The sequence below is a fragment of the Nocardia paucivorans NBRC 100373 genome (assembly GCF_000308675.1).
Taxonomy (GTDB): domain Bacteria; phylum Actinomycetota; class Actinomycetes; order Mycobacteriales; family Mycobacteriaceae; genus Nocardia; species Nocardia paucivorans.
Genome location: NZ_BAGE01000123.1, coordinates 1 through 43,201, shown reverse-complemented (window position 1 = coordinate 43,201; position 43,201 = coordinate 1). Strand labels below are relative to the sequence as shown.

General features: G+C 65.0%; 53 protein-coding genes. 31 read left to right on the top strand and 22 right to left on the bottom strand.

Going from position 1 to position 43,201, the window contains the following annotated elements:
• Positions 1-514: 514 nt before the first annotated feature.
• Complete coding sequence (locus ON32_RS24795) at positions 515-1,030, bottom strand: DUF1772 domain-containing protein (RefSeq protein ID WP_040793436.1); 516 nt, start codon at positions 1,028-1,030, stop codon at positions 515-517.
• Positions 1,031-1,108: 78 nt separating this feature from the next.
• On the opposite strand from ON32_RS24795, the gene ON32_RS24790 reads away from it, so the two are divergent.
• Together ON32_RS24790 and ON32_RS28250 are read left to right on the top strand one after the other, a co-directional pair.
• Complete coding sequence (locus ON32_RS24790; protein WP_040793435.1) at positions 1,109-1,585, top strand: MarR family transcriptional regulator; 477 nt, start codon at positions 1,109-1,111, stop codon at positions 1,583-1,585.
• A gap of 21 nt (positions 1,586-1,606) precedes the next feature.
• Positions 1,607-1,984 (top strand): tyrosine-type recombinase/integrase, encoded by a 378-nt coding sequence (locus ON32_RS28250; RefSeq protein ID WP_083874766.1) that lies wholly within the window; start codon positions 1,607-1,609, stop codon positions 1,982-1,984.
• A gap of 582 nt (positions 1,985-2,566) precedes the next feature.
• Here ON32_RS28250 and ON32_RS24785 read toward each other — a convergent pair.
• Positions 2,567-3,118: a hypothetical protein gene (locus ON32_RS24785; RefSeq protein ID WP_040793434.1), complete on the bottom strand. Its 552-nt coding sequence runs from the start codon at positions 3,116-3,118 to the stop codon at positions 2,567-2,569.
• A gap of 478 nt (positions 3,119-3,596) precedes the next feature.
• The gene (locus tag ON32_RS24780) at positions 3,597-4,214 is read right to left on the bottom strand and encodes a hypothetical protein (RefSeq protein WP_040793433.1); all 618 of its coding nucleotides are present in this window, start codon (positions 4,212-4,214) and stop codon (positions 3,597-3,599) included.
• Between the two features lie 1,101 nt (positions 4,215-5,315).
• Between ON32_RS24780 and ON32_RS28240 the strand changes: the two genes are divergently transcribed.
• The 5 genes from ON32_RS28240 to ON32_RS24755 all read left to right on the top strand — a co-directional run bounded on the left by ON32_RS28240 (position 5,316) and on the right by ON32_RS24755 (position 8,345).
• A complete protein-coding gene (locus ON32_RS28240) occupies positions 5,316-5,507 on the top strand; it encodes a ribbon-helix-helix domain-containing protein (RefSeq protein WP_083874765.1) in 192 nt (63 codons plus the stop codon).
• Entirely contained in the window at positions 5,500-5,865 is a 366-nt protein-coding gene (locus ON32_RS24770) for a VOC family protein (protein WP_040793431.1), read from the top strand. The genes ON32_RS28240 and ON32_RS24770 overlap by 8 nt, the downstream gene beginning before the upstream one ends.
• A gap of 4 nt (positions 5,866-5,869) precedes the next feature.
• Complete coding sequence (locus ON32_RS24765; RefSeq protein ID WP_040793430.1) at positions 5,870-6,721, top strand: class I SAM-dependent methyltransferase; 852 nt, start codon at positions 5,870-5,872, stop codon at positions 6,719-6,721.
• Positions 6,722-7,141: 420 nt separating this feature from the next.
• Positions 7,142-7,762, top strand: coding sequence for a chloramphenicol phosphotransferase CPT family protein (locus ON32_RS24760; RefSeq protein ID WP_040793429.1), 621 nt, complete (start codon positions 7,142-7,144; stop codon positions 7,760-7,762).
• 85 nt (positions 7,763-7,847) lie between these two features.
• On the top strand, positions 7,848-8,345 hold the full coding sequence (locus tag ON32_RS24755) for a hypothetical protein (protein ID WP_157224355.1): 498 nt from the start codon (positions 7,848-7,850) through the stop codon (positions 8,343-8,345).
• A 163-nt stretch (positions 8,346-8,508) separates the two neighbouring features.
• Here the strand turns inward: ON32_RS24755 and ON32_RS24750 are convergent, their stop codons facing one another.
• Positions 8,509-9,012 (bottom strand): DDE-type integrase/transposase/recombinase, encoded by a 504-nt coding sequence (locus ON32_RS24750; protein WP_281032254.1) that lies wholly within the window; start codon positions 9,010-9,012, stop codon positions 8,509-8,511.
• Positions 9,013-9,051: 39 nt separating this feature from the next.
• A complete protein-coding gene (locus ON32_RS24745; RefSeq protein WP_040793427.1) occupies positions 9,052-9,963 on the bottom strand; it encodes an NAD(P)/FAD-dependent oxidoreductase in 912 nt (303 codons plus the stop codon).
• A gap of 108 nt (positions 9,964-10,071) precedes the next feature.
• Between ON32_RS24745 and ON32_RS24740 the strand changes: the two genes are divergently transcribed.
• Positions 10,072-10,575, top strand: a complete 504-nt coding sequence (locus ON32_RS24740; RefSeq protein WP_040793426.1) for a MarR family winged helix-turn-helix transcriptional regulator — start codon at positions 10,072-10,074, stop codon at positions 10,573-10,575.
• Positions 10,576-10,941: 366 nt separating this feature from the next.
• Here the strand turns inward: ON32_RS24740 and ON32_RS24735 are convergent, their stop codons facing one another.
• Positions 10,942-11,766, bottom strand: a complete 825-nt coding sequence (locus tag ON32_RS24735) for an MBL fold metallo-hydrolase (protein ID WP_040793425.1) — start codon at positions 11,764-11,766, stop codon at positions 10,942-10,944.
• Positions 11,767-11,967: 201 nt separating this feature from the next.
• Here ON32_RS24735 and ON32_RS24730 point away from each other — a divergent pair, with 201 nt between their 5' ends.
• On the top strand, positions 11,968-12,594 hold the full coding sequence (locus tag ON32_RS24730) for a LysE family translocator (RefSeq protein WP_051133650.1): 627 nt from the start codon (positions 11,968-11,970) through the stop codon (positions 12,592-12,594).
• On the opposite strand, the gene ON32_RS24725 is transcribed toward ON32_RS24730, so the two are convergent.
• Positions 12,575-13,462 carry a helix-turn-helix transcriptional regulator gene (locus tag ON32_RS24725; protein ID WP_051133651.1) on the bottom strand — a complete coding sequence of 296 codons (888 nt, stop codon included), beginning with the start codon at positions 13,460-13,462 and terminating at the stop codon, positions 12,575-12,577. The genes ON32_RS24730 and ON32_RS24725 overlap by 20 nt on opposite strands.
• Before the next feature lie 103 nt (positions 13,463-13,565).
• On the opposite strand from ON32_RS24725, the gene ON32_RS30625 reads away from it, so the two are divergent.
• The 7 genes from ON32_RS30625 to ON32_RS24695 all read left to right on the top strand — a co-directional run bounded on the left by ON32_RS30625 (position 13,566) and on the right by ON32_RS24695 (position 19,267).
• Positions 13,566-13,691 carry a hypothetical protein gene (locus tag ON32_RS30625; protein WP_281032253.1) on the top strand — a complete coding sequence of 42 codons (126 nt, stop codon included), beginning with the start codon at positions 13,566-13,568 and terminating at the stop codon, positions 13,689-13,691.
• A gap of 6 nt (positions 13,692-13,697) precedes the next feature.
• On the top strand, positions 13,698-14,924 hold the full coding sequence (locus tag ON32_RS24720; protein WP_083874763.1) for an aminoglycoside phosphotransferase family protein: 1,227 nt from the start codon (positions 13,698-13,700) through the stop codon (positions 14,922-14,924).
• A 578-nt stretch (positions 14,925-15,502) separates the two neighbouring features.
• Positions 15,503-15,751 carry a hypothetical protein gene (locus ON32_RS29770; RefSeq protein WP_157224353.1) on the top strand — a complete coding sequence of 83 codons (249 nt, stop codon included), beginning with the start codon at positions 15,503-15,505 and terminating at the stop codon, positions 15,749-15,751.
• Between the two features lie 663 nt (positions 15,752-16,414).
• On the top strand, positions 16,415-16,879 hold the full coding sequence (locus tag ON32_RS24710; protein WP_040793422.1) for a nuclear transport factor 2 family protein: 465 nt from the start codon (positions 16,415-16,417) through the stop codon (positions 16,877-16,879).
• Positions 16,876-17,763 (top strand): NmrA family NAD(P)-binding protein, encoded by an 888-nt coding sequence (locus tag ON32_RS24705; protein WP_040793421.1) that lies wholly within the window; start codon positions 16,876-16,878, stop codon positions 17,761-17,763. The genes ON32_RS24710 and ON32_RS24705 overlap by 4 nt, the downstream gene beginning before the upstream one ends.
• A 12-nt stretch (positions 17,764-17,775) precedes the next feature.
• Positions 17,776-18,699 (top strand): Tn3 family transposase, encoded by a 924-nt coding sequence (locus ON32_RS24700; RefSeq protein ID WP_245551278.1) that lies wholly within the window; start codon positions 17,776-17,778, stop codon positions 18,697-18,699.
• A gap of 28 nt (positions 18,700-18,727) precedes the next feature.
• Positions 18,728-19,267: a type VII secretion system-associated protein gene (locus ON32_RS24695; protein ID WP_157224352.1), complete on the top strand. Its 540-nt coding sequence runs from the start codon at positions 18,728-18,730 to the stop codon at positions 19,265-19,267.
• Between the two features lie 113 nt (positions 19,268-19,380).
• Here the strand turns inward: ON32_RS24695 and ON32_RS24690 are convergent, their stop codons facing one another.
• Positions 19,381-19,773: a Tn3 family transposase gene (locus ON32_RS24690; protein WP_245551277.1), complete on the bottom strand. Its 393-nt coding sequence runs from the start codon at positions 19,771-19,773 to the stop codon at positions 19,381-19,383.
• 55 nt (positions 19,774-19,828) lie between these two features.
• On the opposite strand from ON32_RS24690, the gene ON32_RS24685 reads away from it, so the two are divergent.
• The 8 genes from ON32_RS24685 to ON32_RS24650 all read left to right on the top strand — a co-directional run bounded on the left by ON32_RS24685 (position 19,829) and on the right by ON32_RS24650 (position 26,433).
• Positions 19,829-20,689: a hypothetical protein gene (locus ON32_RS24685; RefSeq protein WP_040793420.1), complete on the top strand. Its 861-nt coding sequence runs from the start codon at positions 19,829-19,831 to the stop codon at positions 20,687-20,689.
• 223 nt (positions 20,690-20,912) lie between these two features.
• Positions 20,913-21,263: a hypothetical protein gene (locus tag ON32_RS24680; RefSeq protein WP_040793419.1), complete on the top strand. Its 351-nt coding sequence runs from the start codon at positions 20,913-20,915 to the stop codon at positions 21,261-21,263.
• Positions 21,264-21,757: 494 nt separating this feature from the next.
• A complete protein-coding gene (locus ON32_RS24675) occupies positions 21,758-22,273 on the top strand; it encodes a tyrosine-type recombinase/integrase (protein WP_245551276.1) in 516 nt (171 codons plus the stop codon).
• Between the two features lie 187 nt (positions 22,274-22,460).
• Entirely contained in the window at positions 22,461-23,399 is a 939-nt protein-coding gene (locus ON32_RS24670) for a phosphotransferase (RefSeq protein ID WP_051133645.1), read from the top strand.
• An 88-nt stretch (positions 23,400-23,487) separates the two neighbouring features.
• A complete protein-coding gene (locus ON32_RS24665) occupies positions 23,488-24,102 on the top strand; it encodes a hypothetical protein (RefSeq protein WP_040793418.1) in 615 nt (204 codons plus the stop codon).
• Positions 24,103-24,718: 616 nt separating this feature from the next.
• The gene (locus ON32_RS29765; RefSeq protein ID WP_157224351.1) at positions 24,719-24,862 is read left to right on the top strand and encodes a hypothetical protein; all 144 of its coding nucleotides are present in this window, start codon (positions 24,719-24,721) and stop codon (positions 24,860-24,862) included.
• 910 nt (positions 24,863-25,772) lie between these two features.
• Positions 25,773-26,078 carry a hypothetical protein gene (locus ON32_RS24655; protein ID WP_157224350.1) on the top strand — a complete coding sequence of 102 codons (306 nt, stop codon included), beginning with the start codon at positions 25,773-25,775 and terminating at the stop codon, positions 26,076-26,078.
• Entirely contained in the window at positions 26,071-26,433 is a 363-nt protein-coding gene (locus ON32_RS24650; RefSeq protein ID WP_040793415.1) for a hypothetical protein, read from the top strand. Before ON32_RS24655 ends, ON32_RS24650 begins: the two co-directional genes overlap by 8 nt.
• A 668-nt stretch (positions 26,434-27,101) precedes the next feature.
• On the opposite strand, the gene ON32_RS24640 is transcribed toward ON32_RS24650, so the two are convergent.
• The gene (locus tag ON32_RS24640; protein WP_040793413.1) at positions 27,102-27,584 is read right to left on the bottom strand and encodes a hypothetical protein; all 483 of its coding nucleotides are present in this window, start codon (positions 27,582-27,584) and stop codon (positions 27,102-27,104) included.
• A gap of 23 nt (positions 27,585-27,607) precedes the next feature.
• Between ON32_RS24640 and ON32_RS24635 the strand changes: the two genes are divergently transcribed.
• Positions 27,608-28,540, top strand: a complete 933-nt coding sequence (locus tag ON32_RS24635) for a hypothetical protein (RefSeq protein WP_040793412.1) — start codon at positions 27,608-27,610, stop codon at positions 28,538-28,540.
• Positions 28,541-28,551: 11 nt separating this feature from the next.
• Here ON32_RS24635 and ON32_RS24630 read toward each other — a convergent pair whose 3' ends face one another.
• The 3 genes from ON32_RS24630 to ON32_RS24620 form a co-directional block, all read right to left on the bottom strand.
• Entirely contained in the window at positions 28,552-28,977 is a 426-nt protein-coding gene (locus ON32_RS24630) for an RNA polymerase sigma factor (protein ID WP_051133644.1), read from the bottom strand.
• A complete protein-coding gene (locus tag ON32_RS24625; RefSeq protein WP_157224349.1) occupies positions 28,964-29,197 on the bottom strand; it encodes a hypothetical protein in 234 nt (77 codons plus the stop codon). Before ON32_RS24625 ends, ON32_RS24630 begins: the two co-directional genes overlap by 14 nt.
• Before the next feature lie 127 nt (positions 29,198-29,324).
• Complete coding sequence (locus ON32_RS24620; protein WP_040793438.1) at positions 29,325-29,711, bottom strand: hypothetical protein; 387 nt, start codon at positions 29,709-29,711, stop codon at positions 29,325-29,327.
• Between the two features lie 93 nt (positions 29,712-29,804).
• Here ON32_RS24620 and ON32_RS29175 point away from each other — a divergent pair, with 93 nt between their 5' ends.
• A complete protein-coding gene (locus ON32_RS29175) occupies positions 29,805-30,083 on the top strand; it encodes a hypothetical protein (RefSeq protein WP_157224348.1) in 279 nt (92 codons plus the stop codon).
• A 538-nt stretch (positions 30,084-30,621) separates the two neighbouring features.
• Here the strand turns inward: ON32_RS29175 and ON32_RS24615 are convergent.
• The 4 genes from ON32_RS24615 to ON32_RS24600 form a co-directional block, all read right to left on the bottom strand.
• Entirely contained in the window at positions 30,622-31,098 is a 477-nt protein-coding gene (locus ON32_RS24615) for a hypothetical protein (RefSeq protein WP_040793410.1), read from the bottom strand.
• Positions 31,095-32,309, bottom strand: a complete 1,215-nt coding sequence (locus ON32_RS24610) for a recombinase family protein (protein ID WP_083874762.1) — start codon at positions 32,307-32,309, stop codon at positions 31,095-31,097. Before ON32_RS24610 ends, ON32_RS24615 begins: the two co-directional genes overlap by 4 nt.
• Positions 32,310-32,342: 33 nt before the next feature.
• Positions 32,343-33,980 (bottom strand): hypothetical protein, encoded by a 1,638-nt coding sequence (locus ON32_RS24605; RefSeq protein ID WP_040793408.1) that lies wholly within the window; start codon positions 33,978-33,980, stop codon positions 32,343-32,345.
• Between the two features lie 332 nt (positions 33,981-34,312).
• On the bottom strand, positions 34,313-34,930 hold the full coding sequence (locus ON32_RS24600; protein ID WP_040793407.1) for a 3'-5' exonuclease: 618 nt from the start codon (positions 34,928-34,930) through the stop codon (positions 34,313-34,315).
• A 101-nt stretch (positions 34,931-35,031) separates the two neighbouring features.
• Between ON32_RS24600 and ON32_RS24595 the strand changes: the two genes are divergently transcribed.
• Positions 35,032-36,036: a hypothetical protein gene (locus tag ON32_RS24595; RefSeq protein WP_040793406.1), complete on the top strand. Its 1,005-nt coding sequence runs from the start codon at positions 35,032-35,034 to the stop codon at positions 36,034-36,036.
• Positions 36,037-36,167: 131 nt separating this feature from the next.
• On the opposite strand, the gene ON32_RS29170 is transcribed toward ON32_RS24595, so the two are convergent.
• Positions 36,168-36,332, bottom strand: coding sequence for a hypothetical protein (locus ON32_RS29170; RefSeq protein WP_157224347.1), 165 nt, complete (start codon positions 36,330-36,332; stop codon positions 36,168-36,170).
• Positions 36,329-36,709 carry a hypothetical protein gene (locus ON32_RS24590; protein ID WP_157224346.1) on the bottom strand — a complete coding sequence of 127 codons (381 nt, stop codon included), beginning with the start codon at positions 36,707-36,709 and terminating at the stop codon, positions 36,329-36,331. Before ON32_RS24590 ends, ON32_RS29170 begins: the two co-directional genes overlap by 4 nt.
• 136 nt (positions 36,710-36,845) lie before the next feature.
• Between ON32_RS24590 and ON32_RS27370 the strand changes: the two genes are divergently transcribed.
• On the top strand, positions 36,846-37,769 hold the full coding sequence (locus ON32_RS27370) for a hypothetical protein (protein ID WP_157224345.1): 924 nt from the start codon (positions 36,846-36,848) through the stop codon (positions 37,767-37,769).
• 58 nt (positions 37,770-37,827) lie between these two features.
• Here the strand turns inward: ON32_RS27370 and ON32_RS24580 are convergent, their stop codons facing one another.
• Positions 37,828-38,436, bottom strand: a complete 609-nt coding sequence (locus tag ON32_RS24580; protein WP_157224344.1) for a GNAT family N-acetyltransferase — start codon at positions 38,434-38,436, stop codon at positions 37,828-37,830.
• Between the two features lie 121 nt (positions 38,437-38,557).
• Here ON32_RS24580 and ON32_RS24575 point away from each other — a divergent pair, with 121 nt between their 5' ends.
• Complete coding sequence (locus ON32_RS24575; RefSeq protein WP_040793403.1) at positions 38,558-40,069, top strand: AlbA family DNA-binding domain-containing protein; 1,512 nt, start codon at positions 38,558-38,560, stop codon at positions 40,067-40,069.
• Between the two features lie 136 nt (positions 40,070-40,205).
• Here ON32_RS24575 and ON32_RS24570 read toward each other — a convergent pair whose 3' ends face one another.
• The 3 genes from ON32_RS24570 to ON32_RS24560 all read right to left on the bottom strand — a co-directional run bounded on the left by ON32_RS24570 (position 40,206) and on the right by ON32_RS24560 (position 41,171).
• On the bottom strand, positions 40,206-40,490 hold the full coding sequence (locus ON32_RS24570; protein ID WP_040793402.1) for a hypothetical protein: 285 nt from the start codon (positions 40,488-40,490) through the stop codon (positions 40,206-40,208).
• 85 nt (positions 40,491-40,575) lie between these two features.
• Complete coding sequence (locus tag ON32_RS24565; RefSeq protein WP_040793401.1) at positions 40,576-40,833, bottom strand: hypothetical protein; 258 nt, start codon at positions 40,831-40,833, stop codon at positions 40,576-40,578.
• A gap of 23 nt (positions 40,834-40,856) precedes the next feature.
• Positions 40,857-41,171, bottom strand: a complete 315-nt coding sequence (locus ON32_RS24560; RefSeq protein ID WP_040793400.1) for a hypothetical protein — start codon at positions 41,169-41,171, stop codon at positions 40,857-40,859.
• A gap of 1,419 nt (positions 41,172-42,590) precedes the next feature.
• On the opposite strand from ON32_RS24560, the gene ON32_RS27365 reads away from it, so the two are divergent.
• Entirely contained in the window at positions 42,591-42,773 is a 183-nt protein-coding gene (locus ON32_RS27365; RefSeq protein WP_051133642.1) for a helix-turn-helix domain-containing protein, read from the top strand.
• Positions 42,773-43,201 (top strand): N-terminal phage integrase SAM-like domain-containing protein (locus ON32_RS24555; protein WP_245551275.1); only part of this gene is annotated, 429 nt, incomplete at its 3' end. The genes ON32_RS27365 and ON32_RS24555, both read left to right, overlap by 1 nt.

The following is a 43,201-nucleotide window of genomic DNA, read 5'->3' as shown; positions in this document are numbered from 1 at the left end:
TGGCACCGTCGTTCCCCGATACGTTTGCGCAGTTCACCCCGTCAACGGTAGCGAGATCCGGTGACAATCTCGAGCCTCGGAAACGATTCACGATCCCGGGTCCGGGGGGAGACGAACAGCCTGCTCATGAACCCACTGGTGCAGATGGGCCGACGCGGCCCCATTTCGAACCGGCGGAGGGTATATTCGATGCCTGCGGTATTCGGCATGGAGCGTCCCGAGAGTACGGGTGGGTCAGAGCACGTGCTCAAGGACGACGTCGACAACCTGCGAGACCGGCACAGTCGTGAGAACTTCGAGGGTCGGGCCGCTCTCAGCAGGGCTGGGCCGTCTCGGTGTATTCGACGCCGGCGTCCTTCCAGCGGGGTTCTGCTCCCTCGCGGCGCTCATCCGCGGCGGCGATATTCTTCCGTGGCCTGCGTCGCTTGTGCCTTTCGGGCCCGCCGACGATTCGGACGCGACTATGAACGATTTCTCGCAGTACGGATCGCCTCGGATCCCGACACTGCCCGCGCTATGCGGCAGCGACCGCCGTGGGCGCGGTTCGGGTGACGTTGCCCGAGAGTGAAAGCGCCCGCAACCCGCACAGCCAGCCGATTCCGCCGAGCACCATGCGTGGATAGTTCAGCGTGGTCCAAGTGTCGATGAACGACTCCACCCGGTCGGGTGTCCAGGCGTCGCCCCCGGATTGGAAGATCAGCATTTGGGTGGCGAAATAGCCGTAGGTCGACAGCGAGTAGGCGGCCATGATTCCCGCCGACGTCAGCCACCAGCGCCGGAAGGTGACAGGGGTGCGCCACGCCAGATAAAGGTTCATCAGCGACAACAGCGCGACAACCGGAGAGACGAACGGCCAGAACGCACGGCCGGCCTGATGGAAACCGGATTCGTTCATGGCGTCGAGTACCTGGTCCGGGGGCGCGTCGGCCCACAGCGGTATCACGCCGAGTTTCTCGTACCAGCCCGCCCCGAACTGGATTCCGACGAATATCACCAGCAGCCACAGTGGGATGGCGCGTTTCACAGTCATTGCCCTGATCTCCTCGACATCTGTACTCTCTCTTTGAGAGTCTCTCTATATTGGAGATGTTACGAAGGAGTGTCGCGTATGGCATCAGGGAAGTCCCGGAGTGAGACCCTGAACTCGCTACAGCTCGCGCTGCGTTTGCAGGCGTCGCGGACCGTGCTGTTCCATTCGGCCGTCGCGCACCGTGCCGGTATCGCCGTCACCGACCTGAGCTGCCTGAACCTGCTCAGCATGGACGGCCCGCAGACTCCGGGAGAGCTCGCACGGCACGTCGGTATCACCCGCGGCGGGGCCGTGACCGCCATGATCGATCGCCTCGAGCGGTCCGGGTACGTTGCACGCCGGCGTGATCCGGATGATCGGCGGAGGGTCCTCGTCGAGATCACCGCCGAGGCCGCACAACAGATTTCGCCTATGTTCGCTGGCCTCGGGCGAGCGATGGAAGAGCAGTTCGTAGGCCACGACGCCGAAACGCTGGCGATAATCCTCGATTTCGTCACCACGTCGACGGACGCGCTGGCTCATGCGACCGACGCATTGCGCGGCTTCTCCGCTTGAAGTAACCCCCCCGTCGCGCAGGTGCACCGTCGAGCATCTCGATCCGATGTGATTGCACATGAGTACAAGCGCCACAGCCACGCCACCGAGCTGAGCAACACCGGTGTCTCCATCGACGTGGTGCGCAAACGACTCGGGCACGCCTCCACCGAGACCACCCAGATCTACACCCTGCTCGTTGACAAGATCGCCGACGACGAGATCCGGGCAGCCCGGCGCTGTCAGGCAGGCGAACCCACAGGCAATCTCGGATCGAGTAGGGAGCAAGGCCGCGGTGTCAGCTGGAGAAAGACAGGAAACGGCGGGATCAATGCTGCAAACGAATCAACGATCCAGGTTGATGGTGTGACGTGGGCTACTACTCGACTATCGACGGCTTGTCGACCTCGAATTCTCTGAACGACGGAAGCATTTCACCGTTCTCGTCATAGTTTGCCACCACGCCGATACGTGCGGAATCTTCACCCGGAAGTCCAACGTGCGCATCCAGGTCTGTTGGAGCGATGGCCTTTCCCGAGAAAGGTCCAGACTTGCGCCCCGCCCCACGACCACCCCTTACAGCGATTTGACAACTATAGGAGCGTCTGTCACGTGTGGTTGGCCGTGGTGAAGTGACCGATAAGGCATGGGCTCGGATCGAGCCCATGCTGCCGGTCGGGTGACGGCGTGATCGTCGGCAAGTGATCAACGCGATGGGAGGGGAAACTACGCGCCGGCGCACCGTGGCCTGACCTGCCTGAACGGTACGGGCCGTGGAAAACCGCGCACGAGAGGTTGCGGACCCGGTGCGGTTGCTCCGGCTCGGCCGACGTGGTGGGCCGCGAGGAACCGTAGCATCGGCGATGGCTTCATCGAGGCCACGCCGTCGTCGCCGTTGGCACCGACGCGCATCACATCAGAAAGCACCACGGGGCAGGAAATGGCATATCGGAAATGGCGAGCCTCGGGCCGACGCCGGGGCTTCCCAGCCGACCTCAGGTTTCACCGAGGGCGTTGCTCCGGCTGGATGTGGGCAAGCAGTAATTTGATCAGCAGCACCGGCGCGAGCCAGGACACCGACGCATGGATGCTGTCGACCGCAAGAATCACCGACAGCGCCAGCGTCGTCAAGGCGAAGCCCACCGGTCGGCGCAACGACAACGGTGTCGCCACGACGATGACGGCGGCGCCCAATGTGACCAGATAGACGATGACGGCGGACCCCCACCCGAAATCCGGCACTGCCCAAGCCACGAGGAACGGCTGTACATGAACGGCGACGAAGGCGAGGTGATGCCCAGCTGTTCGACCGGGCCGATGCCACCAGTGTTTTGCCGAGTCCATGGCATTCACGGTCGCCCCACCGAACAGATCGAAGGCGACCAGGCCGATCACAACCAACGATAATGGATGCCAATCCGCGACCACCCCAGTGATGACGGCGAAGGCCGTACCAGCCACGGCGACGCTATAACCGAGCAGTCGTTCTGCCGATGTCGCCGCGGGTGCGATGAGTGCCGCGTCGAGCTGCCGCACCAGGACACTGGTATTCATGTATTACCTCAACTGGGAGTACGTTTCGATGTACGGGTCCGACAACCAGGCGATAGGCGGGACCGGCGGAGGCTCCGTGAGCCACAGCTGACCAACCGGCCCGCACATCGGCCAGAAGACCGGCGATGAGCCGTACGCCTTGGCCGCATGCCGCTACCGGGCCGGCGGGGACGGCGACGGCCTGGTAGTTCGTGAGCGCGTTGTACAACGTCGCCGCGCTCGGATGGAACCGCGTGATCAATTCCGCCGCCAGAAGACGGAGAGCCCCCTCTACCACGACACCGCCGATCCAGCGACCGCCACCGATCCCACCCCGGCGCGACCGGTCCCTGCTTCGGCACGATCTCACAACACCGAGGTACGGTGCACACCCGCAGAAAAGGCACGCATGCCCTCCTGAGCACCCTGTTACCCAGAATCCTCGTAGGTCTGCACCGAACGCCGTAACGGTGCCGAGGACTACAGACCCTCGTCGCACTCACGCGCTATCACTGTAGGGGGTGTTCGAGGCGCACCAAAAGTCGAGCCACCTCTCGAACTGCTCGAAGGACCGCACACCCTCCTCCACGACTGCCTGGTAGATGACCAGACTCGGTACTGGTTTGCCCCTGTCGGCACTGGTTCTGAGCACGTGCTTGATACCTAAGACCGCGCCACGCGTCTCGTCGCTCATGGAGGGACCGAACCTCCGAAGGTGCGCGAGGTCGGGCTGCCGTTCCGGCTCGTCCACGAACCACAGGTCCAACGTCCAATCATTTGCCTGCGGTGACCGGCAGTGGATGCCGAGGTAGAAACCGTCCGGGTACTGCGGATCGCGATTCCACCGCCCGGTGTCGTCGCGTACCACGACCTGTCGCACGTCCGGATGTAAGGCCAAATCGCCGCCCAGCTGCGCGATGCGTCTCCTGGTCGGCTCGTCCAACATCGTGCATGCGGTGGTGATGTCGATGTCACGCCGATCTATGACTTTCAAAGCGACAGCGCCGACGATCGTCGGCTGCCCGATCTCCTCAAGTCGGTGCTGAAGACCGAGCCCGGTACACACCTCCAGAGCTTCATCTTCGAGCCGCTTCTCATGCTCCAGGAGCTCGTCCATTCGCACATCTGACTCGGGTTCTGTTGGTTCGAAAATGTACATGTCGATTGGTTTACTCAGCTCTTCACCGGAGTCGAACCGTAGTTCACAGCCCGGTCAGATGGCATTCGCTGCGGGATGGAGTCCTTGGCGATGCGTCGAGGCCCTCTGTCGTGTGCTCGATCCGCCAAGGTCGGTTTCAACTGCAGAGGATATCGTATTGCCAGTGTCAGCGTGTAGTGGGATCTGGATCATGCGGGCGATGGGGCCATGTGCAGGACACGGTCCAACCGCCGGTATCCACCGGTTTTTGGCGCGCAGTCCGGCGGCTGGTGTGACGCGCACAGAGGTGGGCCGAGCGCGGCAGCGAAGGGAAAGGATCCGTTGTGGGTCAACACCTCGGCGATGGTGATGCCGTGGCCGGCGAACCAGGCCGCGACCCGCGAAGTCGAGCGCGCGGCGGCCCGCCACCCTTCCGGGCGGTACCACCGACCCACGGGTAGCGCATGCCGACCACCCGTATATGCGAGTGGAAGGGGGCCCAGGACCGCGAACATGGTGACCGACAGGGGATAGTCACCGACCGTGACGCCCGCGTCGATGGCGGCCAGGAGATCGTCACGTTCCCGTCGGGTGATCCGGGGGGCGAACAGCTCGTGCTCGCAGTTCCAGTGCTCGCGCCAACGGCCCCGTGGTCACCATCGTCGGCCAGGGGCGGCCAGCTGGCCAACATCACAGAAGTCCACATTCGACGCAAAGCACGGTTCTCTGGCGGGTCCAAAGAAGCCCGACTGGCCGGTCACCGAGTGCTCGAAACAACTGTGCGCCCCTCCTGCCAGGTAACCGCATGGATCGCTGAGAACGAAGATGGCCGTGGACGCGCACCTATCAGGGTCTTCTGAGATTGGGCACGACCTACCGAGAACCTTGAGGTCGGGAGGGTCGCTTCGCGGCGCGCAGATCGAATTCCTGCGCGCGTCGAGAGGCGATCGAGCTGCACCTGCGCGAAGCACTCTCGATACGAGCCGATTCATCGGTTGCCGACTGTTCCCCGTTGCGGCGGTCGCGGTCGTGTCGGGCAGCCTCTTGATCACTAACATTTTAGAATGCTAGCATTCTAATGTGAGCGCGGATGAGGTCAAGCAGTTCAACGTGTATCTGCCGGTGCAGTTGATCAAGCGCGTCAAGCACCACGCAGTGGAGTCGGAGCGGTCGCTGAGTTCGATCGTGACCGAGTCGCTGGCGGCCTATTTGGATCAAGCAGACGGCTCACAACCTGGATCCAGTGAGAGGAAGACGAACCGACATGGTTAGCGAAGGCATCGAAGCTCTATTCCTGGAGACGCACAACTGGGGCAAGGCGGCCCGGTTCTTCCAAGCGTTGGGGTACGAGCTCGAATTCGAGACCGATCATCGGTCCGGCCAGCTGCGCAGCATGGTAGGACCGCCAGTGTTCATCGCCGAGATTCCCGAGGACCGCACTCCGGGGATGCAACTCGTGTTCAGGATCGCTGACGCCGAAGCTGCCGAGAGGCAACTGAAGGACCTCGGTATCGACGGCCCGTTCGAACCGACGCACTTCGGCACCACGATGACCACACTGCGCGATCCCGACGGGCGGGTGTGGGGCCTGCAGGCGCCGTTGAGCGGCCACACATCGGAACAGGCCTGAGGTCGTGTCCGAGAAACCTGACTCCACCGCAGTTCGTACGGCGCTGTGGCGCGGGCTGCACACGTTGGTGGATGACCCGCCGCACGTTCTCGATGACGCAATCGGCGTGCAGATCACCGGAGTCGATGAGACGTGGCAGGCACGTCCCGACATGGACCCTGCGCTGACGCGCGCCAACCGCGCCTCGATTGTGGCCCGAGCCAGGGTTGCCGAGGACACCGTCATCGCCTCTGGTGCGGGCCAGTACGTCATCCTTGGCGCCGGCCTCGACACCTTCGCTCAGCGACACAAGGGCCCCGTGCGTGTCTTCGAGATCGACGCGCCCGCCACCCAAGCCTGGAAGGCGGCCCGGCTCGTGCAGCTCGGGCTCCTCGACTCGACGCGGCTGCACCTAGTGTCTGTCGATTTCGAAGCCGGTGAGTCGTGGCTCGACAAAGCGGTCGAAGCCGGATTGGATCCGGCAGTGCCAACGGTTGTCTCGATGCTCGGTGTAACCATGTACCTCACACCGGAGGCGATCTCGACGACGCTACGTCAGGCTGCTTCGCTGGCGGCGGGTTCGATCATGGTCTTCAGCTATTCACGGCCGATCGAGATGGCACCAGCCGAGGTCCGCCCCATCCTTGAAGCCGCCGCGAAGGGGGCCGCCGCCTCAGGCTATCCCTGGCTGACCCTGTTGACACCTGACCAGGCCGTCGGTCTTGCCCGCGAAGCAGGGTTCGCGGATGTCGGACTAGTGACCTCGACCGAGCTGCACGAACGCTACTTCGCCGACCGCCACGATGGCCTCAGCCCTGTCGGAGGAGAAGACCTCGTGGTCGCCACAGTCGGTGGGGATCACATCGGCCCCAGGTAGAATCGAGATCTTGAGGATCCCGCACTGCCCATCCAGAAAATTGGGACTGCCTGGCGCTACCTTTGCGCGCCGTGACCCGACCGCTTTCCGGCAGCGGTGGTAGCGCTCGGTGGCTGCCAGTGCATGTCTATTATGTTTGTTGAGGTTTTACGGATTTCACTGCCCAGGACAGTGTGTGTCCGCCGTCGCATTCGGGAACGAATTGCTCGGTGGAGGATCCCCAGGCACGCGCCTGTGAGCCAGGTGGCCGAGGTGCGGGACAAGCCGTGATCTGTCGATAGCCTCGCCCGCGCGTTCTGCATCCCCTACCGTCGCAACACGCATTCTGCCAAACCCGCACGGCCGCATGCGATCACGTCTCGATTGGATCGACAGGGCGAGCCCGGGTGCGTACACCGGCCGGCTGGATAGTGTGGTCAGATGCCGGACACAGAACTCCGACCTCGAGTAATCCTCCTCAAGGGGACATCGAGTTCAGGCAAGACCACCCTTGCCCGCGCCATCCAGGACGAGAGCGACACCCCATTCGTCTACTGGGGAATCGACACCCTGTTCGGCCTGACGCCACCGAACTGGGGTGGCGGACGCGACACTCCGCTCAGCCGCGACGGATTCTGGTATGACCGCACCGGCCACGACGCCGACGGTCACCCTGTCGTGGTCATCCGCTACGGCCACGTCGGGCGGCGCATGCCGCACTCGGCATGCGCCGCAGCCGCAGCATTCGCCCGTGGTGGCGACAATCTGGTTATCGACGAGATGCTGCTGACCCCGGACTTGTTGCCGATCTGGATGGACGCGCTGGCCGACCTGGATGTCTACCTCGTCGCCGTCACCTGCCCACTGGCCGTCGCCGAACGGCGAGAACAGGACCGAGGCCACCCGATCGGACTGGCGCGCGGCCACCTCCATACCGTTCACGACCACGGCTACACCTACGACATGACCGTCGACACGACTACAAAATCACCCGCCGCGCTGGCCAGAACCATCCTGCGACACCAGCAGCCGGCACAGAAAAAGCACAACACCAGCCGGTGATCTTTCAACGATGCCCTTATCGATATCGTGTGCCGGGGCGACTCACGGCCTCTCCCCGTACCTGGACGTGTGCCTGTGGTTCGGGTTGGACGGCCGGTTCGCGATCGAGCCCATACGTAGCACCGGGAGCTCATACGGCGAGAGGAATGCCAATCAGACCCTGGAGCGGACCCGCGCGGCCAAGCGCACCGCCGAGCAGGAGCTCGCTGCCGCCGCCCGGGAGCGGGTCGATGCTGAAGTCGCCGCCGCGATGTTGAGCACCGAGATCGCCGGTGACTCGGTCGGCCCACGTACAGTGCGGGGCCCACCGAGGCCATTACTCGACCGGCCGAGGGAGCTGGCCGAAGGGGCGGAACCAGCGATTGCCGTCCTCGTCGTCGAACCAGATATCGGCTTGCACCTGGCCTTCTCCGGAAACGCCACGTCGGTGACTTCGATATCGCCAGCGGCATCGACCCAGTTCTCGCTGACCGACCTGCGGCGGCGGGTGGAGGCGATGTTGCCACGGGTGGACCTGCCGGAGCTGGTGCTGGAGGTGATGCCGTGGCTGCCCGAGTTTACCGAGACGTTCACCCACCTCTGATGACCGACTCCGCGAGCGCATTGACTGTCACGGGGACGCTTTGACGAGTTGGCTCCAGGCTCCTATCAAGTCGCGCCCACCCGGCGGCAGCGCTTGCTGCGTGCCGAGCCGGACGGTCGACAGATCAACGCCAAGACACTCGCAGGGTCAGTCATAGCAAGAGTCAGACCGCCGCGGCCAGGACTACCCGATCCTTGCGGGATCCGGCACCAAGAGACTGACAGTCATAGCTGTCGCCCACAGATCCCATCGACTGCGCGATCCCGTTGTCCGCCAACCGGTTAGCGCACCGAATCGCGGTATAGGTCGAGCCCCTGTCGCCGTGATGAACCAACTCACCATCGCGGATATCACGGCTCCAGACCGCGAACTCCAGTGCACCCAGCACCAGCTCGGTGTCGCAGCTGTCCGAGGTTTTCCAGCCCGCAATCCGGTTGGAGAACGCATTCCGCACCGCCGCCGGCCAGAACACGCCCTGACCGCACGGGATCCTGGTCGCGTCGGCCACCCACAACCGGTTCGGCCGGTCCGCGGTGAAGACCCGTCCGACCAGATCCGGTGCCGGCGCCGCCCGTGGATCGGTTCGTGTCGGGGCGATGCGCCACCGTTTCCGCAGGAAAGCGCCCTGCAACCCGGCGCCACAACCAAGGGCTTCGCCTATGACCACCCGAGGGTCACAAACTGCAGCTCAGGGGCTAAACTCAAGCTAGGTGAGCGAGCTCTGGATGTCTTGTTCGAGCAGATAGTGATTCACAGCCACCGCCGCTCTGGACCCCGCGGCTGTGGCGTGGACCAACTGGGCGGGCGAGTCGACCACATTTCCCGCTGCCCAGACACCGGGCACGCTTGTGCGACCGGTCGTGTCGACCGTGATCCAGCCATTGTCGCCTACCGCGCAACGCAGGCGGGTCAGCAGCTCGTCGCGAGGGGTGAAGCACGGCCCGACAAAGACCGCCGCCCGCGGAATGAGTTGCCCGGAGGCGAGTTCGACGCCGTACAGGTTTCCGTCGCGGAGGACGATACGTGCCACATCGCCCTCGACGACGCGTACGCCGCGAGCGTCCAGCCGGCGGCGCTCGTCGCCGGACAGGACAATTTCTTGAGGAAAGAAGATGACGTCGTCGGACCATTGACGCACCAGAGACGCCTGGTGCACCGAGAACGGCCTGTTCGCTCCACCCAGCACGGCCAGCGGGGCGTCTCGCACCTCGTACCCATGGCAGTACGGGCAGTGGAGCACTCCCGTACCCCACTGTTCGCGAACTCCGGAAATCGCAGGTAGTTCGTCCTGGAGGCCGGTAGCGACCACAACGGCCCGCGCCTCGATGCTATCCCCCACCTCGGGTTCTACCGTGAAGCCGCCATCGGCTTCGGTGATGTCCACGACGCGCCCGGTCAGCAATTGCGCGCCGTATCGGAGCACCTCGGTTCTGGCGGCCCCCAGCAACTGCTGAGGTGTGGCGCCGTCTTGGGTCAAGAAGCCGTGCGTCGTCTCGGCAGGATGGTTTCTGGGGGCGCCGGCATCGATGACGATCACCCGGCGACAGGATCGCGCCAAGACCAGTGCCGCGCTGAGCCCTGCTGCGCCTCCGCCGACTACCACGACGTCGTGAATCATGAATGTCCCCTCTGTGTCGATCTCCGGTCCGCCCCGCACGACCGCGTGGCCGTCCGGGTAGGCTCAGAACGTACCGGATTGTATACTAGTTAACAAAAAGGGGTGTTGATGGCCGAACGGACACTGCGAGAACGGACATACGAACTCTGGCGTGTGCGAAATCCCGAGCTCGACACCTCCGCCATGGTCGTGGTCGGCCAGATCAAGCGCATCTCCGCACTGCTCGACCAGGCAGTGGAAGATATCTATGCCGACGCAGGCGTCAGCGCCGCCGAGGTGGAGCTGCTGGTACCACTCCGATACGCCGACCCGCCACTCACCGCGATTCGACTCGCGGAACACCTCGGGATGTCCAGGGCAGGCGTCGGCAAAACACTCACCAAGCTCGAGCGCCGGGGACTGATCACACGCGCGCGGAATCCGGCAGATCGACGATCGGCCCTGATCGGCCTCACGCCGGCCGGAGTCACCTTGATCGATGAGGTCTTCCCCCGCGAACTCTCGGTCCACGCGCAGCTCCTGACCGACCTGAACCAAGACCGAGAAACGGTACTGCACGGCTTGGACCTACTCGCCGCGATCCTCGAAGCCCACGGCGACCGCCGGCCCTGACAGGAAGATCCACCGACGCTCCGACGCGAATGGAATCCCGCGGGCAACCGTCGTAACCGGGGCGAATGCCCACGACAACCCCATGCTGCGGCCGTTGGCGGATGCGATTTCGGCGATCCGGGTCCGGTGTGGGCCGCCTCGAACGCCACGGCCATCTTTTCGTGGCATTCCTGTCCCCCGCTGCCGCACTCACCCGCTACAGGAAACTCCCCACACGAGATGCCCTCTTATGGTGCGAGTCCGGACCTTCGGCGGTGTGGCCGCGGATCCGGGCTGCGGTAGAGGTTCGGCCCGCTCCCCTGTCATCACTCGACAAGAAGAAGCCGCCGCTGATCACGCGGCGCATCACAGGATCGGGACAAGGCGTCAGGTCAGGTGGTCGAACTCTCCGGTGACCCAGCGAATGTGACGCTCGGCGGAGCGACGGACGACCTCCTTGGCATCGTGCTCGATCGTGTCGCCTCCCAGGGTGTACAGGCGATCATAGGAGTAGGCATCGAGACGCGAGACGATGCGACGCACCACCGCCGCGGACATCGGCACGTGCCGCGGGAAGTTCCTCTGGAACGACACCCAGTTGGGCACCAGAGTGCCGGCGATGGTGTCGCCGGACAGCAAAGTGCCGTCAGCGGTGAGCGCCACCGAGCTGCCCTTCATATGACCGCCAACTTCGATCAGAGTGACTCCAGGCAGAGGTGTCTCGGTTCCGGTCCAGTAACGGATCACCGGGTCGTGCCGGGCGACCCACTCCTTGTCGTTGGCGTTGACCAGCACGGGAACACCGCCGAACTCGTGGCTCCAGCTGACCTGCGCCGCGAACATGTGCGGATGACTCGTGGCTATCGCCGAGACACCACCGAGCGCATGGACCATTCCGACGACAACAGGGTCTATGTAAGCGGGCGGGTCCCACAGCAGATTGCCGTGGTCTGTTCGGACCACGAACGACCAGTGACCGATCGCCAATCGGGGTTCGCGCCGAAGGCTGTGCACCCCCCGACCGTGGTCACGGTGATGGGTGGTGTGCGGTTGCCGGGCGAGTTCCTCGTGAGTGGTCCAGCGACCATGCGGGCCGAGATCACCTCGTTCCTCGTCCGACACCTCATCACTGGCGAGAACGCAGCCTTCGGCCGGTGGAGTCGCGGAGTCATCGTGTTCCAGCCCGCACCCGTCACAGACCCAGATAGTCATACGAGCGATGATGTGACCTGAACCTGAGTTGAGGTCAAGTTCGGCTCGTCTGATCTGGAAGATCACGAGTCCACACGCCAGTGACGGCACCGGCACGAATCCCGGTATCCCGGCAATTGGAGTCCCCGCGCAGGATCCCGAACCCGAGCTCGTCGCCGCTCTTCCGACCGCATACGTCGAAGGCGCATGCCACAATGCGATATGGCTGCACATCTCCTGGCTTTCGCTGTCCTCGCGGCGGTCTTGGTCGCAGTTCCCGGGCCGGCGGTGATCTTGACGATAAAGAACGCTCTGGTACGCGGACGTCCAGCGGCCGTTGCCACCGCCTGCGGTGTCCTGGCAGCGGACCTGGCCTGGGCGACGGCCTCCGTCGCCGGACTGACCGCGCTGCTCGCGGCCTCTGACGTGGCCTTCGGGCTGGTCCGCACAGCCGGAGCGTTGTATCTGCTCTATCTGGCCGTGAAGCTCATTTTCTCCAGAGGTCTACCGGTGACACAGCCGTCGGCGGAGAATACGTCCCAGCACCGTGGACTGCTCCGCGGGTTCCGTGAGGGCCTGCTCTGTGACCTGTCGAACCCGAAGACCGTGCTGGTCTTCGCCAGCGTGATACCCCAATTCCTCGCCCAGGCCGACTCATCGCTCGAAGGACTTCTGCTCGGAGTCATCTTCGCCACACTCGGCTTCTGCTCTCTGCTCGTCTATGCCGTCATGTTCGGAGCCGCGCGCTCGCTGGTGAGCAACGCCAGGCTCACGAGGAATCTGATGCGTGGCAGCGGGGCCGCCCTCGGCGTATTCGGTGTGGCGTTACTCAGCGAGAGCTCTGCCTAGAGGTCTCACGGACCATGCTGTCGAGTGCGTCCCAGCTGTCCTCGGGCGCGGCGACGTGGAGATGCGACAGTTCGCGAATAGCCTCGGCCGCCCGGGAGCCGGGCTCGGCCGAGTAAACGACGAGCCGCTGGTCGCGCCCGGGCACCGACAAGGTTTGCGCGTCCAGTTCGATGACCCCCACCACGGGATGTTCGAACCGCTTCCCCATGCTGGGTTCAGGGGCCACCTCGTGCGCTTCCCATCCATTGCGGAAGTCGGTATCGCGGGCGGACAACCAGTCGATCAGTCGGGGGATCTCCGGATCATCCGGATACCGGACCGCAGCCCCGCGCAGATCGGCGACGGCCTGTCGGATGAAATGCCTCTCACCGTCGACGGAACCGCAGGAGACGCCGAGCGCACGGGTTCCGAACGCCAGCCGCAAGAGGTTGCGTTCGGCGGCGAAATCGCCGATCAGCTCGACGGCCGGCGGATTCCAGGCGAGCACGTCATACCGCGGGTTCAGTACGTAGGCCGGCATGTCGATTCGCTCCAGCAGTCGGCGCACACCCGCTGGTACATCCTCGTGCGGGAGGCCGGGTTGTCCCAGTTCGTGTCCGGCGAGTCCGGTCATGTAGCGCTGTTCGTCCTGACCGAGTTGCAGCACGCGGGCGAGCGCGGCCAGCACCTGAGGTGACGGCCGCGGCGCCCGTGCTTGCTCGAGCCGCTCGTAATAGTTTGTGGAGATACCGGCCAACCAGGCGACTTCTTCTCGGCGCAGACCAGGTGTACGCCGGCGCTGCCCTGGCTCCGGGGTGAGGCCGACCGCGCCGGGGCTCAGTCGTGCCCGGCGCCGGCGCAAGAAATCGGCGAGCGCGTGTTTGTCCACGACACCGACTTTGCCCCATACCCGGACCGTCCAGCAACGGACTGGTTGTCCGGGGCTGGTCCGACCGTTCCGCATGGTGGTGCGCAGGCGCAATCCTGCAACTGTGACCCCTACCGATACCGACCGGCGGACCCCGCGGGAACTGTTCGAACGAGGACTGGACCTGCTGCTCGCCGCCGATGCGGAGTTGGAGTTTCCGTTCGCCACAGCGGGTGCGCCCTCACATTAGAATTCGATGGACCGATCGGGCAGCGGCGAGGTCGCTGCGAGGATGCTGGAGGCAGCCAAACGCCTCGCCGAAGCAATAGCTGCGAAAGCCGCCCCGCGGGTCGGCGAAGCGTATCAGCAATTCCCGGACGGGATCCGGTACGGCCTCCACCGGACGACCCATGGCCAGAAGCAGTCCGCAGCCGAACTCGACGGGCTCGGCGCCGGGCACGGAAACCACAATTCCGCTACAGCAGGACCGGCCGACCGCGTCCGATCCGAGGTACCTGCAGAAGAGGCTCGCCGACTGTATGCACAGGTTCGGGACCTGGAGCCGGATGCCGCAGGAACCGGGAACCGGGTCAACATTGTCGATACCAGTGCTGGTCCGGCGGTGGTCAGGCGCAACTTGGACCAGCCGCGGGTGACCATGCTGAAGAAGTGGATGCCGGAGAACGAGGCCATCACCTATGCACGCGAGTGCGGTGTACGGACACCCAAGATCCTCTACGCCGGGACAGACCCGTCTACCGGGCGGCCATTCACGATCATGCAGTACGTACCCGGTCGAACACAGGGCTTCGATGATCCCGAGATGATGAACTGGCTGCCCGATCTCCTCGATCAGGTCCAGTTGATGTACTCCCGCCCCCTGCCACCGGGAATGAACCTCGATATCCCCCGGTGGCAGCAGCAGATGATCCAGCACGCCGAGGACGCCTACCGCAACCTGCCACCGGAGCGCCACGCCAGATTGGACCAACTCGGACTCGGTCCGCTATCGGACTACGTCCGGCCCGACCTCAGCCGCTCCGGCGAGCCCACCGTCTTCGCCCACAACGACCTCTACCCGTCCAACCTGCGACTCGACAACCAAGGAAAGCTGTGGATTTTAGACTGGGAGATCGCCGGTCCGGGCGACCCGCTGTACAACGCGAACTCCTTCCTTCTACGCACAGGCGACAACATGGATGACGCAGCCCAGGTCCAGGCCACCGAGATGTGGCTGGACCGAATGCCACCGTCAGCCGCTTCGGTCGACAGTGGGCCCGTATTCGACACCTACCGCATGATGGAGGACTGGCGCACGATAACGATGACCACAGAGAAAGTACCGCGCCTTATATCCGAAGACCCGAACCGCCTCGAATTCTGGGCCAACTGGTACGACATTCGATTCTCCCGAAACCCCGAACCCTGGCCCGACATCCCGAAAGACGAACTACGAACCATACTCCGCAGATGGGCGGAATAAAGCGTGCACGAGCCGGCCCGAGACCCACGCGCGTGGGAGTGTCCAATTCGGCGGATCTCAATGCTCAAAGGAGAGGAGCCAAGTAAGTGGCACGGCAGCCGAGTACGCGACCGTGACCGGGAAGGCCAGCGCGTCTGGAGCGGCGGAGGTTTCGGACGAGGAGCTGATCGCGACCCTGGTCGATCGGGCCCGCACCGTCGGCTAGGCCGGCGGGTCGCCGCGGTGCCGGGCAAGGCAGCGCGTAGGCGAACAAGGCCGTGCGGCGCGGTTCGCCCTGGGCACGGCCTCACTTGCGCGGAGCGCTAGTACCTGCAGACCTACTCGAACTGACTGAGAAGTGACCGAAGGGACGGCGCCAGTGGTTGCCTTGCTCGTCGGCGAACCAAATATCGGCTTGCACCTGCCTCGCCTGAGGCAAGGAAAACTGGGACGGCTGTTTCGTGGTCAGTACGGTCGGGAACGCGGCGGTCATAAACAGCGCCGGCCACTGATTCAGCTGAGGCGATATCGGCGATGACGCCCCCGGCGTCAGAACGTCGGCGTAGCCGGGCAGCGACCCCAGCGCTCCGGGTGGAAACATGCCTGCCGCCGGGGATAGGCCCGCTCGACTATCGGGTTCGTGGTGGACGGCGGGTGCGCGTGGCATCATCTGCCACCGGTATTCGGATGGGCGTCCCCACCGCACACCTCGATTCAACCCTCTGGCCGTCGGGGTTCTTTCGTCGAATTACATCGAGAAGCGCCGGGCCGACTCGGTGCGGTCGGACCTGGACTGGTTGGCGGCGATCGTGGACGTGGTCGCCGTCCGGGTGAAAGGGGCGCGCTGATCGGACGCACCCGGTCGATAACGGCAAAGACCGGGTCGAAGATCCATGTCCGGAACGGGGTGAATGGGATACTGCTGGTTATCATCGTGACCGATGCGCACGTCCACGACAGTCGCAGCATCCTGCCTTCGCCGGTGGTTGTGATTCTCACGATCACGGTCTCGCCGTGGCACATGCCGCCGACCCGAATGGCTACTGCCGACAAGGGCTACAGCTGCCATGCACGCCGGTGTAGGTGAACACCCCCCAGGTTCGGTTATTTCGTTCCGTTGAGCGAGGTCTAGAGGACTGTCTTGATGAACTGTTCGAGTAGTCCATCGGGACTGGTCGGGGCGGGCCTTGTTCGCTTACCGCCCTCGATGCCGCGGCCGCTGGTCGCACCTGAAGCGACCGGGAAACGGGCACTGTCTGCGAGGTCGCCGTTGACTTGGCTCCGTCATGCCACCCGGAATCAATGGTCGATTTTCCATTCCTCAATGGCGCATTCCCAAGCTGCCCTTGGGTGCGGTGACGTGGAGGTGCGGCAGTTCGCGAATCGCTTTGGCCGCCGGGGAACCGGGCTCGGCCGAGTAAACGACGAGCCGCAGAGTCCAGCAACGGACTGGTTGTCCGGGGTTGGTCCGACCGTTCCGCATGGCGGTGTGCAGGCGCGATCCTGCAACTGTGACCACTACCGATACCGACCGGCGGACCCCGCGGGAACTGTTCGAACGAGGACTGGACCTGCTGCTCGCCGCCGATATGCAGAGTTTCCTCGAACTGTTCGCCGCCGACGCGGAGTTGGAGTTTCCGTTCGCTGCAGCGGGCGCGCCCGCACGTTTGCACGGGCAGGCGGAACTGCACGACTATCTGATCGACTATCCGCAGCGGCTGGCCATTCACGAGTTCCCGGCGGTCGCGGTCCACGAGACCACCGACCCGGAACTGATCATCGTCGAGTTCACCGCGCGTGGGACGACGGTTCGCACCGGCGCCGCCTACGAACTGTCCTATATCGCGGTCATCCGCGCACGCCACGGCAAAATCGTGGCCTGGCGTGACTATTGGAGTCCGGTGGCCGCCGCCGTCGCCACCGGGACACTACCCGAACTGCTCACCGAGCTGGAGCGAACGGAGGGCAAGGCATGACACCACAGGTTCTTGTCACGGGCGCGACCGGCAACACCGGTCGATACGTAACCGCCGGTCTCCGCGCCGAGGGCGCTTCGGTGCGCACTGCGACGCGGTCCCCCTCCGGCGAGACATCCGGCGACGACCACATCCGCTTCGACTGGCACGATTCCGAGACCTATCTACTCGCGCTCACCGGGATCGATCGGGTCTATCTGGTTGCTCCGGTCGGCGTCCGGGATCCGTCGGACCAGATCGAGCACTTCCTGGACGTGGCGCGCACAGCGAACGTGCGGCGGGTGGTCTTCCTCAGCTCCGATGTGATCCCGCACCAAGCCCCCGGGCTCGACCGGGCTCGGCGGCTGGTGACCGAGATGCCGGAATGGGCGGTGCTGCGACCGTCGTGGTTCATGCAGAACCTCATCGTCGCCTCGCACCACATGGCTACCGGCCTCCGTACCCGGGCGGAATTGCCGAGTGCAACCGAGGGACGCGGGATCGGGTTCGTGGACGCGGCCGATATCGCCGCCGTAGGTGTACGCGCCTTGCTCGACGACACCCCACCTAACCGCGAATACGTCATCACCGGGCCGGAGGTTCTGTCCTATGACGATGTCGCTCGGATACTCAACGAGGTACTGACGCCTCCCCGCCCGGTCCGGCATATCCGGCTGACGGTGCCCGAACTCGCCGGCCGTATCGCCCGGGGAATACCCGAGGATATGGCGATCGTGCTGGCGCAGGTCGAACGCCGGATCGCGGAGGGAGCCGAGGAACGGGTCACAACTACAGTCGCCGAAGTCACCGGCAGGAAACCGCGTTCTCTCCGCGACTTCGTCATGGCCCATCGCGACAGGTTCGACATAGCGGTGGCCGACTCGCCACGGGATGGGGAAAGCTGATGTGGGGCCGGGATGAGAAAGTGCTCTTTACCTCATCATTACCGTTCCCGGAGGTCGGTTTGTGTGGTGAGCAGAGTATCCGCCTCCGGGTTCACCGAGGCATTCGTCCACGCCTCCGGCAACGACGCCCGCGTCGCGGATCTCGGGTTGTCGGTGGCGGCCGTGCTGTGCGGGCATGCGATGAACGTGGGTTCCAAACCGGTGACCAGCCCTGGCGTGCCCGCGCTGATCCGGGACCGGCTCCATCACGTCGACCAGCGCTATGGGCGGTGGGAGACGATGAGCACTGCCAACGTCGCGCTGATCGAGGCCCAGGCGCGGGTGCCGTTGGCGCGGACCTGGGGCGGCGGGTTGCTGGCGGCGGTCGACGGCATACGGTTCGTCACCCCGATCCGCACGATCCACGCACGACCGAGCCCACGATTCTTCGGACGCCGACGAGGCATCACCTGGTTGAACATGCTCAACGACCAGGCCGCTGGCCTAGCCTCCAAGATCGTGTCCGGGACGCCACGCGACTCGCTGCACATTGTCGACGTGTTGCAGAGCCAGCGCGGCGGGCAGGTGCCCGATTCGGTCATCACCGACACCGGATCGTATTCCGACATTGTCTTCGGTCTCCTGCACTTGACCGGCTACCAATATCGGCCGCAGTTGACGAACCTTCCCGATCAGCGGCTGTGGCGATTCGACACCCACACCGACTACGGGCCACTGGAGCAGGCAGCCCGGGGCCGTATCGACGTCGACAAAATCACCACCAACTGGGAAGAAATGTGCCGGGTCGCGGTGTCGATCCACTCCGGCGAGATCTCCGGCCACGACGTGACCCGCATGATCTCCCGCGACGGGCGCCCGACCCCGCTGGGGGAGGCCATCGCCCACTATGGGCGGATCTTCAAGAGACCGCATGGAAGGTGCGTGATGTTATCCTGACCAACAGGCTCACGTGGGTGGGAATGGTATGAGGCTCGGGCAGAAAGCAGAGGTCGTGGACGAGTCGGTTCCCGGGGTGATCCGGCAGGGCGACTGGTTCGTGCTGGTGGACCCGGCATGGGAAACGAGCGCGCAGTCCGCGCTTCCGTCCGACATGATGGTCGGTGGATGGCTGCAGGAAGACGACGGCACGATCGGTCCTTTTCAACCGAATCCCGGGTATCGGCCCAGCGCCGAGACCGTCCCTACCGATCCCATCGATGCCGTCCTGCGGCGAATCGCCGCCGGTGGAGGCGATCGGCTCGGTGACGAACTGGCGGCGATGGTTCATGACTCCGTCGTGGCGATCGGCTGTGACGAGCACGGTCGGCCGCTGATCGGTTCCAGCCCGGACGGAATCGGTTGTGTGGTCGTCGCTACCGCCGAACTGCAGAAGACGGGCATCGACGTCGACCGATGGCGATCCGTACACGGAGCGAAACTTGCCGACGTCGTGCCGGCCGGTGTCGAGATCTTCCTGAATCCGGCCGGTGCCGCACCGTTCCGGCTCGCCAGTATCACGAGCTGACAGCAGGCCACGAGCTATTCGGCATCACTGGATGCGGCGCATCTTCTGCCGCCCTCAGGGGCGGAGGTCGGCGAGGGGACCTGATCGATGGGCTGGTTCGTGCCGACAACCTGTCACTCACTGTCGCGGGCGTCGGGATCACGGAGCGGCCGGTGTGTTCCGTCGAGGTCCGGCAGGTGGAAGGCGTAGTGCCCGGCCAGGCCGATGTGGCTGCGGATGAACGCCGACAACCGGGCGGCATCTTCTTCACGCACCGGACAGTCTTGTGCGCGAAGCTGTTCCAGGGCGCGGTCGCTGTGGACGGTGTTCCATAGCACGAGACAGTTGAGCACCAGCCCGAGTGCTGAGAGCTGGTCTTCCACGCCTTCGTAGTAGGCGCGCACCATTTCCCCCTTCTTACCGTGGTAGATCCGCCGTGCCAGATCGTGGCGTCCTTCGACGAGGTTGGCTTGGGCTTTGCCTTCGCGCCGGTAGGGTTCGTCGTCGGCCAGCCGTAGGATGTGCAAAGTCCTTCCTTTCCGGGACTGGCTGGCATGGCACTACTCTCTTTTCGGAGATGACATGACACAGCCGTTCCGGATTCTGCAGCAGGCCACCGAACGCTTGGCCGACAAGTTTCTGATCTTAGCGAAAAATACGCCGGAAAGCCATTTCGGTGAGCCTCTTCGGGAAGCAGCGTCGAAACTGTCCGGAGCAAATCTCAAAGCTCGCCGGGAATTCCTGACGGGCATCGATCCTTTCACCGGAACATCTCGCTCGTTCGAGATCCGCCACGTGGAGAGTGTCCCTCTGGCGGATTCGAACGGAAAGGTCATCGGCGTAAAGTTTCCGGCACAGCAAGACAATGCCGACAACTGGGTCAGATGGGCTCGAGCCGAGCGCCGAACGTCCGACATTGCCTATTCGACCAAGGAACCCGTCGTCACACCCCACCCCGACGGGGGTGGATCTCGCTGGGAATTACCCGAAGCCAGGCAGGCGCCCTGGGCCAGCGGCGATGGGCAGCCGCCGACCTATGTCTTCACCCACGGTAACCCCGACGGTGAAAGGATAGTTAGAGAACTGTCGGACAGTGGAGAGACCTCGGATATCCGTGTGGACGGTCCGACTTTCGGCCGCATCCTCGCCGCCAACGATCACTACCGCCGGGCCATCGAGGAGAATAGCCGGATAACGGTGGACAGCACTTGCTACGGAGACTCTTCAGCGGAAGGAATGACCGCGGAGCTGTGGAAAGCCGGAATTGATACCGAAGTCTATGCGTTCAAAACAACGACCTATTCTTGGAGTATCGGATCGGAATCTCACGTCGACGCATCGACGCTGTCGGCCATAACGCACAGCTCCGCGGAAGAGGCACTCCTCACGGACCCCATCACCCACTATGCGCCCCGTGACCGGAAGAGCGCCGACAGTACATGACACGACCAGCGTGTGTCACGTCTGCCGGCCCGTCGAGCCGACCCCCCGTCGATACGGCGGTTCCCGCGCGCTTCAACGCGACGATGACCTTGAAGCCGTAGGCGGCGGCTGATCGGAGACGACCTTGATCTGGATAAGCGATCTGAAACCGTTCCGCGCCATGGCAACCGGTGCCGTACGCTCGAAGGATCACGCCGGTCATGATGGGGGAGGGGCAGCAGTCATGGAGGATTTCGAGCACCGCTACCAGTGGTATCTGGATATGTTCCGGGACGAGTGCACGCTCAGTTTGTACGAGCTGCAGACCGTCGAGGCGCAACTTCGCCGCCTCAACCACGACCTCGAATACGCTGACCTCCTTACCGATCGCCGGGTGGACCTTCTCAAGCTCCGCAACGAGACGATGACCGAGCACGCAGCAGCGCTGCACCATGCCCGGATCGACGATGCACGCGCGGTCCAGCGGGCGGTAGCGTCCCAGCGCCCCACCCCGGAGGAACGGCGCCGGGCAGCCGCTCGCCGGGAGCGGACCGGCGCCGGCACTGGCGACCTACTCGCGTCCGATACGCCGTGATCAGCGGCAGGACCGGGGGTACTCCCGCTGACCACGGTATAGGGGCTAGAGAGTGTCCTCAAAGCCACATGAGCAGGGTGGGGGGCTGATCGGGGTCTACGTGGTGATGCGCGACGGCTCGTACCGTAAGTCCAGCCCCGGCCTGAGCTGTAGCTGTGGCTGTCGGAATGTGGACTGTAACGTCCCGCCTCCCGGTCAGCTTCGCCCGGATGTCTCCGGCCAGCTTTTGCACAGCCCCTCGAACCGCCGATATACGGCCAGTTGCTTTCTCCCAAGCGATGAAGAGCCCAACGGCTGTCACGAGCGTGCCTACTAGTTGAAGGGCATCCCCGATGGTTTCCATGTCGGGGCAGTCGCGGTGGTTCCTACAAGCGTTACGAGACACTCAGGACGCTTGGGTAATCGGTTACGTCACGGAACCACAGCCGGTCGACCGGGCTGGGACTGGCGGATGCGTGATCGACTGCGGGAGGTAAGCCGGTACGGCACTCGTCGTGCCCAGCACCGTTCGGTTATGCCAAAACCAGCCAACTCGGATCGGGGCTATCGGCTGCTCGGCGCAACCGTGCCGCCGACGTGCCGACGCGCCGCCGGCGACGCTCCATCAGCCGGCGTTGCGCGTCGCAGCTGCGCGCGCCTTGATCCTGCGTGAGCACCGGAAACGGCAGATGGAGGAACGGTTCGCCGCGGGGAGTCAGTGGAGGGAAACGGGCTTGGTGTTCACCACGTCACTCGGCGGCCCGATCGAGCCCCGGAACGTGAATCGGATGTTCCATCGGTTGTGCGAAAAGGCGGGCGTCCCCCAGGTGCGTCTCCATGATCTGCGGCATTCCTGCGCGACTCTGCTGTTCACGATGGGCGTGGATGCGGCAACGGTTCAGCGGATTCTTCAGCACAGCTCGATCGGTGTGACGACGGGGACCTACGTGGAAGTGATCGAATCCGTAAAGCGCGAGGCGCTGGATTCGTGGGACTCGCTGTTCGGTCCCGCTGACGACACCGCGATGTGAACTGTCGTCAAAGGTGTCGTCAGTGGGTGACCGGATGGAGGTGGAGAAATGCTGTTCTCCGTGGTGGAGCTAAGGGGACTCGAACCCCTGACCCCCACACTGCCAGTGCGCCCGCGCCCGCTGCCCCTGAGGCCGTGAGCGTGGATAAGTACTGGCGCTGCGGAGGCCGGCACCCCAGGATGTAGCGATGGTCCAAGGGGAGCACACCACCAATCGCTTCGAATGGCCGGACCTGCCGCGGCACGTACAGGGCGAGCTCGAACACCGCCTCGACGGGCGGGTTCACACGGCCAGGACACAGGCAGGCGGATTCGGCCACGGTATGGTCGCACGCCTGTCGCTGACCGACGGCCGAACGGTCTTCGCCAAGGCGATCGACAGCAAAGACCCCCTGGCCGAGGCATATCGAGCCGAAGCAGCCACAGCGGCATGTCTGCCACCCACGGTGGCGGCACCTGCGCTGCGTTTCACCCTCGAGGAGGCGGGATGGTTCGTCATGGTGTTCGACGACATCGACGGCCACATGCCCCGATTCGACCGCCCGGACGAGTTGGCGGCCGTGCTCACCACCATCGAACAACTGGCCTGGGCCCTGGCTCCCAATCCCGTGGCCGGTGTGCCGGATTTCGCCGACCGGTACGGACCGGGCTTCACCCGGTGGAGGCAATTCGCCGACCACGGCCCGCCCACCGATCTCGACGAGTGGTCGCTGCGGAATCTGGATCGGTTGGCCGAGCTGGAATCGACCTGGCCCGACCACACCGACGGTGACACCCTGCTGCACACCGATCTGCGCCCGGACAACCTGCTGATCGACGTCGATACCGGTGTCTGGGTCCTGGACTGGGCCTGGCCGTGCCGCGGTGCCGCCTGGATCGACCTCACCGCCATGGCGGTCTCGATCGCCGACGCCGGGATCGACCCCGACCCGATCCTTGCCGTACACCCCGTCTCCTGCGACACCGACCCGGCAGCCATCGACGCATTCCTGTGCGCGCTACTCGGTTATTGGACACACAACAGTCGCCTACCCGCGCCACCACGCTCACCGAAACTGCGTCCCTATCAGCAGCATTCGGCGGCGGTGACACGACACTGGCTGCGCCGACGCCTGGCGTGGACGTAACGGTCGCGGCCGGCCGCATGGAAATGTCGATGACGCCGACCAATCACCGCTCACTGGCCCGGCCCGAACTGCCCTTCTGGAGTACGCCATGCGCGTGCATGTGCCTTTCGAACTGTCCCAGGACGAGCGCAACGCCGTGCAGGCTATGTATCCGAGTTTGAACGTGACCACGAGCATCGGCGAGGCGATGGTCGGCGGCAACGTCTTGGTTCGCCGCTACCACGATGGGTTGGCCAAGAACCCTGATGGCCATGTCCTCGTGCAAGCGGCGATCGATGCTCGCCGCTGCGGAATCCGTCGCGGCCTGTCCGAGACCGAGCTTCGCAAACTGTTCAATTCCTACTGTGGCGGCCGCCGATCTCGGCACACGTTCTCCCAGGCACTCGCCTGGGCCAGTGACATTCCCCCCGGTGCATCCACCGGCCTCATCCGCCGGAACAGAGGCGGCCAAGAGGAGACGTGGAAAGTGCTCGGCTACCTGGCCAGCGCCGACGACGGCGACCACGGATTCAGCGTCCGCCCCATCCCGGATTCGGGGTGGGCCACAATGCTGGAGGTGCTCGCCGACTCCGACGGTTACGCCCTCGGGATCGGAGCCCACCTTCGGAACCAACCCGGGATCGCCGTCGCCGCCTTCACCGAAGCAACCCGCCGTCCGGGACCATTGAGCACTGCCGCGGCCGCCGCGATGAAGGCTTGTTGAGCTTGATGCCGGGCAGGCCGGCCCGCGGACGTAGCCGAACGGAAGCCCCTCGGGCACTGGGGCACCGAGGACGAACAGCTCGCCGGGACCAGGCCAGGTGTCGGCCCACTCGGGCCCGGTGAGGACCCGGGCGGCCACGGCGAGTTGGCGGTTGATCTCCGCGTCGGAGGGGTGGACGGGAGGGGCTGTCGCCCTGCCGAGCAGGTACCAGGCCAAGATCGGTGACACCGACGGTGAGGGCGCGATCCGCAGCGCGCGTGCCGCCCATTACCCGAAGACTCCGGGCTGCTGGCTCCGTTGCCGGTTCCTCCTTCGGTGTCGGTGGGGTAGTTAGGCCGGCGAGCTGGAATTGCCGATTCCACCCGTTCTCTGCTATTGGCGTAGGGGAGAAATTCTGTCCAGGTCATCGACGTGATCGGTGCACCGTCGGGCAGCACAGTCGGTTCACCGTCGAACCGGCAGTCGACGATTACACCGGTGAACACCAGGACACGACCGTCGTCGCCGCCGGGATGGTCACGGCCCGATTCCCCGAAATAGTCGAGGAGCTGCTCGGGAGTCGGCCAGTAGCTGTAACTGGGTACACAATCCGGCCAACCCGTGCCGTCGGTGTGTCGTGGCCCAGTACAGCTTGGTGCCTGTTGCCTGTTCACCCGTGGTCAAGCGTGGCAACCCCACCGAAGAACTCGATGAAATCGAATGCCTTTCGGAAGGCCCTGCTATGGATCTTGCCGGGGCGCCGGTGGAAGTCGAGGAGTGAGCACAAAACCCAGTACAAGCAACGCGACCACGAGGAGCGCCGCAAGGCCGACTACCAAAACCTTACTTATCCACGGGCTTTCACCGCCCAGAGAGCCGATGCTCGCCAACATGAGCCCGAAAATGCTCACTGCTGCCGACCCCCTCCGGAACCCGCGGGTGATGTTGGCACCTCGTTGAAAGAGAACGACCGTGATCACAGAGTTCAGACATGTGACACCGAGACCGGTCCAGAACATCGTGTCCATAATTCGATCCTTGCAGAGTAAACAACCCGGCGCCGGATCAGAGCAAGCGCCACGTGGAGAGTGAAGCGGTCACGAAGTCACCGCAGCACTCGGCGGTGGGGCATGGCCGACCGAGCCGCCGGTGACCTATCCGTCCGGTCGGCCTCCGGAATCTGCTGCGCCCACTATTGCCGCCTCGAGCAGCTGACGTCCTGCCGGCGACCTGTACCGCTGGCCCGACGAAACCGTTTACGGCCTGGGCGCGAGCACCGATCCGAGGCTGCCTGGGCTCCGAACGCAGCCCGATTCATGGCTCCACACAAGGTATGCGCTGCCGAAGTCCGACGCGCGGTGACGTCGATTTTCACCGTCACGACGACGCCACACGGCCCCCATGCAACGTCGGAATTCACCGAGGAACGATCTCGGAATTCGCTGGCAGAACCATGGGCCGCGTTCCATGCGGTAACGGGGTGCATGGCAGCGGGAGCGGTTGTGGAGGGTTGCCTGTGCCGGTCAACGGCCGGCGACGGGTGACAGCGTGGCGAACACCCGAGGCTCGGCGTTCGACTGCTCCGCCCACGGGCGATGTCTCTGGCGGCGCGGGTGCGGTGGACGCTGGAGCACCGCACACTATGCCACCGCGATGGTAGTCTTATAGTGCTGTCGGGTAGTCTCGACGTGGTGGCTATCAAGCTCTACTACGCGCTGGCGTTGATGATGGCGAAGGCCAGGGTGGACCTGACACCCGGGCAGGTCGCGGAGCTGATGCGCCGATGGCTAGCCGGGGAGGTGCGAGCATGGGGCGAACCGGCCCACGACCCAGCCACGGGGTGGGTCCTGTTTCAGTTGTGGCTGCGCACAGACAGTGGACAACCCGTCCAGGTCACCGGCCGAATCACCCCGCCCGATTTCTACATCGTCGACGTCCGGCCGTTGACGGCCACCGAGAATGCCGAATTCACCCAGTGGGAGGCCCACGATGATTGACAACACCACCCACACCGATGACGTGTCCCCCGAGGAGATGGCGCAGATCGTGGCCCGCGCCCAGCGCGGCGGCGCGCCCGAGACCACCATGGCGGTCGACACCGCAGCCGAGGACCGCTTGAAACCGCGGTCGGTGAAAATGTCCGACGAACTGGATCTGCGTGTTCAACTCCGCGCCGCGGAGCTGGGCATGAGCAAGAGCGCCTACTTCCGGTGGCTCGCCGAACGCGACTTGCGGCACGCCTACAGCGACGAGCCGGAGATGGTGTCACTGGAACAAGCACGCGAAATCGCCACCCGAGCAGTCGACGAAGCGCTGGGCCGGCTGTCACACCGGCCCGGTCACGCCGCGTAAGTCCCCTACCACCGTTCAACGGGAACCCCGCCCAAGAAGATCACGATCCTTCCTCGGCGACCGTGAGTCCAGCCGGCATGGCGCGAGCGGTATCGACGGCTGATCGAACGGTTCCATCAGCTCGTGGCCCGCGAGCGGCCCGCCGAATGGATCATCGTCCGCGGCAACGAACCCGAGCCGTGTGGACCGGGCAACGCGGCCGACTGACCATCTCCGGGATCACCGGGCCGTACTGGCCTCGGCACCAACGCCGGAATCACCGGCCTGCGGCCACACGCCCCATGCCACCCGGCTGCGCTAGGGCGGCACCGATGTCGCCCGGTTCCAAGGCCTGCTCGGGCATGCCTTCCTCGGCACCTCCGCGCGTTACTTCCGCGCCAGCACCGCCGAACAGGTCGCCGTCGACACCATCTTCGAGCAGTAGGAGCGGAGATCGAACGCCCGGTACGGCAACCTCTCGGAAAGCCTGGTGACCGAGGAGATCGCGAACCACTCATCGGCGTGTTCTCCCGTAATGGTTCAGAATGAGCAACGCCGTCCTCGCCGGTTCGTTCGGCCGCCCAGACCTCGGTCGTGTCCCTGCCCACCGAGCCTCATCCGGGCCGGCAGGTGGGTGGGGAGGTCGCCCGTCCACACCGGGTTATATCGGCGCATGAGCGGCGAACGGATCACACCGGTGAGCTGTGGCCGGCATGGGTGCCGTCGTGGATCTCGAAGATATCGTCGTCCACCTGGATCGAAACCCGTTCGATCCGCTCCTGCCAGTCCTCTGGCCAGCGGGTGGTCCCCGCAGACCAGCGCAGGCCATCGAGCGGTACGCCCTCTAGTTCGATCCCGCTGAGGTCGGCGCCGATGAAATCGTTCAGCAGCTTCTCAAGATCCTCCAGTTCCTCGGCGACCGCAACCAACACCGCGGCAATCGGATCGATGTGTGCGTGAGCCGGCGCGGCGCGGCGCTCCTGCTCCCCGTCCAGCATCTGCAGGATATAGGCGCGGACGGCCTCGATCCATTGCGCGCCGAAGGCGTCGCGGGCACTTCGGACCTTCTCGAAGCGCCACATCTCGGCAACTTGTTCGATCTGTCGAGCGAGGAGCTCACCGGGGATGGTGTGATCCTTTTCCGCAGGCCCTTGCGCGCCGACCTCCGCCACGGTATCCGGGCGCTCCGATCGCGATGCGTGATTGCCGGGGTGATGGAATTGTCGTACTGCACAACGAAATTGATCTGGATCTCGGCTCCGTCGGTGGAATCCACTTTTTCGCACCGATCGGTGTTGTTCTCACCGGTACCGGGCGCCTCGTCGTCTGCCTTCTCGGTCTTCGGGAGATGGCCGACCTGCTCGCGCCTGCCACCGGAACGGTCGGCAACGATGTCGGATGCGGTGCCGGCGCCTGTAGGGTCCTGCACCTGCTGGTCGAGGTCGACGGTATCGGAGTCCGGTTCGCCGTCATTCTTGCCACGCTGTTTGATGCGGTACAGCAGGATGTCGCGACTGGCCTGGTTTCCCTCGTGGCCGGAACGCTCGGGGAAGAGAATGTTGAATTCGCGGCGGAAGGTCTGCAGGCGATCGTCGGGGTGAACGCTATCGAGCTTCTTGATCGTGTCCGGAAGTTTCTCGTGGTCGACGTTGGTGAGCTGCCGGGCCAACCCCGCGACGGTGCCGAGTCTGTGCGCGTAGGCAGCGCGAACCCAGAGCCGAGTCGGCAGAGGCATCGTCGCGAGTTCGCCGGCGGCCCACTGCGGGGAGCCGTGCCTCCACAGCTCGGCGACCGGGGAAGTGGCAGCGGGTGCGGCGGGCAGGATCGCCGCCAGCCCGGCCTCGATATCGAGCTTGGCGCTCAGCGCATCGATCAGTTCGGTGTGCCGGTCGGGAAGTCGAACTTCTCGCAGGCCGGCATCGAGGTCGAGGCGGGCATTCAGGCCCTGGCGGAAACGGTGGTGCTGGGCGGCCAGCCACTGGTCCACCGCGGCGTCATCATGGAAATCGGTCATCACTGCTCGCCTTCTTCCAAGTGCGTGGCGATGGTGCGGCGCGCTTTGCGCAGGTTGGAGCGGACGGTCGCCGGGTTGAGCTGGAGCAGTTCGCCGATCTGGGTGGGGTCGTAGCCTTCCAGCGTCTACACCATTACCTGCCGCTGACGCGGTGGCAGGGCTGTCACCAGCTGGTGATAGTGGTCGCTCTCGATCCATTCGTCGATATCGGAGCCTGTGGACAACAGCGCCGAGCGCTCCGTGAAATCCTCGATCAAGTCCTCCTCCACCGCGGCGATCCGCCGGACCAATGCGCGGCTGGCCGTCACCCGCGCCCAGGCCATCGGCGACTCCAGCGCCGGCCAGGACTGCCACGCCTTGGCCATCACCTCCTGGGCGATCTCGGCCGCATCCGCGATCTGCGCGCCTTGCAACACCAGAAACCGGATCAGCTTCGCCACCGAGGCGCGGTAGAAGTCGGCGAATTCCGCCTCCAGATCGACTGCACTCCTGGTGAAGGTGAGCTCGTCGGGAAGGCGTACGTCAGCGCCCCCATGCTCAGAGTCGTCCACGCTGTTCCCGCGCCCTCCCCGTCCCGACGGTCAGTTTCGTATGCAGACCCCCGGAATCGTGCCGGAAGTCCACCGAGCTGCCGGAGGGCAGCACTCTGGCGAGCTCGGTCAGCTGCTGACCGTGCCCAGTCTGTTGAGCGGTCTTCCACCGTAGCCGCAGCCACAACCTCAGGACCGCCACCACATTTCCTGCCAGCCCGGCACCCAAGCTGGCGAGCATCACTGCACTCATACCAACTAAGAGGCGATTTCGGGCCCGAGCGTGCACTCGTCCCCAGAAAAATTTCTCCGGCCCGCCCCGAGGAAATCACCGAGCCAGCCGAAGGTCTGCTCCGCCGGGGCCGGCGCTACGCCGACGGGGCGGATCCTCCCACGTTCCTCATCCGGCGCACGTCGCGCGCACTCATTCCAAACTGAGCGTTCGGACCATCTGCATATCGGTGCGGATACCCGGCGATGAGTGCCGCGGCGATGAACTCACCGTTGGATACATACCTGCCGATGGCGTTCTCCACCACGTGCTTCATGTCGCAGCTGCCGACCGTAGGGATTTTGACGGGTGCGATATTTCCGCGCAGCCAGGCAGCGATTTCCAGCACCGACGCCTCCCGCCCGGCCAGGCTCGTGCGATTGGCGGCGAGTTCGGCTCGGTGCAGGCCGCGGTACCGGCCGATACCCATTCCTTCGTCGCTGAGTTGCGGGTGTTGTTCCATCGCCTCGGCCAGCCCGAGCATAGGCCCGAACACCGCTGGTGTCCGTGGGGCCGGTGCCCGTGGCGGTGTCTTCCGTGGTATGGGCGGTTCGCCGCGCCGGCGGCGGCACGTGGCGTGGTCGCAGTGCGCGGCATCGGGCGCCGCGTACACGATCAAGCGCGGCAGGGCGCCCTCGGCATCGAGTGCGGCAGCGATCGCGGGCAGGTGCTCGCGCTTGGTCATGAAGAGTCGACCGCCGAAACTGATCCACAGATCCCGCTGCTCGGTGGGCCGGTTCTGCCCGGCGGTGTCGCGGACCAGATCATCGAGCTCCCACCATCGAGGCCCAAGCTGACGGCCACTGCCATCAACGGTCTGTGCTCGGCAGCCGTCTCGGTCCAGAACCGGCAATAGCTCGGCCGGGTCCAGTCTTTCAACGGTGGGAGAATGTCCACACCGGCGGGAACCGCGTCGGGAGAAGACAGCGCGCCCGATTCGGGGACACCGAGCTGCTGGCGGGCGACCATGTACGGTGCCCCGATCTGGGCCTGGTGTGCGCGAATCGCGGACTTGTGGCTGCGGTTTTTCGTCATTGCGTACTCCATCTCGCGGGACGGCCCACGCCCAGTCCCGCCATGGACAAACGAATGACCAGGAGATAACTGCTACTACGCAATTCGGAGAACCCTGTCTTCGCCGTCGTGACGGACGTGGGCCATCACGACTCAGAGCGGGCACGCGTAGGCGTGCCGCCGAGAACTATACGCCTCGGCCCGCCCATGCCGCCCGCACGGCGGATGCCATGGCACACCGATATATCCCGCGCCCTGCGGGTTCCGGCGTACTCCGAAGCAACGCATCGGGCCGGCGGCCCGATATCTCGCGCGTTCCCCGTGGGGGCTACGGTAGCCTCCTCGAGCCATGGACCCGGAACAGGGTGCGCCGCAGCGCATCACTCGTCGAGTGCCCCCTGGTTCTCGGCAGAGCGTCCTCGCTCCGTCGGGTCCAAAGCGTCACGGATGGTCGGGATTGCTGCCTCGAGAACGTATTCGACGTGGCAGGAGTCGGGATCGGGGCTCGGCGCGTCGATCCGGTCGGGGAGTTCTGCAAGGAGCGCTTTTACTCGTGTGGTCGGTACTCCTGTTGCCGAGGCGATGTCCCCCGGCGTTGTCGAGCACAGCATTAGGGAGGCCACCGCCTCGCGCAAGGCCATCGTGTAGGTGTCCTCGACGGACCGCAGGTGCTCCAGCTCCGGTGTCACCGCGATGACGGTGACCTCCGCGGTCACACCGACGTGCGCGAGCCCGTCCTCGATGCTCTCGCGCACCGCGTTCAGCGTCCGCCCGTACCCGTACACCCCGTGCTCGGGCACGTGCGCCACCCAGATCCGACCGCGCCTGTTGGCCCGGCACTCGATGCTCTGGCTCACCTCGGCTTCTCCATGTCGGCGATCACCTGATGCGCGACCATGTCCGGGATCGGGGTGGGCAAGACCACTGTCCGCTCCCCGATCCGGCACACCGTGTGCGTGTCACTGCTGCTGACCGCGGTGACGGTGAGCCCCAGCCGACGGGCCGCGGCGCGGATACCCGCCAGCGCGCCGTCCTCTGAGCTCGCGCGCAGCGTCGCGGTGACTTGTTGGGCTTGTTTCCATTCCTGCACGCTGATGACCGGCTCGTGCACGATGTTCGGCGACCACACCCACTCCGAGACCGGATTCTGGCGGGAAGACCCGGGGCGGCCGGTGCGGGTCGCTCGCCGGTTGTAGACCTGGTGGCCGGTGAGCTTCGGGTTGGCGATCAGGCCCTCCACCAGGTTGTGCGTCCACCGGCCCTCGATCGGGTACCGGTCGGGTTCTGCGGCCAGGATGGCGATGATCTGCGCCGCCTTCAGGTGCTCCTCCCGTCGTAGGCGGCACAACTGCCGGGCCGCGTCGAACCGGCGCGGGTCGGGATGGGGAACGAGTTTGCGCTTCGGCCGCATCGCGCCGAAGCGTCCCCTCGCCGGCGCCGGGGCGGTCTCGTCGATCACCGTGGTGTAGGGGTAGGGCGGGTAGCCGTGGTTCCAGCCGTTGAGGGCGTGCTGGGTCTGCCCGCCCATCGACATCTCCATCAGCGTGGTCCGATAGATTTCCGCATCCACCTGGCTGTAGCGGCGGGTGCGTAGCCGTCCTGATTCGGTGCCGCCGACCGGTTCGTTTGCATAGATCACCTCCACCCCGGCCTTGCCCAGCTCGTGCTCGACGGTGAGGCTGGTCAGCATGGCGCGTGCCACCCGATCCGAACGCTCGGCCAGCACATGGGTGATGCCCAGTTGCTCGGCCCGGTCCACCAGGTCTTGCAGTCCACCGTCGCGGGGAAGCGGCACGTCAAGCGCCTCATACATCTCCTGCGGTGCGAGGCCGCGCAGCTGCGGGGGCAACATCCCGGACTCGACGTCCCAGAAGTAGGCGATGAACTCCTCGCCGGCCTCCAGCCGTTGCGAGGCGAGGGCCACCTGCCGCGGCAGCGACGAGGCGGGATTCTGATTGTCCTTGGTCGAGACGCGGCCGACGAACACCGAGCGACGGGCACGTATGTCCGTCTTCCCGAAGTTCGGCAGGTCAGTAAGGTCGATGGGAGGTCCGAACTGAAAGGTCATGGCCCTTCCTGGTTTGTTGAAGAAATCCTTGTGCTAGGGGTGTTCGGTGCGGAACGCCGCACAGGCGGCGGTCCCGCTGGTGTAGAGCCTGCTGCGTTCGTAGCTCTCGCCCTCGCCGCCGACCATTCCGCCCTCGCGGATGCCGAGTTCCCACCAGGTGACGGTGTTTCCGTGGGCGAGGGTGTACTGGTGACGGATGAGGGTGCGGTTGACGCTCCAGCCGGCGGAGCGGTCCTCGTGGCGGTCGACCTCACCGGCCTGGTGATGGGTCGCGGTGAGCACCGGCCGCCAGAACCCGGTGTCGGTGAGCAGGCTCTGCTCCCGGGTGTCGACGACTGTGGTGATGGCGGCTTCGACGACCGGCGACAAGGTGTTGGGTCGGGTGTCTGCGCCGATCCACCGGGCGGCCACAAGTTCCAGTCCTCCGGAAGGTGTTTCGCAGAGCGTCCATTTATTGGTGGCGTGGATGATGCGAGCGTCATCGGCGGTGATCTCGCAGTCCCACTCCTCGGCCCTGCGGTCCAGGTACTGTTGCGCGGCGGTCGCGTCATCGGTGATCACGCGCATCCCGAAACCGGCGAACCAACGCCGCGAGCGCAGGTAGACGCGGGTGGCGGTGGCCGGGATCTGCGGCGCACGGGCGGCGATGATGTCCTCGACGGTGGTGTGTCCGCTGGTGTAGCGGGCGGTGGCTTCGGCGCAGGTGATCCCGGCCTCGCCCAGCCGGGCGGCATCGGCGGATGAGAACCGCCGGGTCTCGGCCGGGTAGTGGTCTTCGTTCCAGCCGAGGTCACGCCACTGCTCGGGAGTGCGGGCCAGCAGCAGGCGAGCGTCCTCGGGGCCCTCGACGCGGAATGCGTTCAGGGCTATCGGGGTCTCGATCGCGCTCCACCCGGCGGCGATGAACACCGCGGCGGTTTCGGCGGTGAAGCCGTGCTCGAGCCAGCTGTCGAGCTCGTATTCGGTGCGTAGGTCCGCGATCAGCGCGGCACGCTCGGCGGTCAGCGGCATCCGCCACACCCGGTAGCCGGGAGCGTTGTTCGAGGCCCAGTCATCTCCGTCACGGCCGTTGTAAACGCGCAGCCACACTGTCCGAGCCTCGGGGTCGACGTAGATCGCCTCGGCGTAGCCCCCGCCACCGACAGCCCTGGGAACCAACGACAGTCCGGTAACCCGGGACAGAGCCGGATCGTCGGCGGCGGGGTATTCCCGATCGGGTGCGGTGGTGATCAGGACACGGATCCGGTCATCGAGTACGGCGCGGCGACGGCGTTCGGCGTCGCGTTCGTCCTGGCGCTCGTCGTGGCGGGCCTCGGAACCGTCGGCGGCCACGGTGACGCCGGTGACGAAGGCGAATTCTCCGGCGTCGGGCTCGCCGTCCGGGGCCAGGGTCTGGTCGTCGACGCGGTCCTGATCCCAGACCTCGACCTCGCTGGAGACGACCAGGATCCGATCCCGGCGGCCCAAGCTCAGCACCGCACCCGGCGCCGGCGGGCCGAAAAGTGGTGCGTCGAAGGGTTTCATGCTCGCGCCGGAGAGCCGGAACACCGCCCGGCGCACCCGGATGTCGGTGACGGTGCGGCAGCTGCGGTCGATCACGGCCTGCTCGGCCGCGGTCAACGCGCGGTCGGCGTCGGACAGGATTCGACTATAGGGGCGCATACTGGACATGCGGAGACCTCCCTCTCCGTCAGGGCTTCGGCCGGTGCTCGACCACCGGCCGAAGCCGAACTCATCTTTCGGGGCGCGGACGCGCCGGATTCGGCCGCACTCACACTCGGCGGCCGGACTACGACCCCGCAGGCGCGGGGAAAATCACCCGCGGTTGCGGGCCCAAGACCCGGTGAGCTGCCAGTGCCTCACCCAAGTCACCCCCGCAGGCGCGGGGAGCACGCCCCCGAAACACTCCAGAGGCCGCATTCACGCTACACCCGGCCAGTGACACAAAATGAGTCGTGGCCCGAATCCCAAGCGCCCGGTAACCGCCGATTAACGGGCCCCGATCACGGAAACGCCCCGCTCTCGCGTGTTTTCGGTGCGGCGGCGGAGTTGGGAGGTCGGTGCTCGAGCCAGAGCAACCCGAGGTTATGGGTGGCCATGATCCGGTTGATATCCAGCCTGTGTGCTGCCGCGTGAAGGAACAGCAGGGCGCAGGCCAAGGCATCGTCTTCCGCGTCGTGGAGGAGCCATTTGCGTGTGAGTCCCGACGTGGTTCGCTGTCGGCGTCGGCGTTCGAATTCCGGCCGCGACAGGTTCAGGGCCAGCATCACTGCCTGGAGGTTGTGCCGGTCGTCGGGGAGCAGCGACCGTGCCAGGGCCAATCCGTCGACAAAGGGAATGGCGCGGGTAGCGATGCCGGCCGCGGCGCTGAGCCTGTTCAGCTGGCGGACATCGTAGGACGCACCGTAGGCGCCGACGAGACGATCACCGACGAAGGCGTCGACAAGCGGCCATACCTGCTCGAACCCCGGCGCCGGATCCGTGATGGCACGCGGCCACCGATACAACGGGGACCGGAATTTCCACAACCGGGTCTGTTCGACGGTGCTCCCTCCGATTTCGGCGGCACCGAGGTAACCGTACGGGCTGGTGCGGCCGCCGGGTTCGACGTCGATCGTCACGAGAGATCCAGCGGGCCAGGTCGGTCGGTGCACTCCTCGATCATCTCTGCTGCCCCCTACATCTGCGCCTGAATGTCGGTGCGGGCTGCGACCATCAGCGAATGGAGATCATGGACGCCGGCGATTTGCGGATCTCGGTGAACCCCGGAGATTTTCCTCGTCATCGGACTGCACGCCAGTGGGCATGTACCTGCGGGTCGTGTTATCTGAGCGACGTTTGCTGCGCCGACGAGTTTCTCGGCTCAGTACTGGACGCGATCGCCGGTCGCTCATGCGAGCACCGCGGTGACGACGCATTCCTGTGCTCGCCGTGCTCGGTGGCGCTGCTGCGCTGCACAGAGCGAATCGCCGGAACAGGATACATACCGCTCGACGTGGAGAGCACCTACCGCCTTTGGACCGAGGTGCTGTCCGGTTTCGCCGCCGACTACCCGGTCGACAGCGCGGCGCTCTCGGCGATCGAGGCGCACATACACAGGCTGATGGACGCCCACGACGATCCGAACGACGCGGGGGTGGAATCGTCTCGCTTGCACTATGAACTGCTCGATCTCTGTGCCGGTGTCGTGATCGACTCGATCCCGGCGGGCACCGATCATGTTGCGGTAGCCCATGAGCTGATCACTCTGTTCTTCCGCAAGACGCACGGACTACGTCCCGACGAATGGTCTCCGGTAGCACCGCGAGTGGATATGTCGACCCCGAAGCGGCGTTGGGCCACCCGCGCCGAGTCCGAGATCGCTGAGCGCCACGGCTGGTCAGAGCCCGAGCGCTACAGCGTGGAGCGGCTGGTGCGTACGGCGGCGATCGAGGCGTTCAACGAGGCCGAGTTCATCCTGCACTGCCTCGAATCCGGCCTCACGCTACGTCCACGACCTGCCGAAAACGCCATCGGCGTGGTGGGGTACAGCGCTGCCAAACCCACCGACCACGGACCAGGAACCTGGTTCTCAGGCTCCAGCCTCGCTCCCGACCTCAGTCTCCGGCATCTGCGCTGGAGCTGGGGCGGGGACGAGTTGAACAGCACTGCCGCGATCGCCACATGGGCCGCGCACGTGGACGCCACCCTGCTCGATCAGGCCGTGACGGCTCGACACCAGGACTGACGCCCCGGATTCCTCGGCACCGGCACGCTACCGATGCCGGTATGCCGTCGGCTCGCGGGTCCAGCGGTGGCGCAGCACCGGCGCCGGCCTGGTCTGCCCGGACCACCCCGGCCACGGCATGACCGTGACACTCACCTACGGTGGTCGTGCGCCTGGCGCAGTAGCTCGGCGGCGTTGGCCTCGCTCAGCGCAGGTGGGGCCTCGTCTTCGCCTACGTCTTCCCACGTCACGTTCGGCTCGTTCATGAACGCTTCGACCTGCTCGGCGGTCGGTGTGGGATAGCGTGGCCGGCTCACTGCCCGCCACCTGACTGTTGCTGTTCCCGGAGTGTGCGGTCGGCTCGGGCGAACAGTGCCCGGGCCCGCCGTTCGGCGTCAGCGCGCTGTTCGGCGGTCGGGCCCTCTCCGCGGCCGCCGGATTCCGACCACGCCTGCTCGGCCAGGTGTTGGGCTTCCTGTTCGGCCTCGATCTCCAGCTGCCATGCTGCTTCGGCGGCGCGGGCGGCGGCCGCTTCGGCCGGATGCTCCTGCTCCCACACTGCGACTTCCCGCATGCCCTCGCTCAGCAGCCGGGACCGGCATGCCCTGGCGACCCATTCCGACAGGTTCTCTCCGGCCGCTTCCCGGACACGGATGTACAGCGCGTCGTCCATCGAAATCGTTGCTGTGGCCATACTGCACAACGATATGCCCGCCGCCCATGGCAGGTGGGCACGTCGCGAAACCGACCGGGCGACAACCTGATACCGCCCGGAAAAGCCGCGTAGGGAACGGACGACGGTGCCGGTGCCTCATGCCACAGTCATGCGCATGAGCTACCAATACTCCAGCCTGACCGCGGCGATCGCGGACAAGAACTGCCCGCTGCGCCAGCACCTCGATCAGCGGTTCGGCAACCACAAACCCGTCCAGGCCGACTACCGAGCATCAGCGGGCACGCTGCTGGTCGACGGCGCCACAGCGAGCCCGGGTACCTTGGGCGCTGCCTTCGACTTCCTCCTGCGGTTCACCCTCGACCCGCACTATGTCCCGCGGCCGGCGATCATCGCCGAACCGATTCTCAGCCGACCCGAATACGTCGCTGCCGTCGAGGACGTGGCGAAACTGGCAGGCACCGCGGCGCAACGCCCGCTGCCGGAAGACGCGCTGACCACGGTCATCCGCGCGTGCTGGGCGCTGGCGTTGTGCACAGAGCTGTATCGAAACCCGTTCGTCTTCCCCAACTCGCCACTGGCCGAACCGATCCGTAGCGGCATATTCACCGCGTCCACGCTGCTGTCCCTGGCCCCGACCGACGCCATCACCCAGGTGAGATCGCTGTACACGATCGCCGCCACGGAACTGAACCATTTCCTGTCCACGCCGACAGCGGTGACTCTAGGGCCGACGTTCGCCGCGTCCCGGCTGTGCGCCGCCGATGCCGACCTCATCGTCGATGGCGTGCTCATCGAGGTGAAAACCCGGCTGGGAGCGGCCAACCGGAAAACAGGGCAGCGGTCGGACTCGCTGTCCCTGGCCGATATTTACCAGATTGTCGGATATGCGCTGTTCGACACCGACGACACGTTCGGTGTCCACACTGTGGCCCTCTACTCCGCCCGCTACGGTGCACTGCACCAGTGGCCGCTGCAACGGCTGCTCGAAATCCTCGCGGGCAAGCCGGTCGATATCGCCGCCGAGCGAGCAGACGTGTGGAACCTGCTGGCCGCCGACAGCCGGACGGCCGCGGTGTAACCCTTCGATGGCGGCTACCACTGTTCCGCGTCAACTGCCGCGCGTCGGGGAAACGCGCTTATGGATTTGTTGCGTGCCGGAAATGCATCATGTGCTTGAGGAGTCCAATCCGCAGGTCCTCGCCGCCTTCCATCTTGTAATGCGCGGTGGTGAACTCGTGCTCGAAACCGGCGCGAACGGCGGCGTTGCGACTCGGCGTGTTCTTGACGTCGATACCCAGCCACAGTTGCGTGGCCCGCAGGTCGCGATGGGCAACCACCGCCCGGAGCATCGCGGTCCCGTACCCGAGTCCGCGATGGGACGGCGCCACGATCAACTCGAACGTCGCGGAAGGCAGATCGTCTGCGTCGCCCGGCAGTTGCCCTTCGGTGATATCGCTGTGGAAGTCATGGCACGGCCACACCTGCCCCGCCACCCATCCGATCGGGCCCTCCGTCTGCGGGTGCCGGATCACCCATGCATGAGCACTGATCAGCTCGACCTCCTCGTCGGCGCGGTCTCGGCGCTTCAGCAACCTGGACGCAGGAGCTCGCCGCAGTTCGTCATCGACCCGGAACCCGGGCGGAAACCACGCCATCTCGGAGGTGGTCTCGTCGTACCGGAACCACGAGTTGATGATCGTCGCATCGTCGGGGGTCATGTCGTCGAGGTCGACTGCGGAGGTCACCCGACTCATTCAACCCGATCAGAGCCGATATCCGTGCTCGTCGCCACGAGCCTGAGCGTGGAGTAACCGGCCACGCTGACCGGTGCGGGTTCGTGCGCGCGGCGACTGGCAGAGTAGATGGATGGCCGTGGTTGTCGAACCTGTCGTGACGCAGGAGAAGCTGCGTTCTCTGCTTGCCGAGAAATGCGAGCAGAGCGCGCTCGATTACAAGTCCGAGCTGGATTTGAGTGAGCGCGGACACCTGGTCGAGTTCGCCAAGGACATCGCAGCGATGCAGGCCGAGTCCGATGGCGGATACATTGTCGTCGGCGCCGACGATCACGGCACCCCGGTTGCGGGTCTCACCGAGCGCCATCTCAAGCTGTTCGATGAGACGGTGCTGCGGACGAAGCTGGAGCGGTACATCACCGACGTGGTTGTCCAGTCCGCCGTCCACCTGATCGACGGAGTCCCCGTCGTCCTGATCCATATCGCGCCCGCCGCCGCGGGATGGGCCATCTTCTGCGCCGATGGGGCCTATCAGAAGCCAGGCAGTAAAGACACAGTCACCAAGTTCATGGTGGGCGACGTGTTCGTTCGGCATGGCACCAGCAGCGAACGCTGGAACGACAAGGACCGCGAACGCCTTCTCGAGCGGGAAGTGACCAGGCGCAAAGAGGCATGGCGTAGCGAGCTCACCGCCGAGTTCACCGCTCAATTTCAGACCGTCCGCACGGTGGCGGGACTGGCCGACCAACCTTCTACGGCGGTCACCTGGCGACTCGACACCCATGATTTCGAGGAACTGGCCACTGAACTGCTGCGCCGAGACGACGACATCCCGTTGCGCCGGTTCCTGTCCACTGCCACGCAGGACGCGGCCACGCTGCTCGACGGCGACCCCACCGAAGTACAGCACCTGCTCGACAACGTGACCATCCTCGCAGCGTTGGCGATACACCATCACCGTGATATCTGGTTGACCGAGGTCGTGGCCGCCTTCGAACGGCTCTACGAGATGCCCTTCACCGAGTACGGCCCTGAGCCGACCGCAGCCGCCGAAGTCCTCGTCTGGGTCGATATCGTCACACGTCTCTACGCACTCGGTGCGCTGGCCGTGCGGACCCGAGCCTGGGCGGCCGTGCGCGCCCTGGTCGACGGCCGGCCCAGCGGTGTCCTCTACCGCGTCTTCGGGACTTGGCTCCGGCACGGCTCCACCATGGCCGCTCGCGCTCGCATCTTCGAAAAAGAGCACACCGAGCTATTGGCCCGAGCGCACAACACGATCCGTGGCGTGAATGCCTTGCATCCGGATCGACCGGTTGAGGACGCCAGCATCCTCAACAGCCTATGTCAATTCGACGCCTACGCTGCGATGATCGTGATCGGCATGAACAGTGTGATCGACAAGCGGAACTTCTACACCAATTTCGCCGCCTACGATGCACGCCGCACAGAGCCGGCGTTCCGCGCGATGGTCAGCGATCCAAGCGTGCGCACCATGTTGTTCGACGGCGATGACCGCCTGCTGGCCGACGCCATCACTGCGATCAGTGTCCTGGCGGACAAAGAAGACTCACGATACTTCGGTTGGTCCGGGATCAACGACCCAGCTGTGGAGGACTTCGTGGCCCGCAACGGTTCTCCACGCTGACAAAGCCACTCGCGGTCCGAATGCGCCCGAACCTCCCATGCGCGATCCGCGACACCACCGTATTTACCATCCGAGCGACCCGATCTCAGCCGATGGTGTTCTCGAACACCGCAAACTGCCGGGGCCGCGGCGATTGTTATGGCTGGGCCCGAAGGGGCTGTTCTGCCCCGTCGGCCGGCCGGTCCTGATTACCGACCTCGATCACCAGCACCGAGTCTGTGCCACCGCGGCGCACCGAGCTGGTGACCTTGGTGCCGATCGGGGCCTCCCGCACAATCATTCTCGTCATCAGACGCCACTGCCAGTCGCGCACCCGGCCGGAGATCCGGTGCAGTATTAGTGCGACGACCGGGACTGCGACCGAGCATCCGAGGACGACGTCCCACCCGATCATGCGCTCCAACACCGCAAACAGCGTCATCGCCGAATACCTCGCATACCGGCCCGCAACGCGCCACACACGGTCGACACGACCGGAATGGGGACAGCGGATGAGATCTGGCGTTTCATGGCGCAGTGCCCTCGGCCACGAGCCGCCAGACGTTGCCACGGGGGATGTCGATGATGGCGCCGGTCCCGATCTCGTCGTGGCCGCGCAGTTCGGGGTCGACCTCGAAACCGATCCCACCGATGAGCGGGATCAGGTCGCGGGGCCAGTAGATCGTGTCGGGGATGATGACGCCCTTGATGTCGCCGATCAGCGGCAGCCGTTGATCGAGAACGAATTGGGCGGTGGCCGGACTGATGCGCCAACTGGCCACCATCGCGCGTGCACGATCGGTGGCGTTTAGGCCGCGGGAGTTGTTGTGGTCGTAGCCGGCCCATCTCCGGAACAACGTGAGCGGGCGGTGCGCTCGTAGACCGGCGACTCGGTGAGCTCACCCAGCGACACGCCGAGATAGGCGAACGGCAGCGTGCGCCGGTACGGATGGCGGGCCAGGAACTCCGCGAGTTCGTCGGCGTCGAACTTGTGATGGACCCCGGTGCCGTGGTCGGGCAGCAGGTTGGTGATCGCCTGGGCGTGCAGCCATCGACGGTCGGGGCGAAAACCGGTGCGGGCCTCGATGATGTCTGCGGCTTCGGAGCTGGTCAGTAGCGGCACCCGGCGACTGCAACAAAAGACAATGAATCCCGTAGAATGTGTAACGTACTATGGCCGAATAGTTGATTTGGCCCCCGCCCAGTTTCCGAAATTTCTTCAGGTTGACTTCCGCTAAGGAGTGTTAACGTCTCCCGTTCGCGTGGAACACTAGTTTGTGCCCCGTTTTCGGTTACGCGCGGCCCGGTCGCCGTGCCGGGGTGTGGGCGACCGACCGCGAGTGGTCGACGATGACAAACGCCACGTCACCCTTGCCTGGCACGCCGAAGGCCGGTCCTGCACGAGATCGCCCGCAGTGCCGGCGACAGCCTTGCCGTCGTGCACGACGAAGCGAAGGCCGTCCAGCACAGCTCGGCGGAAGCCCCATAGCCGAAGCATCCTCTCCGCGAGCCCACGCCGGCCCCCATCAGCTCACCGGCTCGAAAGGGATCGCGGACTCGAAGTCCCGGTACTGACTGTTCGGGGCAAGCCGCTTGTCCCTGTCAAGCCGCTTGCCCCTGTGAACCTTCCGCAGAACTCTCCGACCGTGGCAGCGCCATCTGCCGGAAGCCCGGCCTCGCGGCATGCCGACTCGTACACCTGCGGCGAGATCCGAGCAGAAACCCACCGCGTCGGCTCGTTCATCACGCCGGCCTTGATCTTGGCCTCCTCGTTTCACTTCATCGCCCCGCCGGACAGCTTGGCGTTGCAAGGCAGGAACTCGGCGATCTTCACGATATCCGCGGGCAGCTCAGAATTGTTCATGCGCAGAGTCTCTCAGCCCAAGTCACGGCACGTACCGACATCGAACCCGCTATTGACACCAGGCGGGAACAACCACTGACATCCTGTGGGAAAGCACAGACCAACTCACCGACGCCTCGGCGGGAACTTTCAGCCATCACTGTCGGGTGTTCGCTGGTGACCACCACACGACACGCGATGTCACCAAGGAAATTTCCACCAATTGCCGCAGCCCTGTCCACTGTTGGTGAACTGCTGTTACAGGACCACGGCAGGGCGAATCGCAGCCGAATCCGCCCTTAGCGGTGTCGCGTCGATGCCACGGTTCGACTTTCATGGAATCGGGACGAATCAGCGGACAGTACGCGAAAGCGACTGACCCATGCATTCAATCCTGATTTTCCTCACATGCCGGCGCCACAGAGCCCGCTCCCACCCTCGATATCGAGTCACTCGATCGTGCCGGAGGAACCGCTGCGCGACAGTCCGGATGATAAACCGGATTCGATACCGCCACGGTCTCCTCCGCACTGATCCCCTCTGTGACCGCTTTCCCCCGCCGGCGGCGCCGAACCCCCATCCGGCGCACACAGAATCGACCCGCGCCGGGAAACCGGAACCCACTCGGTCTCCGAAGCCATCCACCACACAAGAAGTTCCTCGGAACACAACCCTGGCGGACTCGACAAGAGGTGCGCGGTGAACGAGCACCCCCTGATGACCGTCCAGGAAGCTGCGGACGCTCTACAAGTCTCCCGATACAGCATCTACCAGCTGATCTGGTCGAACAAGCTGCACTCGGTCACCATCGGCCGCTCCCGCCGGATCGTCCGTGAATCCTTCGACGCCTACCTGGCCGAACTGATCGGAAAGGCACAGTAATGCCCAAGAAGAATTCCCCACGCCGCCGGAAGAACCCGAACGGATCCGGCAATATCAGCGCCCGCGACGACGGCCGCTACGAACTGAAGTTGTTCGTCACCGCCGCCGACGGCACCCGCAAACGCATCAGTGTCTACGGTGACACCTGGGAAGAAGCCGACGCCGAACGGACCCGTCTCAAAGAGATGGAACGCCGGGGCATCCCGGTCGAGGTCACCACCATGACCGTCGCCGAGTATCTGCGCTACTGGCTCGACGAGATCGTCGGACCATCGATCCGCCGTACCACTTACACCACCTACGAGGGCGATATCCGTCTGCACATCGTCCCGGCCCTGGGTAAACGAAAACTCAAGGCGCTCACCGCCGGTGAGGTCCGCGGGTTCATCAACGGCCTGCGCACCCGATGCCAGTGCTGCGCCCAGGGC

What these genes read in the sequence shown, in the direction of transcription:
- ON32_RS24795 (WP_040793436.1), bottom strand. Translation starts at nt 1,030, where the DNA reads ATGACTGTGAAACGCGCCATCCCACTGTGGCTGCTGGTGATATTCGTC.
- ON32_RS24790 (WP_040793435.1), top strand. Translation starts at nt 1,109, where the DNA reads ATGGCATCAGGGAAGTCCCGGAGTGAGACCCTGAACTCGCTACAGCTC.
- ON32_RS24785 (WP_040793434.1), bottom strand. Translation starts at nt 3,118, where the DNA reads ATGAATACCAGTGTCCTGGTGCGGCAGCTCGACGCGGCACTCATCGCA.
- ON32_RS24780 (WP_040793433.1), bottom strand. Translation starts at nt 4,214, where the DNA reads ATGGACGAGCTCCTGGAGCATGAGAAGCGGCTCGAAGATGAAGCTCTG.
- ON32_RS24770 (WP_040793431.1), top strand. Translation starts at nt 5,500, where the DNA reads ATGGTTAGCGAAGGCATCGAAGCTCTATTCCTGGAGACGCACAACTGG.
- ON32_RS24760 (WP_040793429.1), top strand. Translation starts at nt 7,142, where the DNA reads ATGCCGGACACAGAACTCCGACCTCGAGTAATCCTCCTCAAGGGGACA.
- ON32_RS24745 (WP_040793427.1), bottom strand. Translation starts at nt 9,963, where the DNA reads ATGATTCACGACGTCGTGGTAGTCGGCGGAGGCGCAGCAGGGCTCAGC.
- ON32_RS24740 (WP_040793426.1), top strand. Translation starts at nt 10,072, where the DNA reads ATGGCCGAACGGACACTGCGAGAACGGACATACGAACTCTGGCGTGTG.
- ON32_RS24735 (WP_040793425.1), bottom strand. Translation starts at nt 11,766, where the DNA reads ATGACTATCTGGGTCTGTGACGGGTGCGGGCTGGAACACGATGACTCC.
- ON32_RS24730 (WP_051133650.1), top strand. Translation starts at nt 11,968, where the DNA reads ATGGCTGCACATCTCCTGGCTTTCGCTGTCCTCGCGGCGGTCTTGGTC.
- ON32_RS24720 (WP_083874763.1), top strand. Translation starts at nt 13,698, where the DNA reads ATGGACCGATCGGGCAGCGGCGAGGTCGCTGCGAGGATGCTGGAGGCA.
- ON32_RS29770 (WP_157224353.1), top strand. Translation starts at nt 15,503, where the DNA reads ATGCCTGCCGCCGGGGATAGGCCCGCTCGACTATCGGGTTCGTGGTGG.
- ON32_RS24705 (WP_040793421.1), top strand. Translation starts at nt 16,876, where the DNA reads ATGACACCACAGGTTCTTGTCACGGGCGCGACCGGCAACACCGGTCGA.
- ON32_RS24700 (WP_245551278.1), top strand. Translation starts at nt 17,776, where the DNA reads ATGAGAAAGTGCTCTTTACCTCATCATTACCGTTCCCGGAGGTCGGTT.
- ON32_RS24695 (WP_157224352.1), top strand. Translation starts at nt 18,728, where the DNA reads ATGAGGCTCGGGCAGAAAGCAGAGGTCGTGGACGAGTCGGTTCCCGGG.
- ON32_RS24685 (WP_040793420.1), top strand. Translation starts at nt 19,829, where the DNA reads ATGACACAGCCGTTCCGGATTCTGCAGCAGGCCACCGAACGCTTGGCC.
- ON32_RS24680 (WP_040793419.1), top strand. Translation starts at nt 20,913, where the DNA reads ATGGAGGATTTCGAGCACCGCTACCAGTGGTATCTGGATATGTTCCGG.
- ON32_RS24670 (WP_051133645.1), top strand. Translation starts at nt 22,461, where the DNA reads ATGGTCCAAGGGGAGCACACCACCAATCGCTTCGAATGGCCGGACCTG.
- ON32_RS24665 (WP_040793418.1), top strand. Translation starts at nt 23,488, where the DNA reads ATGCGCGTGCATGTGCCTTTCGAACTGTCCCAGGACGAGCGCAACGCC.
- ON32_RS24650 (WP_040793415.1), top strand. Translation starts at nt 26,071, where the DNA reads ATGATTGACAACACCACCCACACCGATGACGTGTCCCCCGAGGAGATG.
- ON32_RS24635 (WP_040793412.1), top strand. Translation starts at nt 27,608, where the DNA reads ATGCGTGATTGCCGGGGTGATGGAATTGTCGTACTGCACAACGAAATT.
- ON32_RS24625 (WP_157224349.1), bottom strand. Translation starts at nt 29,197, where the DNA reads ATGCTCGCCAGCTTGGGTGCCGGGCTGGCAGGAAATGTGGTGGCGGTC.
- ON32_RS24620 (WP_040793438.1), bottom strand. Translation starts at nt 29,711, where the DNA reads ATGCTCGGGCTGGCCGAGGCGATGGAACAACACCCGCAACTCAGCGAC.
- ON32_RS24610 (WP_083874762.1), bottom strand. Translation starts at nt 32,309, where the DNA reads ATGACCTTTCAGTTCGGACCTCCCATCGACCTTACTGACCTGCCGAAC.
- ON32_RS24605 (WP_040793408.1), bottom strand. Translation starts at nt 33,980, where the DNA reads ATGTCCAGTATGCGCCCCTATAGTCGAATCCTGTCCGACGCCGACCGC.
- ON32_RS24595 (WP_040793406.1), top strand. Translation starts at nt 35,032, where the DNA reads ATGGAGATCATGGACGCCGGCGATTTGCGGATCTCGGTGAACCCCGGA.
- ON32_RS24590 (WP_157224346.1), bottom strand. Translation starts at nt 36,709, where the DNA reads ATGGCCACAGCAACGATTTCGATGGACGACGCGCTGTACATCCGTGTC.
- ON32_RS27370 (WP_157224345.1), top strand. Translation starts at nt 36,846, where the DNA reads ATGAGCTACCAATACTCCAGCCTGACCGCGGCGATCGCGGACAAGAAC.
- ON32_RS24575 (WP_040793403.1), top strand. Translation starts at nt 38,558, where the DNA reads ATGGCCGTGGTTGTCGAACCTGTCGTGACGCAGGAGAAGCTGCGTTCT.
- ON32_RS24570 (WP_040793402.1), bottom strand. Translation starts at nt 40,490, where the DNA reads ATGACGCTGTTTGCGGTGTTGGAGCGCATGATCGGGTGGGACGTCGTC.
- ON32_RS24565 (WP_040793401.1), bottom strand. Translation starts at nt 40,833, where the DNA reads ATGGTGGCCAGTTGGCGCATCAGTCCGGCCACCGCCCAATTCGTTCTC.